The sequence below is a fragment of the Candidatus Hydrogenedentota bacterium genome (assembly GCA_019637335.1).
Taxonomy (GTDB): Bacteria; Hydrogenedentota; Hydrogenedentia; order Hydrogenedentales; family JAEUWI01; genus JAEUWI01.
The window spans coordinates 1-57,671 of record JAHBVV010000036.1; the positions used below are offsets into that span (position 1 = coordinate 1).

The following is a 57,671-nucleotide window of genomic DNA, read 5'->3' on the forward strand; positions in this document are numbered from 1 at the left end:
GAGGGTGAGGGTGAGGGTGAGGGTGAGGGTGAGGGTGAAGGCGAGGGTGAGGGTGAAGGTGAGGGCGAGGGTGAAGGCGAGGGTGAAGGTGAAGGCGAGGGTGAGGGTGAAGGTGAGGGCGAGGGTGAAGGCGAGGGTGAAGGTGAGGGTGAAGGTGAAGGTGAGGGGGAAGGTGAGGGCGAAGGTGAGGGTGAAGGCGAGGGTGAGGGTGAAGGTGAGGGCGAGGGTGAAGGCGAGGGTGAGGGTGAAGGTGAGGGCGAGGGTGAAGGTGAGGGCGAGGGTGAAGGCGAGGGCGAGGGTGAAGGTGAAGGTGAAGGTGAGGGCGAGGGCGAGGGCGAGGGTGAAGGCGAGGGTGAGGGTGAGGGTGAGGGTGAAGGCGAGGGCGAGGGCGAGGGCGAGGGTGAGGGCGAGACCGGAATAGACTGCGAGGCATTGTCGCAACTTGGCGATACGATATACATCTCCAGCGAAAACGGTAGCGATATGTCCGGCGACGGGACCATTGGCCATCCGTGGGCCACAATCAACTTCGCCGTTCAGCAGATTGGGAATTGTGCATCGGCTGCGCGTCCGATCGTGATTGTGCTGGAGGCGGGTGCGTATGTGGAGCGTGTCGTCTTGCCACCCGGGGTGTCACTGCATGGTTCGGTTCGAAATGACGCCGCGGCGACACGGATCGCGCCCGATTCAACACTACTTGGCGCGGGAACTGCGATTGTTACCGCGGACAATGGCGCCGAAAGCATTCATTTCCTGCGCAACCTTACGATCGAAGCGCCGGAAGACGCGCCGGACGATACGGTGCTGTTGCGGGTGCGCGATACCCGTATTCAGGCGGCGCACGTCGATTTTCGCGCTCCCGGTACGCTCACGGTCACCGGTGTGGATATTGACGGAGAAGGAACGCTTGGGTCTCGATTTGTGGCGTGCCGCTTCGAGGATCTGGGGACGGGCATCCGCGCGGGCCATACGGACGCAAATGTAACGCGGTGCCGCTTCGACCGGGTTTCGGGGCCCGCGGTGCTTATCGTGGCGCCGGCGAGTCCGCCACCGGGCGATACGCAATATCCGCTGCTCGGATTCAAGGACGACATCGAGGGCTCCGGGCTGAATACGTTCGTGATGTCGGAAATAAACGGTGGCGTGGGACTGGTGATAGACACGGGACTCACGGAACGGACTCCGGAGACCCTGGATCTGCTCGCGCACGTCAACGACTGGGAAGGGTCCAAGACCCGGGATGATATTGTGGCGCGCGTATCGCCGAATGTTCAGATCGACTCGCGGGTCGGCGGGGGCGGGATATTGACGACGACCCTCGTGCTTCAACTGACGGACGAAATTACGCTTGAGTCCGTCGAAAATGCGACCGTCTCCCTTGGGGGCGGACTACCCAATCGGACGCGGAATGTGGATGGAATCTATGTGTTTGCCGCGATTCCGCCGGACAGTTACACCGTTACGGCAATCGCGGCGGCGTACGCTGCGGCGGAAGCCACGATTAATGCGGTGAATCCGATTGAGTTCGCCGAATTGTTCATGACGCCAGATCGTTCTGGAGAAGGAGAAGGAGAAGGAGAAGGAGAAGGTGAAGGTGAAGGAGAAGGAGAAGGTGAAGGAGAAGGTGAAGGTGAGGGTGAGGGAGAAGGTGAGGGAGAAGGTGAGGGAGAAGGTGAGGGTGAAGGTGAGGGTGAAGGTGAGGGTGAGGGTGAGGGTGAGGGTGAGGGTGAGGGAGAAGGTGAGGGTGAAGGTGAAGGCGAGGGTGAAGGTGAGGGAGAAGGTGAGGGAGAAGGTGAGGGAGAGGGTGAGGGTGAAGGTGAAGGCGAGGGTGAAGGTGAAGGTGAAGGTGAAGGTGAAGGCGAGGGTGAAGGAGAGGGCGAGGGTGAAGGCGAGGGAGAAGGGGAAGGAGAGGGAGCGGGGTGTCCGCTGTGGTCGAAATCACGTGGTTTCACGGAGCGTCTGGGCGATCTGTTTCTGCTCGGACTCGCGCTTATCGTGCTTTGTGTATTTCAACCGCCGAGCGCGAGACGCCGGTAGGGGTGGGCTGTCCGTTTCGGCGCGCTGTGACGTTTGACGATATAAGGTCCGACAACACAATCAAGCCCCCGGCGGTGTCGCCACCGCCGGGGGCCTTTCGTGTGCCACAGCCCTCTTTACAACAGGTTGACCACGCGGTCCGCCAGGCCCTTTTCGCCCAGCACCACGCTGAGCTTGGCGTGGCCCGCGATCTTTTCGAGGACCTCAAGCTCGCGCAGGCGCATGAGCGTCGGGTTGCTCTCGATGAGCTTCGCCGTGTTCGCCTGGCTGCGCATGGCGGCCGTCTCTTCGCGCCGCGCGATGAAGTTCGCCTCGGCGGCCTTCCTGGCCTCCGTGACCCGGTTCATCAGATCGCGCATATCGCCCGGCAGGATGATGTCGCGGATACCGACGCTCATGACATCGATACCGAGGGCCTTGGCGCGCTTGCGCGACGCTTCCGCCAGTTCATCCGTGACGGTGTCCTTCTCCGCCAGCAGCGCATCCAGGGTCCGCGCGCCCACGGTCGCCCGGAGGGCCAGCTGCGCGTCGCGGTACAGCGCCTGAATGGCGTCTTCCGCCACCTCGGCAAACAGCCGCGCGTTCACAACCTTGCAGGTCGCCACGACGTTCAGCCGCAGCGTTACCTTGTCCTCGGTCATGATTTCCTGGCCGCCCACGTCAAGCACCCGCTCGCGCAGGTCGACCATGAGCAGCTTCACCGCACCGGCGCCCTTGAAGAAGGCGTAGCGTCCGGGCTTCAGGATTTCCTGGAAGGTCCCGTTCAGGTAGAACAGGCCCACATGCCCTTCGGTTACGTCCTGCTTGTTGAAGACGAGTCCCGCGGCGCTGTCCGCCAGGATCGTCTCCAGGTTCGGGTGCTCAAAGCGCACCTTCTCCGTGGTGATGATCTCCGCCTTGACCTGGTTAAAGGTGTTCGGCAGGGCGTACTGTCCGGCGGCCAGCACGCCGTGGAGACGGCCGTTTACCGTCACCAGCGCGCGCTCGCCGTCCGCCAGGTCGAGCACCAGCGCCCGGTTGTCCAATACACCGGCCTTCACGATCACATCCAACTGCGGGTGGCGCACGAATGCGTCCCGCTCCTTTACCAGGTCCACCGTGATCCGGTTCATCGGGTCGAACATGTGGTACACGCCCGGCTCCACGATACCCGTGAATTCGCCTTCGTCGATGCGCAGGCCGAAGCAGTGCTTCGGGACGTGTACGCGCTTCCACAGGCGGTTCTTGATGTTCTTGATCAGTCGAATCATGGTGTTTCCTCCTCTATGCTGCGATGTAAACTCTTTATGCCTCGCGAACGCCTAGGGCCAATCTTGTGACTCCGTAAGCCGCGAACAAAGGAAATTCGTATCAGTGCTTGTGTCCGTCATTCCCGCGCACGCGGGAATCCAGTGGAGTTCCACGGTTTGCGTGCCCGCGTCTCTGGAACCCCGCGTTCACGGGCTGTCGAATTAACTGGTGCGGACGCCTCAAAACCTACAAGTTTGTGCTGCTGTCCTACAGCGTCATTCCCGCGAAAGCGGGAATCCAATGGATTTCGGAGGTTTGTGCGTTCGCGTTGCTGGATCCCCGCGTTCGCGGGGATGACGGATCTGCTCATTCCTTCCATAGTGTAGGGTGAGTTCAGTAAGTCGACGGCCCCTTTCGCGGGAATGACGGTTTCGTTCGTCTGAATGTTTCTGTCCCTTCGGGGAGCAGGCGGGCATCCGGGGCCACACCGTCCGCGCGGGGCGTTGCTTAAGCCGCACGTTACCCGCGCACCCGGAGGGGCGCGCGGCCTGTTGGTCCCGCCTTTCATCCGATTCCCGTGCGCGTATGCGCACCGGGCGCGGATGTCCCGCGGTTTCACGTGCGGCGGAATCCACACGCCGCAAAGCGCTTTCGATGCCGCCGCCTGATGACCCGCCCATCACAACGCACCCGGGCTCCGAAGAGCCCGAGCCGCCATGAAGCGGCGAAACCAACAGGCTGGCTGGCCCGAATGCCGCCCGCTCCCTTCCGGGTGTTTGCTCTGGAGCCCCATGCGGGGCGTCACGCTTTCCAGGCGTGTGGGGCGGGAATCGAACCCGCGACTCTCGGTTCTTCAAACCGATGCTCTAACCAACTGAGCTACCCGTGGCGGAAAGAGCAGGAATCGAACCTGCCACGGCAACGGCAGTTGCCTGGCGCACCTTGCGCCGTCTTTCCCAACCTGACACCAGAGATTCAGAACCCGTACACGGAACGCGGCCGGCCGAGCACGCCGAAGCGATGGGCAAACCGCGCCGCCGGTCTCGGGGCGTCAGCAGACGAAGCTTGCCCCCTTTCTGGAGGCAAGCTGCCCACCTGGCCATGCGTACCTTCCGGCATTGCGGACCCGATGGGGAAACTTGATTCAATTGTATGCGTAGCCCTGCGGGCCACCCAGGCCGCGCTCGCGACGCCGTCTTCAGAGCACGGAGCATGCCAAGCTTGTCACCGACTGGAAGCCTGTGCTCTCAAAGCGTTTTCAATAAAAGAGTTACAAGTCGTATGCGGACCTTGACATGTATGAAGGATGTCTCAAAGCGACGCACAAAAAATAGCAATATTTAGAAGAAAATATAATATGGAAGAATGGATGAGAATGTGGTGCGGGAGAGGTTCACCAACGAGATTCTTTTCGCCCATTTCCGTGGTCCATGTTTTTCGACCACGGATTACACCGATGACACGGATGTTCTTCTTCGCGCCAATCTGTTTGTATTCGTCGTACGACAGCTTCGTTGAGGCCAGCGTCTGCGTTGAGGCCTTCGGGGCGGAGGAATTTCTCTTGGCTGCGGTTCCAAGTACTGTTCCCAGGCGCCCATTCCGCCATTCGGTATGCATGTCTCAATTCCGCGAAGCGGATGGCACAGCGTTGACCGCGTCCGCCCGTCTCCCACTCGACATCGCGGCGAAAAATTGCCAGAATGTCCGTCAGATGTTTGTGCACGGATCTCCAAGAGCGAGGAGCAGGGAAATGGATCGAAGAACCTTCTTACGTACAACCACCGCCGCCGGAATCGCATCAACGCTGCATCCACTTGCCGCCGGGGCCGTTGAGAAGGCGCCAGCCAGCGAGCGGTTGCAGGTGTGTGTCATGGGTGCGGGCGGGCGCGCCATGGGCCTGCTGAAGACCTTTTCCGAAAGCCCCTACGCGGACGTCGTGGCCATCGCCGATATCGACAGCCGGCGTATTCCTGAAGCGGTTAGCGAAGTGGAACAGCGCCAGGGGTCCAAGCCCTGGACGACGGGCGATTTCCGCAAGATCATCGACGACCCGACGATCGACGCACTGGTCATCGGAACGCCCGACCACTGGCACGCCATCCCCACCATCCTGGCCTGCATGGCGGGCAAGGACGTCTACGTCGAGAAGCCGGACGGCCACAACATGGTGGAAGGCCAGCGGATGGTGGCCGCCATGCGCAAGCACAGCCGCATTGTCCAGATGGGATCGCAACACCGCGCAACCGAGCGCCTGCAATCGGCCATTGAATATGTCAGGAGCGGCGCATTGGGACGCTGCCTGGTGGCGAAGGCCTGGGAAAGCACGCGGCAGGGTTCGATTGGCCACATTCCGGATGAAGCGCCGCCCGAAGGCGTCGACTACGACATGTGGCTGGGCGGCGCGCCGAAGCGCCCCTTCAACCCGCGCCGTTTTCACGGCAACTGGCGCTGGTTCTACGACTATGGCACGGGCGACCTGGGCAATGATGGCGTGCATCGTCTCGACATGGCGGTGGCCCTGCTGAACGCCGCCTGCGAAGCCCAGGGCGACGAATCCCTCGGTATGCCGCGGAAGATTACGGCCAGCGGCGGCAAGTGGTACTTCGACGACATGCAGGAGTTCCCCGACACGCTCCAGGTCAACTACGAATACGAAGGGGCATTCCCCAAGTTACTGACCTACGAAATGCGCATATGGTCGCCCTACCCCATGAATGGGCTGGGCGAAGGGGCCGCCGTATACGGGGACAACGGCTACATCGAAATCGGCAACAACGGCTGGCGGGCCTTCGAAGGCCGCGAGCAGATCAAGCTCGTCGAAGGCGACAGCCACGAGCGCCCCCACGTGCAGGATTTCATCGACTGCGTGAAGTCGCGCAACCGGCCCTACTGCGATCTGGAAACCGTAGGCCACCCGGCCTCCGTGCTGTGCCACGCCGGCAACATTTCCGCCCGCCTCGGCCGTCAGTTGACGCTCGACGCCGCGTCGGAAACCTTCATAGACGACAACGAGGCCAACGCCCTGCGCACACGGCCCGAGTATCGCGCGCCGTGGCTATTGCCCGAAGTGTAGGCGGTTACTATTCATTCGAAGCGTACGGCTGTGCGGCAAAGGTGAAGCAATCCTGCTACGGGCCGCCTCCACGGGCGATCAAGGACGCTTTGCCCGATCCTGAAAGATTGCTATAACGGGCTTATGGCGGTTGGCGCTACCGGTCCCTTAATTTCTTGAAACCGCATAGAACGCAAAGAGCGCAAAAGGCTCTTATTTGAGCGCTTGAAGATTTCGGAGGCTAAAGATCTCTTTCTGCTTCGTACGCTCCGTTCCTTCGTGTTGGCGATATTTGCTGATTGCGGCCACCGGACAACCTACGCCGATTAAGCCCAGCATTGTTGACTACGCCCCCCTGTCCGGCTAAGCTGCTCGTATCCAGTCCCTAGCGAATTCTATAGCGGGATATACCCATGGCGAAAAAGAAAAACGTGGTAATCGGGTTTCTGGGAACGATCCTGGATCGGGTGGGGCGTTCGGAGAAGCGCTGGGAGAAGTGGCGGCCTTCGGTGGATCTCTGCCGTCAGGCGGGGCTGCCCGTGGCGCGGCTGGACCTGTTGACGGAGCAGGCGCACTACCGCACGGCGAATCGGGTGCGGCGGGATATTCAGGAGGCGTCGCCCGATACCGAGGTGACCTTTCACGACGCCCACTGCGATGACCCGTGGGACTTCGTGGAGGTCTACGCGATGCTGCACGACTTCGCGCGAAGCTATCCCTTCGATACGGACAAGGAGGAGTACCTCGTCCACCTGACCACCGGTACGCACGTGGCGCAGATTTGCCTCTTCCTGCTCACCGAGGCGCGTTATATCCCCGGGCGCCTGGTGCAGACGAGTCCCGGGCGCGGGGCGGCGCCGCGGAGTCCGGGGAACTACGATATTATCGACCTGGACCTCTCGAAGTACGATCAACTGGCCAAGCGCTTCAAGCAGGACCAGCGGGATGACGTTTCGCTGCTGAAATCGGGCATCCAGACACGAAACGCGGCGTTCAACGCGCTCATCGACGAGGTGGAGCAGGTGGCGGTGCACAGCCGTCAGCCGATCCTGCTCAGCGGGCCCACGGGCGCGGGCAAATCACAACTGGCGCGCCAGATCTACGCGTTAAAACGGCTGCGGCAGCGCCTGCAGGGGCCGCTTGTTTCGGTGAACTGCGCCACGCTGCGCGGGGACACGGCGATGGCGACGCTGTTCGGCCACAAACGCGGCGGATTCACGGGGGCCACCACGGACCGGCCGGGTTTGCTGAGGACCGCGAACAAGGGGCTGCTCTTTCTGGATGAAGTGGGGGAGTTGGGCATGGACGAGCAGGCGATGCTCCTGCAGGCCATTGAAGAGAAGCGTTTCCTTCCCGTGGGCGCGGATGTGCCGGTGGAGAGCGATTTTCAACTGATTTGCGGGAGCAACCGTGACCTGGTTGCGCGGGTGGCGGAGGGGCGTTTCCGGGAGGATTTGATGGCGCGGATTAATCTGTGGTCTTTCCGCCTGCCGGGGCTACGAGAGCGCAAGGAGGATATTGCGCCGAACATCGACTACGAATTGGATCAGACGGCGCAGCGGCGGGGGAGCCATGTGCAGTTCAGCAGGGAGGCGCTCAGCCAGTTCCTGAAGTTCGCCACGGGGCCCGAGGGGCAATGGAACGGCAATTTCCGCGATCTGGGGGCGGCGATCACGCGCATGGCGACGCTGGCGCAGGGCGGGCGCATTACAGTGGCCGAAGTGCAGCGGGAACTCGACCGCCTGCGGCGCGATTGGAATCCGCCGCGGCGCGATGAGGCCAGTGAACGGTTGGAGCACGTGCTGGGAGCCGAGGCCGTGGAAGAGATTGACCCCTTTGATCGGGTACAGTTGGCGGAGGTGATCCGTGTGTGCCGGGAAAGCCGGAATCTCTCCGAGGCGGGGCGGAAGTTGTTCGCGGTGTCGCGGACGAAGCGGAAATCGACCAATGACGCGGACCGGTTGGGGAAGTATCTGGCGAAGTTTGGGTTGGATTGGAAGAGGGTGGTTGGGTAGCCGCGAAAGAACGCAGAGGGCGCAAAGATGAGTCGGCTTTGCTGTTTCACGGGCGGAGCGGAACGTGTGCTTGACGCGGATAGGGTTGGGAAGGAACTGGAACAGATTGGGCTGGATTGTGGGCCGGCACTCAAATAGAATGCACTTTTCTGGTGATTCAAGGACTTGAACTAAATGAGAAGGTAACACAGCAATGGCCACGTTTAGGGAGCTGGCGGCGGACACTGCCCCGGCCGGTATGCTCTTCGATATAGCGCATCAGTTGGTATGGTACGAGAGCGATGGCTTTACGGAACACCTCGAGCGTTTGTCACGGGAAGCGCGGCTGGTATTCGTTTTGTGGAACTTCGACAACGAGATTCACAACGGCGGCTTTGACCAGTTCTTCTTCAATTCCCTCGGCGACCAGTGCGAGGAGATTCTGGGCTATCTCGACGAGGTCGGAGCGGAAAACTGCCACCGGATGCTGCGTTCGGCGATGTCGCAATTTCCGGGCGGAGAAGTCCCGGCGGACCGTCTCAAGCGACAGGAGGTGCTGTTGAAGATTACGGAATCGAAGTCGGTCAGCGACGCATTCAACGCGCTAGATGGCGAGTTTTACCGATACGAAGACGGATTGAGCGATTTGCTGGAGGAGTTCATTCGGAAACATCCGGATGTAACGGTGGAGAATCTTGATGCGTCGGGCAAGTAGCGGGAGGTACCTATGTGCGATTTAACAAGGGACCGGCGCGTCAGGAACGGAAAGACAACTCGAAGCCTCGGAGCTTGAAGGGGGCGCCTGGTGAGTCTTCATGGACGTGGAGACTTAAAACACCGCATGGCGGAATCCCGGGATATATTAAGAAAGGCGCGGCGCGCTTCAAACGGTGTCACGGGACCCCCCCGGAGGTGAGGCGCTGCGGTCGTTGCGCCGGCGCGAGAGAAAAGGAGTGCGGGCATGCGGGTTGCGGTGTTCAGTTCGAAAACGTATACGCGGCGGTTCTTCGACAGCCACAATACGCGGTTCAAGCATGAGTTGGTGTACCTGGAGCCGAAGCTGACCGAGCGTACGGCGGTTCTGGCGGAGGGGTGCGACGCCGCCTGTGTCTTTGTGAACGACGAGCCGGACGCGGGGGCGCTGGCGGCCCTGGCGTCGCGCGGGGTGCGGCTCCTGGCCCTGCGCTGCGCGGGCTTTAACCATGTCGACCTGGCGGCGGCCGAGCAGCACGGGATCACGGTGGTTCGCGTGCCGGCCTATTCGCCCCATGCGGTGGCGGAGCACACGCTGGCGCTTATGCTGGCGCTGAACCGCCGGATTGTGCGGGCCTACAACCGCGTGCGGGACGGGAACCTGGAGCTGGAGGGGCTGCTGGGCTTCGACTTCCACGGGCGCACCGCCGGGATTATCGGGACGGGCAAGATCGGCGCGCGTGTGGCCACCGTCATGCAGGCGCTGGGGTGCCGCGTTCTGGCGCATGATCAGCGCGAGGATCCGGAACTTGTTGCGGCGGGTGTGAAGTATACGGATCTCCCGGCGCTCTACCGCGCTTCGGATGTAATTTCGCTGCATTGCCCGCTGACGCGGGAGACGCGCCACCTGATCGATAGCGAGGCGATCGCGCAGATGAAGTGGGGCGTGATGCTGATCAATACCAGCCGCGGCCGTCTGATCAACACGGCGGACGTAATCGCCGGGCTGAAGTCGGGCCAGATCGGCTATTTCGGCATCGACGTGTACGAAGAGGAAGAGTCGCTCTTCTTCTCGGATCTTTCCGGCGAGATTATCCAGGACGATGTCTTTGCCCGCCTGCTGACCTTTCCCAACGTGCTGGTCACCGGTCACCAGGCGTTCTTCACGGAAGAGGCCCTGTCCAACATCGCGGAGACGACCCTGGGCAACATCACCCAGTTTGAAGCGACGGGCGCCTGCGATAATGCGGTGCGGTAGGGGTTTGGGGTTGGGCGCACACTGATGCGATTTGTCGCGGGTTGCCGCTCGTAGGCGTTGTGGCGCAGGCGAACATGCCACATTGCGGCGTGCGTTATGGATGATAATAGACGGCGGCTTCGCCGCCTGGCAGGCGGGGACGCCTGCGCTCCCAGCCTTTGACGCTTCCTTGTTTGGGAATGGCGTAATCTGGTTTGTGTGAAGCAGTTGTGGTAATGCAGTGTCCCAAACTCTTGAGCGTAGACTGGGGCGCTCAAAGGCGTGCGGATTGGGACACGCGGGGCCGAATACGCGCCGGGGTGGGATGCGTAACCTCCGTTTTCAGGCAGCGCGGAGTTAAGGCTGGACGAGGAATTGCGCCGTTGCTATTCCGCCTTACGGCGATTTCTTCTTATCGGCCTCCAGCATTTTCTTGAGCTTCTGGACCTTCGGCACGGCGTTGAACTGGATGTAGGGCTGGTTCGGGTTGTGCTTCAGGTAGTCCTGGTGGTAGTCCTCGGCGGTAAAGAATTCCGTGAGGGGCTCGAGGGTGGTGACGATGGGACGGCTGAACTTGCCGGAGGCGTTCAGCTGGGCGATGTAGGCTTCGGCGCGGGCTTTTTCTTCTTCGTCCTGGTAGAAGATGGCCGAGCGGTACTGCGTGCCGGTGTCGGGTCCCTGGCGGTTGAGGGTGGTGGGGTCGTGGGTCGTAAAGAAGACCCGCAGCAGCTGGCCGTAGGTGAGTTTGGCGGGGTCGTAGATGATTTCGATGGCCTCGGCGTGGCCCGTGGTTCCAGTGGTGACGGCCTTGTAATTGGCGCGGGCCGGGTCGCCGCCGGTGTAGCCGGAGATTACGGCTTTCACACCGTCGAGCTCCTCGAACACGCCCTCGGTGCACCAGAAGCAGCCGCCGGCGAAGATGGCTCTGGCCTCGCCCGGCTCATTGGCCAGGGGCACATCCTTCTCCGGTAGCGGAAGCCAGGGGGTGTCGTCCTTTTGGTCTTTTGCGGGGGTATCGTTCGCGGCCACGGCCACCTCCTCGATAAGGGTGTTCAGCTGGTCCTTGCTGGTGAAGCCCAGCGCCTCGGAATTCATGCAATAGCGCAGGCCGGTCGGGTCGGGGCCGTCGTTGAAGACGTGGCCCAGGTGCCCGCCGCACCGCGCGCAGAGGGTTTCGGTGCGCACCATGCCATAGGAGGTGTCCTCCTCGTCGACGATGTTTTCCTTCGCGATGGGCGCGTAGAAACTCGGCCAGCCCGTGCCCGATTCGAACTTCGTGTTCGATTCAAACAGCGGCAGGTTGCAGCCGGCGCAGGTGTAGACGCCCTCATCCTTGTTTTTGAGCAGGGCGCCGGTGAAGGCGCGCTCCGTGCCCTTTTCCCGGAGGATGTGGAATTGCGCAGGGGTGAGCTCCTTCTTCCACTCCGCGTCGCTGCGGAATTTCGCCGGAATGCGCACGGGATCGCCGAGGGTTCCGTCCGCGCTGAAGAGGCGCACGGTGACGTCGCCCTGGACGTCCGTATTCTTCACGGAGCGTTTGCTGTGGGAGCCCTCACTCCCGCGGACAGGTTCGCCCGCGGCGCCCGCCGGGGTGGAGGCCCCGGGCAGGAAGTACTGGGCGGCGGCAAAGGCCAGTACGGCGAGTCCCGCGCCGATGGTAAAGAAGGTGTTTGATCGTTTCATGGCGTTGTTTCCATGGGGTTGTGTGGAGCGCTGCATTCCATGCACTATTCTATATTCCGTGCGCCGGAGGGTCAATGTCGGGAAGGGTTTGCGGCTTGGACCGCGCCCCCCCGGCCATGGGCGGCTGGTAATACTTTAGCCGTCTAAAAGTAAAGCGTTCGCCGATACGAGATGCCTTACTTACACTGGATGTATTCGTCATTCCCGCGAAGGCGGGAATCCAGAGGGTTTCCGAGGTTAACGTTGCATGGTCTCTGGATCCCCACTTTCGTGAGGATGACGGTGTTCGATCACCGATAGCCGCCACCATTGGGTGCGACGAGGGTGACTACTTCAGACGGCTAAAGAATTGCGGTGGCTGAAACCATTGGGGCATGGGAGGTTTGGCGTCATGGGCGGATTGCGGAATGTTCTCATCGCGGCGGCGGTGCTTGCCGCGCTGGCGATAGCGCTGACCGCCGGCTGCCGGCTCGCACTGCAACACCGCGCGGTGTATCCGGGCGGCCTCACATTTGTCGGCGCCGCCGATGGCCTTTTCGGATCGCGCTATCACCGCGTGTACCTGTGGCGGGCGCCGCACGGCACGGACACCCTCCCGGCGTTCACGCTTCACGTGGAGGAGCGGGCGATGCCCCTGGCGTCCCTCACGCCCGAACTGCTCGGGGGCGCGCACGGCTCGCCCGGCGAGGGCGCGCTCTACGACAGCCGGGGGGCCTTGCTGCAGTACCGGTTCGAGAACGGGCGCCTTACCTGGCTGTCGATCGACGCCGGCGCCATGCCCGCGGGGCAGCCGCCCGGCGGGAACGTGATGCGCGGCGAATTCGGGCTTTCGAAGGGCGCGGGGAGCGCGGTGGCGCTGCCGGTTTCGCTCTCCACCCTGCGCGCCGCGCTCGGGACTCCGGATCGGACGATGTTGCACTTTGCGCAGTAGACGAGTCGCGCGGCGGTGGGGAGGGATAGCAATTATCCAGTCTTACATGGCCCGAAGAGGCGAAGGGTGAAAACGCCGCTTGCAACTTGCGATCAAACACGAAGCTCGTACTCAATATCCACGACCAGCCACTCCTCGCCGTATCTCCGCAATATGTACCCGTCAATGGCGAGGCCGCGCTCGGTCGTTACCGACATTTTTCCCGTGCGATAGTCTTCTTCTACCACGGCCGAATCCATCTTTGGGATATGCTCGGTTTTTGATTGCGGAATAGCGTTCAGCGTTATTTCCAGCGCCTTTTTCATCCCGTCCGCATGAGTAATACCGGCGGGCCGTTCTTTTGGGAGATACGGGGCACTGAGTTCGCGCCAGGCGGCGAGGCTCTCCTCTGTGCCAATTCGATTGATAGCGATGACCGCGAGCGATCGGCGCTTGTGACTGAGATCGGGATTGCGTGCGGCCTCCATCAGGTAGGGTATCGCCTCATTGCCGCCCAATTCCGCCACGGCGAATGGAAATCTTCGGTCGATGGGGTCATTTGCAAATGGAACTGGAGTCTGCTGGTAGATACGCGCCAGGTGCGGAAGCGCCGCCGTTTCCTTGCTCAGGGCGAATATTCTGTAGAGAACATGGTCCTGGTAGTCAAGAAAGCAGGGCAGTTGAGCCGCGAGGTCGAGCGCCGCGTCTGAGAGCTCCTTGCGCGCATCGGGCGTCAATTGTTCCCACAATTCGGATAGGGGTTTTCTCCGCATGCGAAGCACTTCAAGGTGGTATTCGCCACTGCCTTCCTGGGGAGGGCCAAAACGAACCGTCTTGGTAAGCGGAACGCCGGGTTCCAAGAAGGCGAAGGCGCGTGTAGAGTGGGTCTGCTCGTCTGTCCCTGCGCTAATGCTGAATGCATACCAACCAGGCGGTAGCGTGTGAATAATGAGCTGGTCTTCGGGCGCATCCCGGTCTGCCCGTATGTTATGGCTATTCCACTGGTGGCCGTCGGGGAAAATCTGAGTCACGTACATAATGGGAAGCGGTTTCCCGAACCGGTCTTCCGCCTGAAAAGTCAGCGGACTCTCGGGCAGGAGAATGACGCGTTGGGGGGCCTCGTCGGATACCACGGGGGTCGCGGGAAGCAGTTGCCAGCTCATGCCCGGAGCGGCGATCCAGCAATTGAGGGGCACGTCATAGCGCCCGCTGCCGCTATCCAGCGATACTGGATTGATCTCGCCTCTCCGCCGGGACACTTTGTGGACGGCTATTTTCTTTATTGGGTTGCCCACAGCATCATCGACTTGAACCGGCGCCGTGCGCTCGACCGCCAGCGCGGTCTGGGAGATCGCGGCGGTGACGCTTGCCAGCATCAGCACGATCAGAAACTGACTACCTGTCCGCAAAGCGCTCCTCCTGTTCCAGAATATCTTGCATGGGTTCCGCCGCACGCAATTGCTCATCAAGCTTCGCAATTTGGGCTCCAATTGTAGCGTGGTACTCGGCGGAGATGGTCTTGGCTATGGACAAGGCGCGCGCACAGTCCTGGCGAGTCACTCGAGCCATCAGCAGCTCTACAACTCGTTTTCGCAACTCAATATCGTCTGAATCGTAATAGGTATTGAGGATCTGATCGACTTTCGGGCGGTGCCTGTCGCCAAGTCGCTGCAACCAGGAGGCCGAGAGCAATCGCAACAGCGGGTTTTCCTGATTGGCAAGGTTGAGCAGGAGCTCCGTGGCCTTGGGGGCGTTGTACTTTGTGAAAACGGCCAAGTAATTGTGCGTCGATCGTGTGGAGCGCAAGCGGCCCGTTTCGCCCTGAAGCGTGTCGTAGAAGAGCGATTCTCGGACCGTACTCGCTTCCGCCAATGGACAAATACAAAGCAAGACGGTAAACGCATGTTGAAACGATGACCAATCGGGCGCACTTCGCAACCGCAGCACAATGGGAATAGCTTCAGGCCCCCAGCGACCCCAGGCGGATTGCGCATCCTGGAGATCGCCTTTTGTCGGGAAAAAGGAGAGCGACCGTGCAACCTCCTCGATTCGCGGTTGAAACCGGGGATCAGCGCGATCTTTCCATCCCTCGGGAAACGATGGATAGAAACCCGCACCGGCCATCAGGGGTGGGAAGACAACGCAAAGTGTAAGACAGAGCAAACGCATGCTGGTACTCCCTGAGGAGATACAGGACAACTACCTTTCGCTATCATACAAGAAAACGCCGCAGGGTTCCCGAGATTTTGAACCCTGCGGCGTTACTAAGACACCAATAAATTTTAAACGATATACTCGTTCAGCAGGTTTTCCAGGTATTCCTGCTTCCCGCTGCGGGGTTGGGGTTCGCCGTTGGCGAAGGTATAGGCCTCCATATCCTCGAGGGTCAATGCGCCGGACTCGATGCTCTTTCCGAAGGGCGTGTCCCAGCCGGCGTAGCGCTTCTGGCGGGCCTTTTCGAATTTGCCGTCCTTGAGCATGCTGGCGGCGGCCTTGAGGCCGCGGGCGAAGGCGTCCATCGCGCCGATGTGCGCGTGGAAGAGATCCTCGGGGTCGATGGACTGGCGGCGGAGCTTGGCGTCGAAGTTGAGGCCGCCCGCCTTGAAGCCACCGGCCTTGAGGATGGTGTACATCGCCAGCGTGGTCTCGTAGAGGTTGGTCGGGAACTGGTCGGTGTCCCAGCCGAGTAGCTCGTCGCCGCGGTTGGCGTCCACGGAGCCGAGGAGGCCGTTCGCGGCGGCGTATTCGAGCTCGTGGAGGAAGGAGTGGCCGGCCAGGGTGGCGTGGTTTGCCTCGATATTGAGCTTGAGGTGGTCCACGAGGCCATACTTCATCAGGAAGGCGTGGCAGCTGGCGGCGTCGAAATCGTACTGGTGCTTGGTGGGCTCTTTGGGCTTCGGCTCGATGAAGAACTGGCCCTTGAACCGGATCTTTTCCTTATACTCGACGGCCATGTGCAGGAAGCGCGCGAGGTGGTCGAGTTCCCGGCCCATGTCGGTGTTGAGGAGGGTCTCGTAGCCCTCGCGGCCGCCCCAGAAGACGTAGCCCTCGCCGCCGAGGTACTTCGTGACTTCGAGGGCCTTCTTCACCTTGGCGCCGGCGTAGGCGAAGATGGCCGGGTCCGGATTGGTGGCCGCGCCGGACATGAAGCGGCGGTGCGAGAAGAGGTTGCACGTGCCCCAGAGGAGCTTGATGCCGGTTTCCTTCTGCAGCTTCTTCGCCTGCTTCGCCACCTTGTCCAGGCGCTTCTGCGACTCCAGGATGGTCTCGCCCTCGGGCGCGATGTCGGAATCGTGGAAGCACCAGAAGCGGACGCCGAGCTTCGAGAAGAACTCGAAGGCCGCCTCCATCGTCTGCTCCATCATCGCGTCCTCGCTCGCGGCCTTGTCGTAGCTGCGGATCATTGTCGGCCCGCCGAAGGGGTCGTTGCCGAGGCCCTTGAAGGTGTGCCAGTAGCACACAGCGAAGCGGAAGTGGTCCTCCATCGACTTGCCGAGGATTTTCTGGCTCGCCTTGTAGTGCTTAAAGGCCAGCGGGTTCTTGCTGTCCGGGCCTTCGTATCGAATTTTCTTGATGCCGGGAAAAAATTCCGCCATGGTGTTTCTCTCCTCCGTATACAGGAAACTGCGGTTGGCTTGGGGAAGCGTAGCACTCCGGCGCGTGTTTTTGCCAGCGGGCGGGGGCGAGGATATGGAAGCGGCGATGTGGCGTGGTGATGCCCATCAGGGGAGATTCGCTCCAAATACGGTCAGAATCTCTATGGTGGTTCAGATTACCCGGTACAGGAAGCTGTGCTTTCGGTAGACAACCCGCCGGATGCCCTCCCCATACTCCGGTGTCGGCGTCCCGGAATCTGGAAACTCGCAAAGTAGTCTCTCCAGCCAGTCCTTGATGTTTTGGAGGTACGCCACAACGAACGGCGCGGAAAGGTGTTGTTCGTAAAGATAGTCTGCGATCTCTTCCATGCGCTCGCGGGCTCGGGGAGAAAAAACTATCTGTCGCTCATTCATACTTTGCGCGAATTTCCCGCATGGCCGTAGTCAACGGGATGCCCTCACCAGCGTCCAATTGAGCGATCGAAACACCAATGTCCTGCTTAACGCGTTCGTGGTGGAGGAATACTGAGAAGGCCCGCGCAAGCGAATCCATATCGCCACCATACCGCTCCTCGATGCAACGCTCAAGTTCTGGGTTGTCTATCTGAATATTCAACATCGAATTATCCTTGCAGATCGCCTGGTAAGGCGCATCCCGTTGCCGCCAACAGCGCCCGGAACCCGGATACGTTGTCGCTCCAGGTGATTGTCGTGAAGTGGAACAATTGTTTCAAGTCGAACACGAATCTGAAAGAACCGATATGTGACGCGCCCGCTTGCCAACCTGCCCGGGTCGCGTCCCCGCCACGGTGGGCGTAGTGTCTGGCGCAACGGGATGTTCGCCGGATTCAATTCGCTCGGCGAGCACGCGCAGCGCCAGGGCTTCCGCCTGTGCAATGGCCGCTTCCCGGGTTGGGCCGTATTTCAGCACGCCGGAGAGTTCGAGGACTTCGGCTATCCAGCGTCCATCGTCCTCTTGTTCGGTTTCGATCGTGAAATTCATGTGGCAATCTCGCTAATCGAGTGTTCGTTCCCATTCCGGCAGGGATGCCAGCGCTCCATGCAGTTTACACCCAGGGCAATCGCATTTAAACCTGATCGTGGCGCATGGGCGTATGCTTGTGTCGATTTGGATGCTTTAATCAAGGAAAGTGAGCGTGTTGGAGCGCCGGCATCCTTGCCGGCAGAGATGCCGGCGCTCCAACACGTTCCTTCTCCATTAGTTCTCCGTGGTTCGTATGGCGATTGGCCCGTACACGAAGTTTAAATGTGCTTGCCTTGCGTATACACCAACTTGGCACGGCGGGCCGCCGCGGGGTAGGATAGCGTCCCCGCGGGTTGGGCGTTGTGCCCGGCGTGTTGCGGGTTCCCTTTTTGCCGCTGAAATCGAGCCCCCATGTCCGATACCCTTGGAGAAAACATCCTTACGCGCTTTACCCCCTCGGCGGCGCGGTCGGTGCAGGAGGCGATTGAGGGGACGGGCGGGCGCGAGGTGTTTTTCGCGGGGAGCGTGGATGGACAGGGGCGGGTGGCGCAGGTTCGGGTGTGCGCGCGGGGGCATGAGTCGGCGGTGCCGGCGCTGTTTGAGTCGCTGGAGGTGCGGGATGTGGTGATCCACAACCACCCGTCGGGGAACCTGGCGCCGAGCGAGGCGGATGTGCAGCTGGCGTCGATGTACAGCGCGCACGGGCACGGGGTGTACATTGTCGATAATGACGTGACGCGGGTGTATGTGGTGGTGGAGCCGTTTCTGCCGAAGCAGGTGACGCGGCTGGACCCGCTGGAGCTCCGGGGGATGTTTTCGCCGGGGGGCGCGGTGGGGCGGACGGTGCCGGGCTTTGAGGTGCGCCCGCAGCAGGTGCGGCTGATGGAGGCGGCGGCGGCGGCGTTCAACGAGGGGAAGATCGCGGTGGTGGAGGCGCCCACGGGGGTGGGGAAGACGTTTGCGTACCTGCTGCCGGCGGCGCTGTGGTCGCGGCGGAACAAGGAGCGGATCGTGATCAGCACGCGGACGATCAATCTCCAGGAGCAGATTATCGACAAGGATATCCCGCTGATCCGCAAGGTGATCAACGAGCCCTTGGAGGCGTGTCTGGTGAAGGGGCGGGGCAATTACCTGTGCCTGCGCAAGCTGGAGCGGGCGCTTTCGGAGGCGCAGCTGTTTGACGACGAGACCACGCAGCACCAGTTGGCGGCGATCGGGGAATGGGCGGAGAAGACGGAGGACGGGAGCAAGACCGATCTGCCGTTCATGCCCGGGCGCGAGGTGTGGGAGCGGGTCTGCTCGGAGTCGGACAGTTGCAGCATGGGCCGCTGCCCGGACACCAAGCGCTGTTTCGTGGGGAAGGCGCGGCGGGAGATGGGCAAGGCGGACCTGCTGGTGGTGAACCACCACATGCTGTTTTCCGACATCGCGATCAAGCAGGAGGCGGGTGACTTCACGGCGCAGGCGGTGCTCCCGCACTACAAGCGGGTGATTTTCGACGAGGCGCACAGCATCGAGGACTCGGCCACGGAGTATTTCGGGATGTCGGCGACGCTCCTGGGGGCGAAGGCGTCGTTCGGGCGCTTCATCCGCACCGAGCGGGGCCAGGAGCGCGGGCTGCTGCCGACGATCGTGGTGATGTTGATGAAGGAGTGCCCGCAGCTGAGCGTGGACGATTTCCACACGATCCAGAAGCTGGTGGAGGAGCGCATCAAGCCGGCCCTTTCCGAATGCCGGGAGAACGCCGAGGATATTTTCGTCGCGCTTCGGGCTCTCGCGTCGCTGCGCAGCGGCCAGATCGGGCGGGACATCAAGTGGCGCCTGACGGAGGACGCCCTGCGCGATCCGACGCTGCGGCAGATCCACAACGAGCGGGTCGTGCCGTTTGCCGACGCCGTCACGAAGCTGATGCAGGACGTGCAGACCCTGCTGCGCCGCCTGCGGGCGATCCCGCCGCGCGACGACGGGGAAGAGGCGCCGCTGGTGGCGGAGCGCGCGCAATTGCAGGCCTACGCAAACCGTGTCGAGCGCGTCGCCAACGCGCTGCTGGAGACGACGAGCGAGGAGATCCAGGAGAACTCGGTGCGCTGGATCGAGGTGGACGCGCGGAACGAGCAGTTTGTCCGGGTGGCGCGGTGCCCGCTTGAAGTGGGGGCGCCACTCGCGGAATGGGTCTACGGCAACCTGGACACGGTGCTGATGACGTCGGCGACGCTTGCGGTGCAGCGGGAATTTGGGTACCTTTTCCAGCGGTTGGGCCTTGATCAGGTTCGTCCGGAGCGGATCGTGTCCGCGATTCTCGATTCCCCCTTCGACTACCGCGAACAGGCGATGCTGTGCCTGCTCAGCGACGTGGTGGATCCCAGCGATCGCGGTTTTCTGGACGATTCGGTGGAGGGGATACGGCGCGCGCTCGCGATCTCGCGGGGGCACGCGTTTGTGCTGTTCACGTCGTTCTACGCGCTCGACCACGCGTACAAGCGCCTGGAGGGGGAACTGCGGCAGGCCGGCATTACGCCGCTGCGCCAGGGCGACGCGGGCCGGAGCCAGTTGCTCGACCGCTTCCGGGCCGATACCGCGAGCGTGCTGTTCGCGACGGACAGCTTCTGGGAAGGGGTGGACGTTGCCGGGGATTCGCTGCAGTGTGTTATACTCCCGAAATTGCCTTTTCGCGTGCCCACGGAGCCCATCCAGCAGGCCCGCGCCGAGGCCATCGACGCCCGGAACGGCAACGCGTTCATGGCCTATTCGGTGCCCCAGGCGGTCATCAAGTTCCGGCAGGGTTTCGGCCGCCTGATACGGCGGCGATCGGATCGCGGGGCCGTGGTGGTGCTCGACCAGCGGGTGCTTACGAAGCGCTACGGCCGGGTCTTTCTGGAATCCCTCCCGCCGATGCAGATTATCCGCGGGGACCGTGACGCGGTGTTCGAGGCCATGGCGCAGTTCTTTCATCCCGCGGATGGGGAGTAACGCATGAATCCGGCATCTGAAGCTGTATGTGGCGGGGCCGTGGGACGCCCCGCGGCGGACCGGCGCGCATGACGCCCGAGCACGCGAAGCCCACGATTGAGGCGCAGGACGCCCACTTGCGGCCCTATGGGGTTGGCGGGGACTATATTGGATCCCGCCGGGCGCGACGATCGTTTCGCCTGCTGGTGATCGCGGCCCTCGGGTTTACGCTGGCGCTCTATTTCGTGGAGCGCTACATGCGCTACGACCTGAACGAGGTGCAGTACCGCATGGCGCTCACGCTCGAGGACGATTCGCAGCGGGCGATCCTGCGGAACGTGGTGCGGCGGAACGCCGAGCAAAGCGAGGCCCCAACGGCGCGCTATGTCGAAGCCCTTGCGGCCATCGAAGAAGACGATGTAGTCCTGGATCGCTTTGCGGAAGCGGTGAAGCTGGCCCCGGACAAGGGATCGCTGCTGATCGTTTATGGCTGCCGGCTGTTCCGCCACGGGCAGTACCGGGAAGCCCGCCAGGTATTCCGCGAGGCCACTCTGAAGACCACCCGCAACGCGCTGCCGAAGTACCTTCAGGCGGCGGCGCAGGCGGCATCGTCCACGGCGGAGGAGGACTTTCGCACCGCGGCCGCGCTGGTTGGCCGCACGAACGACAGCGGCGAGCCGGTGCTTTTTCCGCAACCCCCATGGCACGACAGCCTCCCGCGCGACGGCCACTGGTACGCATCGCTGCGGCGGAAACTGGCCGAACGCTGCTGTGAGCCGCTGTACAACTACAAGAACACCCTCATACGCCGCGCGCGGGAGCAGGCCGGCGGGGGCGACCCGGTGACCTGGGATGCGTGGCTTGTGCAGCTGCAACACCTCGGCGAGCGGCTCCTGGGCAACGCCGGCAGCGAGCGCGAGAACGTGGGGTCCGGCCAGGCGATCTATGGCCTCCAGATTCAGAAAGACGCGATCGCGGCCCGCATTCACCTGGCCGAAGCGGCCGGTGCGGCGGCGGATGCGCCGTTAATCGAGCGCCAGGTGCGCGTGGAGGAAGCGCTTGGGCGTCTACAGGCCTTCGAGGAGTATCGCGAGAACTCCGTCAATGAAGCGCGCGCGCGCCTTCGCCAGCCGGTGCGGCTCGCGTTGCACGCGCTGGCCGCGCTCTGGGGGGCGTGGTTCTTCTGGTGGGCCGTTGGGGGCGTGGTCCACACCGATCGCAACTCCCGGGCGCTGACCTGTCCGAGGGCCTCGCTGGGCGTTCTCGCGGCCTGGTATTCGATGGTTCTCCTGCTGTTGATTCTCTGTTCCGCCGGCGCCGCGGCGTCCTCGGGACTGATGGCGGCGCTTGGCGGGGTCTGGTACCTCCTGATCGCGGCGATCATGTTGTTTTCGCTAGCCTACCCGGCCGCGACACTGCCTCGGGCGCATGCCGCGTGCCTGGCGCTGGCCTCCGAGGCCGGATACCCGGAGCGTCTGATCGAGGCCCGCGCCTGCCGCCGCCGGGCGTATGTCTCTCTGACCGGGCGCCTGAGTTTTCGCGCGCTTGGCGGAGCGCTCATCTGCCTATGCGCCTGGTTCATCGGGCACCGGATATTCACGGGACTGTACCCGACGGACATCAAACTGCTGCTGCCGTCGCTGGATGCCGAGGAGTATCAGCTTCTTTCGGAGGTTTGGAATCTGCTTGAACTCTGAGGCGGTGGAGGTGATCCCCGGGTATCCCGGTGGCGGCGTTGAAGCGAGAAAAGAGTGATAATCGCCACCGATGAGTTGACAGGTTTGCAGATAGCGCGATATAATCATTCTGAATAAGATTAAACTGAGAATTGTGCGTGGCTGCCTCTTCTTGTATACCGATTTTCCCTCGCCTGATTGCAACGGTGGGCCGACGCGTTCAATCAAGGAGTGCTTCTTGTGAGTGATCGTGAACAGAAAGCCTTTACCACGTTCGAGGCAGCAAAAATCTGCCATGTGACGCACCACAGCATTAAGAACTGGATCAAGCAGGGCCTGATCAAGGCCTCGCGAACGCCGGGGGGCCACTACCGCATCCTGGAGGACGATCTGGACCGATTCCGCGAGAAATACGACATGTTTCCGCGGGAGAAGGGCCCGTCGCAGCGGCGGGTGATGATTGTGGACGACGATCCGGACGCGCTGGCGCTGATGGAGAACATCCTGACGGACGACGGGTTTGAGCTGGTGAAGGTGAGCAATGCCACGGAAGTGGGCCTGAAGGCGGCGCAGATGGGACCGGATTTGATTCTCCTGGACTTTCTGATGCCGGAGATCAATGGATTTGAAGTCTGCAAGGCGTTGCGTGACAACGAGTTGACGCGCAGTATCCCGATCATGGCGGTCACCTGCCTCACGAAAGAGCAGGATATCGAGCGGATCTTTGAGTGCGGAGCGGACGAGTACCTGGCCAAGCCGTTCCGGGTGGATCACCTGCTCGAAAAGGTGCGTGATTTGATTGGGCGCGGCCGCGCCAGCGAGTAACGCCGCCAGGCTCCGGGGCGCGCGGCGGGCGCTTGCGTTGCCACGGCGGGATCGGTGAGAATCGATGCGACGAAAACGCAGCGTAACCCCAGGACGCGAGTAGTCTTGCCGATTTTCAAGCGACAGTCCCGAGGCGGCATTGAGCGCAAGTTCATCACATCGATCGTCTGGGTCGGTGTGATTCCCATGGTGCTGGCGCTCGCCAGCGGCTATGTGCTCGCCCGCGAGAATCAGAAGAACGCGGTCCGCCGCAATCTGGAGACGGCGTCGCGCCTGAAGGCGGAAAGTGTGCGCCTGACGCTGCATACGCGCCTGCAGCGGACGCGCCTGGCGGCGCACGATCCCGAATTGGCCCGCGCCCTGGCCCTGGCATCTGATCCGCAGGCCCGGAATCAACTCGGCGATGTGCTATCGCGCCTGAAGGCGTCGGTTTCCGCCGAAGGGGGGCTGCGCTCCGATTTCGCCGCCTACACCCGCACCGGCGAATTTATTGCGAGCACCCGCGCGAACGCCCGCCACCAAAATCATCCGGAATGGGAAGCCGGGCTCACCGATGCCCAGCCCGCCGGATTCGATTACGAGCAGCACATACTCCGGATCGCCGCGCCCGTGCGCGAACCAGGCGCCGTGCGCCCGCTGGGCTTTCTCGTCGAGGATCAGGATGTGCGCGATGCGCTGCGCATTTTGCTTCACGAGTTTGGCCCAAGGGAGAGCGCCGGAGACGAAACGGAACACTACGAGGTGCTGGCCCGGGATCCGGCGGGGGAGTACAGGAGCTATTACATCGCGGAACAGCGTGATACGCGTGATCCGAGCACGCTGTCGCGCCTCGCGGACCGTGAACTGGCGCGGCAGTTGAACGCGTTTCCGCGGCTGGAGTCCGGCGCGTTGATCATCAATGATTTCGCGGGCCCGGCGGGGGCGATTCCGGCGGTGGTGGCGTACCACCGTATCCACGAAAACTATCCGATCTATCTCGTCGCGTACCGATCAGCCTTTGACGTGTACGAGAGCATTAACGTGGCCGCGTTGCTGACGCTGGTGCTTTCGAGCCTGATCATCGGCCTGTTCTGCGTTATTGCGTACCGCAACGTGCACAACAATGTTATCCGCCCGGTTTCGCTCCTGAACGAGGGCGCCCAGATTATCCGGCAGGGCGATCTGGAGCTGAAGCTCGTGATTGGGACGGGGGACGAGATCGAAGAGCTTGCGATGTCGTTCAACAAGATGGCGAGTGCGCTGCGGACGAACATCAACCAGCTTGAGGAGTCGGAGGAGCGCTACCGCAACCTGATCACCTCGATGCGGGACGGCATCTACCAGACGAACACGGAGGGGAACATCACGCTGATCAACCCGGCGGGGGTTCATATTCTGGGCCACAAGAGCGCGCCGGCGGTGGTGGGCAGCAATATTCGGGTGCTCTTCCTGGATCGCCTGGACTACGCCCGGGTGACGCGTGAGCTGGAGCGCCACCGCTTTGTGGAGCGCATGCGGGTGTGGATGAAGCGGGCCGATGAACGGACGATTTGCGTGGAGCTTGCGGCGAACCAGGTGTATGACGAGAACGGGGCCTTTGTGGGGATCGAGGGCACGTTCCGGGACGTAACGCAGAACGTGGTGCTGGAGCAGGAGGCGCGGGAGCGATCCGAGCGCATCGCGGCGATCAACCAGATCGCGAACACGATTAATTCGAGCCTGGAGGCCGGACGGGTCTACGAAAGCATCGTGGTCGAAGTGCGCAAGCTCATCAATTTCGACTATGCCGAGGTGGTGCTGTTCAGTTCGGAGGACGATTCGATGGAGCGCCACCAGCTCTGGCCGGAAGCGGCCGGGGGGGGCGCCTCGGCGGATTATGCCGGCGTGGAGCCCCAGTCGGCGCTCTGGGTCGCGCGCGAGAAGAAGGTTCTATGCCTGGACGATCTGCGCGCGGGCACGTCGCCCTTCGAGCGCGAATTTCCGAAGGAAATCCGCAGTTGCCTGTGCCTTCCGCTGTATGCGACCGAGCGGATCATTGGCACCTTGAAACTGGGGGCGCGCGAGGTGGGCGCCTTCGGGAAACACGAAATCGAGATTTCCGAGCAGATGACGCCGCACGTGGCTGTGGCCATCCGGAACGCGCAGTTGCTCGAGAATCTCCAGCATTCGCTCGAAGAGGTGACGCTGGCCCGCGAACGCCTCCACGAGATGAACGACGAGCTGAAGACCCTGGACGAACTCAAGACGAACCTGCTCTCGAATGTCTCGCACGAGCTGCGCACGCCGCTGGTGGCCGTGATGGGCTACACCGATATGATCCTCAACGGGAAGGTGGGGCCGATTAACGATGTGCAGACGGAGTACCTGGGCATCAGCCTGCGCAATATCGAAAAGCTGGTGACGCTGATCGAGAATCTGCTCGACTTCTCCCGCCTGCACCGGGGGGCGGAGGAGCTGGTGTTTGACACGTTTGACATGGTGGACTGCGCGCGCACGAGCATGCAGATTATCAAGCCCGTGTCCGACAGCCGGGACATCCGTCTGGATCTCGTCGCGGAGGAGCAGCCGGTGCTGGTGGAGGGGGACAAAGGGAAGCTGGGCCAGGTATTCAACAACCTGCTGTCCAATGCGGTGAAATTCAATGACGCGGGGGGCACGGTTACGGTGTCGATCCGCATTGACGGGAGCCAGGTGACGGTTTCCGTGTCCGACACGGGGATCGGGATTCCGGGGGAGGCGCTGGACAAGATATTCACCCGCTTCTACCAGTACGACGCGTCTTCCACGCGGAAATACGGGGGCACGGGGATCGGCCTGGCCATCGCCCAGGACATCATGCGCCTGCACGGGAGCCGGATTACCGTGACGAGCGAGGTGGGGAAAGGGGCGACGTTTACGTTCAGCCTTCCGCTGAGCATGGCGCAGGACCCGGATCGCGCGAGCGCGGGCCCGAATCCGCCGCTGCCAACGGAAACGCATCTGCTGGTGGAACTGGTCACGCAGGACCGCGCGCTGAGCGCGCAGATCCGGAATCTGCTCCTTTCGGAGGGGATGGACGTAATCCACGCGGCCTATCCGTCGGTGGCGCGATCGCTTGCGGAAAAGTACAGTCCGGATGTGCTGCTGGTGGACACGGAAGCGGGTCCGCTGGGCACGGTGGTGGTCGAGGAAATCCTGAAGGATCCGTCTTCGATCCCGGTTCCGATCATCCTGCTGACAAACGACGAGGACCTGTACGAGAAGTACGAATCGCAGGTGGCGGCGCGTATACGGCGGGGATTCCGAAAAAGCACGCTGCTGAGCGGCATCCACTACGCGCTTAGCCACGGCGTATCGGGCTTTGAGGAACTGGGCGACAAGGTGCTCTGTGTCGACGACGACGAAGAGATCGGGATTTTCATAGCCCGCTGTCTGGAAAACGAGGGCTTCGAAACGGAACAGTGCAAATCGGGCGAGGAAGCGCTGGAACGGGTGGCGAATGGGGATTTCTGGCTGGTGCTGCTGGATATTGCGATGCCCGGGATGGACGGCTGGGAGACGTGCCGCCGGATTAAATCGAATTCCGCCATCTCGGGAATAAAGATCTATATGGTTACGGCCAAGCCGATCGACAAGAGCCTGGCGCAGTTGCACGAGTGCGGCGCGGACGGCTATCTCATGAAACCCTTCAAGGCCGATGATTTGGTGGGGCTGGTGCAGAGTTACCGCCCGCGGAAGCGCGCGGTTGGGCCGGCGGAATCCGGCTGAACGCCCCGACACACTGGCCAACGAACGAACAGGAGAATCGAAATGAGTCTGGCATTACTATGCGTGGTGAGCGCGGCCCTTTCGGCCTCGCCGCTCCTGGTGGAAACGGATGATTTGGCGGGAATCGCGTCCGCGCTCGTGGTGGACGTTCGCGATGCGGACGCCTTCGCCGCAGGCCACATACCGGGTGCGGCGCACCTGGATTACGAGCAGTTGTCGGAGAATCGGGATGGGGTCAATGGACTGCTGAAGCCCATGGATGCCTTAATTCCGATCCTGGCCGACGCCGGGTTGGATCCCGAGCGAACCATCGTGGTCTACGGCGCCATGGACGGCGCCACGAGCGTGGTTCCCGCGACGCGGGTATTCTGGGTACTCGAGTACCTCGGCTATCGGGATGTCCGGCTGCTCAATGGGGGGCTGGCCAAGTGGCGGGCGGAAGAGCGGCCGCTGGAGACCGGCGCGAGCCAGGCGTCTCCGATTGTCCCGGAGCGCCTTTCTACCCTTGCCCCGCGCGAAGCGCTGTATGCGACCCGCGAAGAAGTGCTGGACGCGCAACGGACGAAGCAGGGGCTCCTTGTTGATCTTCGCGGCAAGAGCGATTTTACGGGCGAGACGAAATCGGGTTCCGCGCCGAAAGCGGGGCACATCACGGGGGCGAAGAACCTTCCGGGATCCGAATTCCTGGAGGAACCGTATTTCACGTTCAAGGCGCCCGAGCAGATTCGCGCACTGGTGGCCGCGGCGTCACCGGAGGCGAATCAACCAGTTATTACGTATTGCAATACCGGGCGCATCGCCACGGTCGGCTACGTGGCGTACCGTATCGCGGGGTTTGAGGATGTGTCGCTGTATGATGGATCGATGTCGGAGTGGGGCTTGCATGCGGAGTGCCCTATGTCCACCGGCCCGCAGAGTTAACTGCGCGCCGTGGCGTTTTCAGGAAGGAATGAGACCATGAAGTACAGGCGATTCGGCAAGACCGAACTGCGGATACCCGTGATCAGTTGCGGGGGCATGCGCTACCAGCAGTCCTGGAAGGACAGCGAGCGCCACCTGATCACCGAAGAGAGCCAGCGCGGCCTCGAGGCGTGCATCCGGCGCGCAGTGGAGCTTGGCATAAACCACATTGAAACCGCGCGGGGTTACGGAACAAGCGAATACCAACTGGGCAAGATCCTCCCGACATTCAAGCGCGACGAACTTATCGTGCAGACCAAAGTCGGCCCGGACGCGGATGTGGCGAAGTTCCGGGCGGATTTTGAGGCGTCGATGGATGCGCTCCGGCTGGACTATGTGGATATTTTTTCGTTCCATGGCGTCAATACGGACGCGTGCCTGGAGAACACGAAGAAGTGCATGGATACCGCGCTCCAGTGGAAGAAGGAGGGGCGGATCCGGGATATCGGGTTTTCCACGCACGGGCCCACGCGGGTTCTGGTGGAAGCCATACAGACCGATATGTTTGAGCATATCAACCTGCACTGGTATTACATCTTTCAGAACAACTGGCCGGCGATTGAGGAGGCCACAAAGCGCGACATGGGCGTGTTCATAATCTCGCCCAATGACAAAGGCGGTCTGCTGTATAAGCCGAGCGAGAAGCTGGTCGAACTCTGCAAGCCGCTGCACCCGATGGTCTTCAACGGGCTATTCTGTCTTTCGCGCCCGGAAGTGCACACGCTGAGCTGCGGGGTTTCCAAGCCGGAGGACTTCGACATCCATATGGAAACCGTGCGCCTTATGGACAATGCCGCGGAGTTGATCGCGCCGATCGAAGCGCGGCTTCGGGACGCGCTGGTGGGCGCGCTGGGCGAGGAGTGGGTGCGTAGCTGGGAGGAAGGGCTGCCGGACTGGGACGAGACCCCCGGGGACGTCAACATGCCCGTCATCCTCCGGCTGTGGAACTACGCGAAGGCGTTTGACATGGTGGAGTACGGCAAGATGCGGTACGGCCTCCTCGGCAATGGCGGGCACTGGTTCCCGGGGAAGAAGGCGGAGGCGCTCGATGTGGAGGCGGTCAAGGCCACCGTGGCGGGCCATCCCTTCGCGGGCGTGATACCCGAGCGGATCCAGCAGGCGCACGAGATGCTCAAGGGGGAGGAGAAGAAGCGTTTGCAGGAGTAATGCAATCCGGCTCATATCCGCGCGGGCGCGGCGCCTTACCTGTCAAACCAGACCTTGCGGCCGAGGCTCCACTGAAAATTATTTTAGTCTCCTGACACATCCTGTCAGGAGGCCGGTGCTACACTTGCGCCATCACTGAACGGGCAGCAGCCCCCAATCAACGATGGAGAAAGCACCATGAACCCCGATCCCCTGATTACCCAACTGAAAGCCGTCAAGGAGTACTTCGACCGCTCTACCCGTAACCTCGCCGAGGAGCACGCGAACTTCCGGCCTACCCCCGAGATGATGACCGCCGCGCAGCAGGTCGCCCACGTCGCGCAGACCTTCGACTGGTTCATCGAAGGAGCGTTTCATCGGCCAGACGGCTTCGACATGGACTTCGACAAGCACATGGAGGCCATCAACGCCGTCACGTCGCTCGCGGACGCCCGCGCCTGGTGGGAATCCTCCTTCAAGCGGGCGATCGAGGAAATCGCCGCGAAATCCGAGGCCGAACTCGACGCGCCGCTTCCCCCCGGCCCCGTCATGGGCGGCAGCCCGAGGTGGGCCATCGTGGGCGCGCTCGACGACCACACCGCGCATCACCGGGGCGCGCTCTCCGTCTATGCGCGCCTCAATGGGATCGTGCCGCCCATGCCCTACATGGACATGTGATCCCGATACACCGGCGCATTCCCGGCTGGCCTCGCCCGGGCCAGCCGGGAAGCCGCATCGCCCGCCCGGGAATGCTATAATAATCCCAGCTTCCACGATGAGGGTCCGATGTTCCGCCGACGCGCCGAAAAGCTGTTTCTGTACACGCTCCCGCTCCTGTTCTTCGCGTGCCTGCCCGCCGAAGCGGGGGAGACCGACCAATACCTCACCTGGACCGTCGAGCTGGAAGATTCCGCGCCCGCCCTCAACGCCTATCTGGACCGCGAGATCCGCGCCTTTGTCGAGAAAATGAACCGGCGCAACGACAAGGTCGACGATCCCGCGGCGTTCACCGCCGCGTGTTTTCAGCATCTCTTTGGCGGGCTCTTCGCGTCCCGGCTCCGCAACTGGCTCAAGAATGCGGAAGAGGTTGACCGTTTCCCTTCCGACGGCCTGTCGGACTGGGAATACCAGCGCATGAGCGTGCTCCGCGAGCCCGCCTTCCCGTTCATCCTGCCCATGGCCCAGACCATTCGCGTGGGCGACGTCTACCTGGGTATCGACAAGATCGGGCACATGTTCGGATTCGGGCGGCGCTACGTGCAGCGCTACCACCGCCACCGGGACGCCGGAGAGGCCCACGACGAGGCCCTCGATCGCGTGCTGGCGTGGGGGCTGCGCCAGGAACTCACCCTGGTCGGGAAACTGGTCGACGGCATCTTCTCCCACGCCGACCTGGAGGCCAACTACCAGGGGTTTCGCCTCGCCCGCGTCCTCTACCACGGGCCGGACGCGCTCTTCTATCGCGATGGCGATGCGTGGCGCTACCGGGGCGGACTCGATATCCGCGACTTCGTCACGCCCGATATGGACGAATCCTACAACACCAATGATTACGCCGGCTGGCGCGCCCGCCTCGTCACCCCCATCGTCGAGGAACGCTACGCCCCGCTGGAAGAGACGGATGCCGTGCGGGACCGGTTCAGGCGCTACGCGCGCGACTACGCTCCGAGCCGGTCCAAGCGCTTCGTCGACGCCTGGTTTGAACGCGACCGCGATGACAGCGGGGCCCTCGCGCGCAAGTGACGGCCACCGCGCCGCGAACCCACGGAGCTACCATGAACGCCCTTCCCGAGAACCATGTCCAGATCGACGGTATCCTGGTGGATGTTCCGGCCCTCATGAAGCTCAAGCACTACTGCGACCCCATGCTCTGCCGGAACAAGCGCTACTGTTGCGCGAGCTACGAGATCACGATCGACCGGGCCGATATGCGCCGCGCGATCGGATTGATGCCGTCCGCCGCCGCGTTTGCGCCCGAGGTGGGGGAGGGGCGCGACCACGAGAATCCCTTCGAGAAAATCGAAACCGGCCGCTGGGCCATCGATTGTGATGACGAGACCGAGGCCTGCGCCTTTTCCTTTCGCGACAAGCAAGGCTGCGGCTGGTGTTCCCTCCACGCCGCCGCGCTCGAACTGGGCCTCGACCCCTACCAGCAGAAGCCACAATCCTGCACCATGTGGCCCCTCGCGCTCTCCGAAGGCGATCCGCCCGTGCTGTCCATTCAGGATGACGTGTACACCTTCCCCTGCGCCTGGAAACGGCGCGGCAAACCCAAAGGCCTGTACCCCGACATCGCGGACAACGTGAAAGCCATCTTCGGCGAGGCCTTCCTCGAAAAACTCAACCACGCCATCGCCCGAGATGCATAGCCAAAGCCAAATGCCTCAGAACGTGGCCCACCGGTCCCCGACCGCCGTGCCCGGCGCCGCCACAGACGCCACAGTCGCCGCTGCTGTCCCTGTAGTCCCTGCCAAACCCAACTCCATCACCCACAGGAGCCACCCATGACCCCCTACCTTATTGGCGTCGAAATCGGCGGCACCAAACTCCAGGTCGCCCTGGGAGATCGCGACGGCCACATTTTCGCCCGCGAGCGCGGCGATGTCGACCCCCGGCGCGGCGCCGAAGGCATTCTGGACTGGCTCGACGCCGCCACCCGAAAGATCATCGAAGGCTGCCCGCGCGATGGCCACCCCGGCGCCATTGGCATTGGATTCGGCGGCCCCGTCGACTCCGCCACCGGCCAGGTGCTCGTCTCCCACCAGATCGAGGGGTGGGAGGGCGTCCACCTCAAAACCTGGTTCGAAGACCGCTTCAAGCTTCCAGCGTGCGTCGAGAACGACGCCAACGCCGCGGGCTGGGCTGAATACTGCCTCGGCGCCGGCAAGGGAACCCGCTGCTTTGTGTACTGCAACATCGGCAGCGGTATCGGCGGCGCCCTCGTGGTGAATGGGCAACTCTACAACGGGCAAGGGCTCGGCGCCTGCGAAATCGGCCACACCTACGTGCCCGACTGGACCGCCGACGTCCCCGGGGCCGCCGACAAGCTGGAGCACCTCTGCTCCGGCTGGTCCATCACCCGACGGATACAATCCTGGAGCGATCTCGATCCCGACTCGATACTCGAGCGCCTCGCGGGGGGCGACGCCCGCGCCCTTACCTGCCCCATCCTCGCCGAGGCCGCCCGCCAGGGGGATTCCCGCGCGCTTGCGGAGATCGGCGCCGTCGCCAACGCGGTCGGGCGCGCCCTCAGCAACGTCGTCACCCTGCTGCACCCCGAACGCATCGCGCTTGGCGGCGGCGTCGCGCTCATGGGGGACGTCCTCCTGAAGCCGCTCGCCGCCAGCATCGACCAGCACGCCTTCGGCCCCTACCGCGGCCGCTACCAGCTCGTTCCCTGCGCGCTCGAGGAAGACGTCGTCACCGCCGGCGCACTCCTGCTCGCGCGCGATCTCCTCGATCCGCCCGCGCAACCGTAGCCCGCACCCGCGCCAAGGGCCATCCAAAAGAAAACCGCCCAAGGGGCGCTTGCGCAAACCCTTGGGCGGTGGAATGTTACATGGTGGAGCTGAGGGGGATCGAACCCCTGGCCTCCGCATTGCGAACGCGGCGCTCTACCAACTGAGCTACAGCCCCGTAACAAGGCGCAAAGAATAGCAAATACGCGGGCGCGTATGCAAGCATTGGGCGCTGTTTTTTGTTTGAATCTCCAGGCGGCCGGTGCGGCGATTTCAACCTACATATTCGGGATGTTCCGCCCGATCAGGGTAAGGAATTCCTGCCGGGTAATGGGTTCATCCCGGAAGCTCCCGAGCACGGACGAAGTCGTCATCACCGAGTTCTGCTTTTGGACGCCTCGCATCATGCTGCACAGGTGCTGGCACTCAACCACAACCCCCACGCCCTCGGCCTGGGTCTGCCGCATGATCTCCTCGGCGATCTGCGCGGTGAGGCGCTCCTGAATCTGGAAGCGCCGCGCGTAGAAGTCCACGATACGCGCCAGCTTGCTCAGACCGATCACCTTTTTCTCCGCAATGTAGCCCACGTGGCAGCGGCCGAAGAACGGAAGCATGTGGTGTTCGCAGAGGCTGTAGATCTCGATATCCCGGCTGATGATCATGTTGTTGGATTCAGCCTCGAATATCGCCTCGTTCACGATCGCGTTGATATCCTCCCGGTAGCCCGACGTCAGGAATTCATAGGCCTGGGCCACCCGGTGGGGGGTCTTCAGGATCCCCTCGCGGTCAGGGTCTTCCCCCAGCTCCACCAGGAGCTCACGCACCAGCGCGGCGATTCGGTCTCGGTTCATTTCAGCAGGGTCTCCTTGAGGCGGCGCGTAAACTCGGGCTCGGGTTTCAGGGCGGCTATCGCGCCCGGGTCGGCTGATTCATTGAGGGGCTCGGACTGCCCCGGGAGTACAAGTGCTGGCGCGAGTTCCAGCAGGCCCGCCGCAAGAAAGGGGCGGGTCAGGATATCCGGATCCGGAATTTCCAGGCCGCCCGTTCGGATTATCGCATCGCCAAACAATAGTATATCCAGGTCGAGCGTGCGAGCCGCATACCGATCTTCGGTGCGGATGCGGCCCGCCGCCCGTTCGATGGCATGCAACAACTCCTGGAGGCGGCCCGGCAGTAGATCCGTTTCCACCGAAAGCACGCCGTTCAGGTAGTCCGGCTGTTCCGGGCGGTCTATCGCCGGCGTGCGGTAGAACGTCGACACGCCCGTAATCGCGGTGCTCTTGCCCAGCAGCGCGAGCGACGACAGGAGGTTCGTTTCCGGATCGATATTCGACCCCGCGCCAATGAAAACAATCGTATACATGGCGTTCCTCAGGAGGCGGCATCGGCCCGGGTGCGCGCAATCTCCACCGCCACGCTCCGGGCGAAGCGAAGGGCCCCGGGCTTGTCCACGGTCACCTGCGCCAGCGCCACGCCGGGCGGCTCCAGGCAGATGCGGGCCACTTCCTCGGCGAGCTTCTCAATGAGGAAAAACTCCGAGGATTCCACCATCGCCACAATCTTCTTCTTGATGGCCTTGTAGTCCACCGTATCCTCGATGCGGTCCGATGCGCATGCCTGGCGCAGATCGCAGCGCAGCACGACATTGATGATAACGTCCTGCCGGTGGGTGCGTTCTTCGGGGTATATGCCCACAATACAGCGGAGTAGCAGGTCCCGGATATAAATCTTGTCCAAGCGATTACCCATACATGCACCCCCGCAGGTTTCGGCCCCCGTCCACATAGATAACCTGGCCCGTCACGAAACTATTCCGGAGCAGGAACAATACGGACTCCGCCACCTGATCCGCGCTGCCATAGGTCTGCAACGCATTCGTGTGCTTGAGGCCCTCCAGGTAGGACGTATCCTTGCCTTCCGGCGGAAGCACCAGGCCCGGCGCGACGCCATTCACCCGCACCTGCGGCGCATACTCCACCGCCATCATCCGCGTCAGGTCGTGCAGCATTTTCTTGCTGAGGTGGTACGGCACGTGTTTGCGGTCGTAATCCCGCACCATCGTATCCAGAAAATTGATCACCGCCCCCGCGCGCCGGGCCTGCGCCAGCCGCCGCGCGAGCAGCGCCGGGGCCAGCGTATTGACCTGGATGTTCGGCAGCAGGGTGTCGCCGGAGAGTTCATCCAACGCGCCCTCGGGAAAGATCGAGGCGCTGTTGATCAGAAAATCGATCTCGCCCGCATGTGAAACCGCGGCGTCCCAGACGGTGTCCACGGCGGCAGGGTCCGCCAGGTCCCCCTGAACGCACCACGCGCGGACCCCGGAGCCCTTCAGATCCTCCGCCGTCGCCAAGGCCTCGCGTTCCGAAGATCGGTAGTGCAGAACGCAGTGCACCCCCGCGCGGGCGAGCGCCCCGGCCGTGGCGGCGCCGAGCCGTTTTGCGCCACCGGTAATCAGGGCAGTTTTTCCAGCAAGATCGAGCAATCCGGGCAACAGTACACTCCGGTACAGCGCGGCTTTCCCGGCCGCGGCGTGGAAGCGGAATCAGTTTTCGGGGTAGGGGGGAACCTGCTGGACGCCTTCGAGCACATCGGCGGCCGGCAGGATGATCGGCATTACATTATTCCGGCGCGCCCCCGCCGAGGCCTCCGCGCTGATCGCGCGCAACACGAACACGCCCACCAGTTTGCCGTCCAGCCGGAACACCGGGCTGCCCTGGGTCGTGCTGGTGGGGTCATTGCCCGGGATGTAGTAGCGCCGGGGCCGTTCCACGACCGCGTCGATGTACTCAAATGAGGCCGAGAACACGCGGTTGGCCACGCGCCCGAGCCGGTTCAGCGTAACCACGCGATCCAGCAGCTGCACTTCGCCGTTCTCTTCCAGGCTCACATGCGCCATCGGGGCTTCGGGCTTCTTCAGCGGGCGAATGAAGGCCAGGTCAAGCTCCACATCGCGAATAACCACTTCCGCCGGGATCTCGGTGTTATCGTGCATCAGCATTTTCAGATCGTTGATCTGGCTGTCCATCCTGAAATCCTGGCCGCCGCCCATCATCGTCTTGTAGATGCTGCTCGGATCCGTCGACGAAAGCGCAAGCACGGTGAGGCCGTCCGGGCTGATCACCGTGCCCGTGGCTTCCTCTTTCGACTCGTTTTCGTTCGTGCTGCCGCCGAACGAGGAGGATATCTTTACCACCATCTGCACCGTCACCACCGCCGCCCGATGGTTCTCCAGAATGGCGCGCCCGGCCGCGGCGTCCTCGCTGGCCAGCGCGGGCCGCGCCAGCAGCGCCAGCAGGCCCAGCGCCAAAACGGTAGCGGTGCGGTTTTTTGCTCGCATGGGTTCTTCCTCTTTCGGTTCGGGTCGCAATGCAGCCAGGAACGCGGTCCGGTCTAGGACGCCGGGTTCCACTGCGGTTCAATTTCGATGAACAAGGTGTGAATGCCGCGCAGGACCTTGAATACCACCGTGTCCGGTTTCGCCTCTTCCACCGCCTCCAGCACCGCCCGAACCGCCTCCACATCGGCCGCCGGCTGTCCGTCGATCGAGAGCAGCAGGTCGCCAACCGAGAGCTGGCCCAGCGCGGCCCAGCCGCCCGATTTCACTTCGTCGACCAACACCCCCACCTGATCGGTCCTCCAGCTTTCCTGCGCCTTGTCGAAGAACGTGATGTCCCGAACGGTGAACTCGAAGGCCTCGTTCCGGTACTTCTTCATTTCGCGGTCGAGCTTGGGGGCCAGCACGAGTTCCACGGGCAACGAGAGCTGTTCGCCGCCGCGCCGAACGCGCAGCGATATCGTGTCCCCGCTCCGATATTGCCGGATCAGGGTCGGCAATTCCTCGTAATGCTCCAGGGCCGACGCCGTAAGCGGCTGGTCGTCCACCGCCAGGATGAGATCGCCGACCAGCAGGCCGGCGGATTCCGCCGTGCTGTCGTTGTACACGTGCGTCACCCGAAATCCCTTCAGATCATCGCCGCCAAGCAGGCGCGCGATGTCCCGCGTGATCACCTGCGCTTCCACCGGAAGCCACGCCTTCTTCACTTCCAGCCCGGGATCCTGCAATTCCGTGATGCCCACTTCGATCACGGTAAGGTACTGGCCGTTCTTGCGCTCGAAATTCGTCAAGGTCGGCGTCGGCCCACTCGCGCCCTCGGTGACTTTCTCGGTCAACGCCACCAGGTCCGAAACATTCTTAATCGGCTCGCCGCCCACCGACACAATGACGTCGTTGCGCTGGATTTGGGGCTTCGACGCGCCCGCGGGGCCGCCGGGGCGCACCGAGGTCACCAGCACGCCGTCCGTCGTGTCCCGCTTCAATTCCTTCGAAATACCGATCGAAAGGTCGCGCACCGTCAGGCCCCAGGGCTTCAATTCCACCTGGTCCGGCAGCATGGGCTCCCGCTCGATCGGCGTGATGTTAATGTCCAGCTCGGATCCGCCCCGCAGCACCCGCGCCACCACGGGCTGGCCGATCGGCAGGTCCGCGACGAGCTGATTAAAGTCGGGCAGTTGTTCCGCAAATCGAACATCGATTGCGACGCCGTTGAGCGAAACCAGCAAATCGCCCGCCTGAAGTCCGGCGGACGTTGCGGGCGAATCCTTCAATACGCCGCTCACCAGCACGCCGCGATCATGGCCGCTTCCCTTGAGACGCGGCTGCGCATCCAACCCCAGCCATGCGCGAACGACCTTGCCCTCCGCGATCAGCTTGGCCGCGACCTCTTTTGCCAGGTTTCCCGGAATGGCGCCGCCCAGGCCCATGCCGATTTCGTTAATGCCGATGATCTCGCCGTCCAGATTCACCAGCGGGCCGCCGGAATTGCCCGGGTAGATCGCCGCGTCGTGCCCCAGCCAGCGCACCAGCGCGCCCACGTCCTCGCCGTCCATTTCCATGCCGCCCCAGCGCCGCACGGAATCCGGCATGATCATTTCGGTGTTGCTGATGATACCCAGCGTTACCGATTGCGACAGGGCGCGCGGGCTGCCCATGGCCAGCACCTGATCGCCCACCTGCACGGCGCTGGAATCGCCAAAGGCCACGGTCGGGAACTCCCGGGGGGCCGCCGGCCGCAATTTGATGATCGCCAGGTCGGTCAGCGGGTCCTTGCCCACCAGATCCGCATCCATCTCCGTCTTGTCTGAGAAAATGCACTTAATCCGGGCCGCATGCCCCGCCACGTGGTGGTTCGTGATGACATGCCCTTCCGGCGTAATCACCACGCCGCTGCCGGAGATCTCATACTTGTTCTCCCGGCCCTCGCGATAATAGGTTTCCACCACGTGGATCTGGACCAGCGCCGGCTTCACCTTCGAAATCGCGCGATCCACCGCCGCACGCAAGGCGCTCGGCGGCGTATCCGCGGGGGCTACCGAACAAATCAGGGCCGCCAATACGACAAATCCGGTATACACGTGTTGAGTCTTCATGAATGATCCTAGCGTGGTTCCGCCAATTCTTGTGATCCGGACCCTGGGCTGCCGCCGCGCCTTACACCATGCCCGACCGTTGCCCGGCATCGGGTCATCGGTGTTCTATTCGCCCGAGAAGAGATTCTATGTAACGCCGTGCGCCGGCGGCAATACGGCGCTACGGGCGCCGGCCGGATGTCCCTGCATACTACCATACCCGCCCCCCGCGCTCAACGCCCCGAAGCGCCGTCAAGATATCGCGCCACGAACGGTGGCTGCGGCGTTTCATAGTGCCGCGGCTCGCCGCTGTAGGGATGGCGGAAGTCCAGCGAACGCGCGTGCAGCGCCACCCGTTTCTCGCCGTATTTCGCCACGCCATACTTGCGATCCCCGAGTATGGGCAGCCCGTTTTCCGCCAGGTGCACCCGGATCTGGTGCTTGCGGCCCGTCATCAGGCTGATCTCCAGCAGCGACACCCCGTTCCGGCTGGCCAGCAGGCGGTAGGCGGTGTGGGAAAGCTTGCCCCGGGCCGCGTTGGGCGTCGAACGCACCCGGTGTACCCCTTCTTCGATGAGGTAGGAGCTGAATACCCCCTCCGGCGCGCGCGGTTCCCCCTGCACCAGCGCCAGATAGCGCTTCTCGACCTGATCCCACTGCCCCTGCAACGCGCGCTTCGCCGCTTCGCTCCGCGCAAACACCAGAATGCCCGATACCTCCCGGTCCAGCCGGTGCACAATGAAGATCCGCTCGCGGGACTTCGGGTTTCCATGCCGGACATAATCGTTCAGGCGGTAGTACGCCGTTTCACGCCGTTCGTTCGCCGTGGCCACCGTCAGCAGGCCCGGCGCCTTGTCGACCACCACGATATCCCGGTCCTCGTGAAGAATGATCAACCCCCTGGGCTGGTGGGATTTGCGGGGAGCGCGGGAAGCGGGCATCGGGCGGGCCTTCGGTGGCGGGAGCACAAAAAAGGGTGGCGAAAGCGGTAGTATAGCACATGCTGGCGGGCCCTGCGCGCATGCGCCAAATAGATTGAAGGGGGGCGGTAGCTGCGCGTATGATACCGCCCCCAACCGCAACGCAGGAGGTTATCGCCGATGAACACCCAAGTGACGCTCAGCACGCACCAGCACGAAATCCCCGAAGGGATGCTCGCGCCGCTCCGCGACAGCGCGGACCTCCTGGCGGACCCGGACGCGCTCCGCGCGCGCATGGAGGAGGACGGCTACCTTTACCTGCACAACGTCCTTGATCGCGACGCGGTGCACGCCGCCCGCATGGAAGTTATCACGAAGCTGGGCTCGGTCGGCGAATTCAAGGAGCCCTTCGAGGATGGAATCAGCACGGGGACCAGCCAGCGCGGCGAATTGATCTCCGATCTTGGGGCCTTCTGGCAATCCATTTGCGAGGGCCGGGCGGTCCGCGCCGTGACCCACGCGGGCCCCATCAGGGAGATCATGGAAACCTACTTCGGCGAGCCGGTCCGCGCCTATGACTTCCTCTGGTTGCGCACCATGCATCCGGGCCGGGCCTCGGCCTTCCACTTCGACCACGTTTACATGAACCGCGGCACCGATCGGCTCTGCACGGTCTGGACCCCGCTCGGCGATGTCGCCCTGGAGGAAGGCCCCCTGCTCCTCGTCGAGGATTCACACCGATGGACCGACCTGCACGACCAGTTCCGCGGGCTGGACGTCGACAAGGACAAGAGCCGCCCGGGCCACGTCACCCTCGATCCCGTGAGCCTGGCGCGCGAGCGCGGCGTACATCTGCTGACCGCCGAATTCAAGGCCGGCGACGTGGTAATCATGCCCATGTTCATGCTGCACGGCTCGCTCGATAACCGGAGCCCGCGCGCGCGTGTCCGCATTTCGTGCGACACGCGCTACCAGCCGGCCGCTGAGCCCGCCGATGAACGCTGGGTGGGGGAGAACCCCATCGCCCACGGCCAGGGTTACTCGTCCATGGGCGGCGCCAAACCCGCCACCAGCGACCCGCTCTTCCGCTGAAACCACGGCGTCCTCAGTCGTCGGCGATCTGATACTCCGCAATGACCCGCTTGGCATCCGCCTCGCGAATTGCCTTGTCCATCAGGTCATTGTCGATCGTTTTGGTCGATGTGCCCCGGAGATTGAGGACTTTTCCGACCTCCTTCTCCTTCTTCACCGTGAATTTCAGCTTCTCGAACATTGCGGTCCGCATTTCCGCGGTGAGTCCGCCGCCCTTCTGCGTGATGGTGAGAAGATACTTGGCCATCGATGTCCCTCCTGCGTTCAGCGCGCCCGCGGGGCGTCGCCGGCCGTGTGTGATTAAATGGCGGAAACCTGGGCGTGGCTCATTTCCTTCGAAAGGTGAAACTTCCGCAGCGCCGCCGTCAGATCGTCCGTCTTGAGTCCATTCGGTCCGGTCACGGTCCACGTAACGGAGGATCCCTGGGCCTTTTCCTTGACAATCTTAATCTTGAGCTTCGACAGCAAATCCTCGAGCTGCTTATCCGTAATTCCACCCCGCTTGGTAAAAGAGATTTCGTATTTCATTGTTCGTGTTTCCTCCAACATGCGGCTGCTACTGCGCTAAGACTACCAGATTGAGCGTACGGAGTAAACACGAAGTAACGGTATTCGCGCTGGGGTTACCGGCCTTCGGGGGCATTCACATTCCCCAACCGGCGGCGCGTAAACCAGCGCAAAAGCACGCCGTGCCGCGGCGAAAACACGGCCGCAAGAAGAAAGAGCACGCCGCTCACGGTTGCCATGGCGCCCGCCACCGCGCCATCCAGCCACGCCGCGAGCGCGTAGCCGCCCAGCGCGCTCGCCACGCCGCACGCCACCGATAGCAGCAACATGTGCGATAGGCGATCCGTCAGCAGATACGCCGTATTCGGGGGAACCGTGAGCATCGCAACCACGAGGATCGCGCCGACGCTCTCGAAGGAAGCCACCGTGGTCAGCGACACAAATCCCATCAGGAGATAGTGCCAGAACACGACATTGATGCCTATCGACGCGGCGAGCCCCGCGTCGAACGTGCAGATTTTCAATTGCTTGTAGCAGAGCACCACGAAAAACAGGTTCGCCAGGCAGACCAGCCCGGTCAACCAGAAGGCCCTCGGCCCCAGCGTGTGTCCGCCCCACGACACCGTGTCCAGCGGCGTGAAAATGATCTCGCCATACAGCACGCATTCGACGTCCAGGTCGACCATGCCCGTAAAGCGGCTGACCAGGATCACCCCAATTGCGAACAGCCACGTAAACGTCACCCCGATCGCCGCGTCCGACTGCAGCTTGCCGAAGCGGTTGAGCAAGTCCGTCAAGAATGCCGTCAGCATGCCCGCCGCCATCGCGCCCGCCAGCATCGGCAGGGTGTTCCTGCTGCCGGTCATCAAGAACGCAATGACAATACCCGGCAGCACCGCGTGGCTGATGGCGTCGCCCAGCATGGAAAGGCGGCGCAGCACCAGAAAACAGCCCACCAGCGCGCACGCCGCCGCCACGAGGCTTCCCGTGAGCATGATCCAGATAGCGTCCATGCTCAGCATTTGGAGTCCCTCGCCGCCGCGTCCGGCGCCGCCGGAATCTGCTGGCCGTGCGGATCCGTATCCTCGCCCGCCAGCTCCTGGAGCAGGCGCCGCTCCAGATCGGGCGTCAGGATATGCTCGATTTCCTCCGCGTCGTCGTGCACGTGATCCGGCGCGATCTCCAGTTTCCTCATCAGGTAGAGTTCCCAGAGCCGGTGCAGCCGCGTGATCCGCTCGGCCTCCGCGACGCCCGTTCCGGTCAACACGTACATGCCCTCGCGCGCCTCCTCCACATAGCCCCGGCTGACAAGCCGCTTCAGCGTGCGCTGAAGAAACCCCATCGGCATATCCCGGTGCTGGAGGAGCTCGCTCGGCGAAAGTGGCGCCGACCAGTTTTGCGCCCGCTCGCCGAACTTGTACATGGTGCGCAGTACATTTTCCCGCGCGATCCGGCGGCGAAACCGCTGCAAGCGCAACAGGCGCGCCGCCGCGCCCCGCCGCGGCGCGAACAGGAAGGAGATAATGAAGATCGTTGACACCGCAATCACCATCCACGGCCCCGTCGGCATGCTTGGCCCGAGAAAGCTCGCGTAGGCCCCCGACGCGCCGCTCACCGCGCCGAACAGCACGGCGAGCACCAGCATGATCGAGAGCCGGTCCGTCCAGTAACGCGCGGCCGCCGCCGGGGTCACCAGCATGGCCGCCATCAACACCACCCCGACCGCCTGGAGCCCGATACAGACGGCCAGCACCATCATGGCGGCAAGCGCGAACTCGATCAGGCGCACGGGCAGTCCCAGCGCGCGCGCGAAATCGGGATCGAACGATACGATCTTGAATTCCTTGTAGGCGGTCAACACCATCACGCACATCAACGCGCCGATCCCGCCCAGGAGGTAGACATCCCGCTTCACCAGCGCGGCCGCCTGGCCGAAAAGAAAGGTGTCGAGCCCCGATTGCGCCGCGTTTCCCGAGTTCTGAATGTGCGTCAGCATCAGAATGCCGAGGCCGAAAAATACCGAAAGCACCATGCCCAGCGCGCTATCTTCCTTGCAGCGGGTCCGCGCCACGATCCATTCGATCGCCAGCGCGCCCGCCCAGCACGAAAACGACGCCCCAATCAAAACCGGCAGGGGGGCCTTCGTTCCGGTGATGAGAAAGGCCGCGCACACCCCCGGCAGCGCCGCGTGCGCGAGCGCGTCGCCCAGAAGCGACCGTTTGCGTAAAAACGCGAAACACCCGAGCAGGCTCGCCGCAATCCCCAGAATGACGCAGCCGGCCAATACGTAAGCGACATTGACGCTTGGAAAGGTGAAGAAGGCGAGCCAGGGCGCCAGGCCGGTATCGCTGCTCTCGGCGGGCATGCTGATCCCTTCTTCCGGTTAGTCCGCAACCTTCCGGGCGCGCCACTCGCGTTCCCGGAGCCGCTCCGTAACTTCGCTGAGCAGGTGGAGCCGCCCGCCATAGGTCGTGTTTAGATTTTCCGCCGTGAACACCGTTTCCACCGGGCCAAACGCCACCGCCCGAAGGTTCAACAGCAGCACCGAGTCAAAATAATCGGGCACACTGTGCAGGTCGTGGTGCACCACCACCACCGTGCAGCCCTGCTCCTTCAGCTCCCGCAACAGCGCCACAATGGCCTTCTCCGTCGTCGCGTCCACGCCCGCGAAGGGCTCGTCCATCAGGTAAACGCGCGTTTGCTGTGCGAGCGCCCGCGCAAGAAACACCCGCTGTTGCTGGCCGCCCGAAAGCTGGCTGATCTGCCGCCCCGCAAACTCCGCCATGCCCACCTTCGAAAGGCACTGGTGCGCGATCTCGCGATCGCGGTGGCGCGGCCGCCCGAAAAGCGACAGGTGGCCGTAGCGCCCCATCAGCACCACGTCGAGCGCCGTCGTCGGGAAATCCCAATCGACGGACTCGCGCTGCGGCACGTACGCCACCGACTGCAAGGCGCGGGGCGACGTCTGCCCGAAAATTTTTACGTGGCCCGAGGCCAGCGGCACCAGCCCCATGATCGCCTTGATCAGCGTGCTCTTCCCCGCGCCGTTGGGGCCCACGACTCCGATTAACTCTCCCTCGGGAAACGCCAGATCGATGTCCCACAGCACGGGGCGGTGGTGGTAGGCCACGGTCAGATCATGCACCTCGATCGGGGGCGGGTCACTCGGCGGCATCACCATTTCCCTGTAATCCCTTCACGATGGTGTCCACGTTGTGCTGGAACATGCCGGTGTACGTTCCCGCCGCCGAATCCGGCGCCCCGAGCGCGTCGGAGTACAACTCGCCGCCCAGGCGAACCGTATGGCCTTCGCCCTCCGCGCCCGCGATGAGCGCCTCGATGGATCGGTGCGAGACCGACGACTCCACAAACACCGCCGGTATCTTGCGCTCGACGACCAGTTGAACCAGCCGGTTCAGGTCCTGCAGGCCATACTCCGACGCCGTGCTGATCCCCTGTACGCCCACCACCTCCATACCGTAGGCGCGACCGAAATACCCGAACGCGTCGTGCGCCGTCACCAGCACCCGCCGCGCCTCGGGGATCCGCGCGATCTCCGCGCGCGCATAGTCATCCAGCGAGGCCAGCGTTTGCTGGTAGGCCGCCGCCCGCCCGTCCAGATACGCGCGGTGCAAGGGAAGGCGCTCCACCAGCAGTTCCTGAATTCGCGACGCCACCTGACGCCAGAGGCTCGCGTCAAACCAGACGTGGGGGTCGTACGCGCCGTCAAACTCCGGCGGTTCCCGCAGCAGGGCGGGGTCTATCTTGTCCGTCACCGCGTACACCGGCGTCCGGCTCGCCATGCGGACCAGCACGTCCGTCATCTTGCCTTCCAGATGGAGCCCGTTATAGAGGATCAAGTCCGCATCGCTCAGGCGCCCCAGATCGCCCTGCGACGCCTTGTAGGTGTGCGGATCAATGCCCGGGCCCATCAGCGCGGTCACCGACACATAATCCCCGCCGATTTCCGCCACGGTATCCGCGATGATCCCGGTCGTGCAGGTTACACGCAGGATCCCGGGCGCCGGCCTGTCCTCCCGGGTGGCGCCCTCGGGGGCACACCCCGACGCGATGGCGGCAAGTAGAAACACAGCGGCGGCGCGTAAAGTGCGATAGCAATGCAAGTGTAATGCCTCCTTTCCCAGCGGCGCCCGGGGCGTTTTCAGGCTCGGGCGCGCGTGATACGACAGTCGACCCGATCAGGGTAGCATACAATTAACGCGCATGCAACATATTTTGAAGCATACCTAAAAATATTATCGCAACCTCAAAAAACGCCCCCGTACCAGGGGGAAAAGGCCCGCGCGTAGGGAATGCCTGAACCACGGCGTCATGTCACCGCAGAGAAGTTGTGGACGCGATGCCTGGGTATTCGAAGCCCGACGCCGGAATCGTCAGGCAGCCCGGCGCGCCCCGCTTCGGGAATGCACGCCGCAACATCCCCATGGCGCCTTCATGCAAACCAGGTTGCAGCGTGTCGATACAAGGTAGCGCCAAAGGCTGGGAGCGCAGTCCGAAGACGCGCCGTGGCGGGCGTCCCCGACTGCCGGGCGGCGAGGCCGGCGTGCATTTTCATCCCCGATCGGTCCCCCAACGCGCCATGTGCGGCTGCTCAGGAACCCGGATTGGGCAGGCTCAACGCGCTCACGGTAAACGCCGTGGTTGCGTTGCCCGTCGAATAGTCCGGCTCCAGCTTGATGTGCAGCACATCCAGGCCCGGAAGCGGTCCCCCCGGCAACGGCAATTCGACGCGGTTTGCGCCGGCGCGGCCAAGCACGGCGCCGTCCAGCACGTCCAGCATCAGGAGGTTGCCGCCCCCATCGGAGACGTGCAGGAAGTAGCTGCAGCGCTCGCCGGACTGGCTTCCGCCCGCCCACTCCAGTATCACCGATTCAATCAAGCCGTTGTCCCGGTTCTGCACCCAGTAGATCGGTTCCGCCGAAAGCGACTGGCCCGGAGAATCGCCGCGCTCAAGCGTCTGCCGGAAAAGCGCCATGGCGGCGGGATCCGGCACAATGGCGTCCGCCCAGGCAATCAGCGGGGCGACATCGACCGCAATGGGGGCGCCCGGCGCCTCGCCGCGCGCGATCGTGAGTTGTTGCCCCGCGGAAACCGCCGCCTTGCCCTGCCCGTTGCGCACGAGCACATACCCCGACGCCACGGTCAGTACCGTGCTGTCCGGCAGCGCGTCCACCAGGAAGGACGTCCCGACCACGAGGATCTCGCCCGCGGGCGTGTCCACGCTGAACTTGCGCCGGTCCCGGCCAACATCGAAAAAGGTCTCGCCGCGGTCCACCCGGATGCGCCGGTTGTCTTCCACCAGGAGTTCGCTCCCGTGGTTTACCTTTACCAGCGAAGCGCCGATCAGGGCGAACGCCAGACGCCCGTCCGACAGGGTCTCGAAACGGTCTCCGGGCGCTACAAGCGACTTGAGCGCCGCGCGCTCGTACTCGTCGTCCCCGGCCGACATGCGCAGGACCCCGTTGCCGTCGCTGAACGCCACCATCCCCACCGGATTGGAAACCGCGCGCGCGGTTTCCGTGTTTCCGTTGTACAGAAATGCCGTAACCACCAGCACGATCGCCGCCGCCATCCCCAGAACGGCCCAGGGCAGGTTGTTGCCCCGCGGGCGGGTGTGCTGTGGATCCGTCGGGTGCGAATGCATGTGCGGCGCGGGTTCCATCTCGGGTAAATGCGCCAGCACGCGCGTACGGATCCCCCAGACCAGCCGCTGGTCGGACAGGGCCTCCACCATCCGCTCCGTACAGGCCCGCTGTTCGCCAATCTCGCGGCGGCAGCCGCCGCACGACGAAAGATGCTCTTCGAGGATGCGGGTCTCCGCTCCTCCGAGCTCTCCGTCAATGTAGGCCTGGAACAGGCTGTTTACTTGCGAACATGAGGCCACGAGCCACCTTGCTCCTTTTCGTACTCTTCGGACAGCACTTCGCGCAACTGGCGGGCCGCGCGGTGCAATATCCCCCGGATTTCATCCCGGGACTCCCCGGTGAACTGGCTGATTTCCTCGTAACTCAATTCCTGAAGGTACCGGAGCATCACCGGCAACCGGTACCGCTCCGGCAGCGTGTCAATCGCGCGCTGCACCTTCGCATAAAGATCTTCCCGCGCCAGGAGCGCGTCCGGCCCCTTCCGCGCCTCCTCCATCGTCAGCGTCCGCCGGTGCGGGAGGGGCGTCTCGTGGTTGAGACGCCCGCGATTCTTCCGGAGCCAGTTCGCGGCCGTCCGCGTCGTGATTTCGCGAAGCCATGGACCCAGCTTGTTCGGATCCTTCAGACGGCGAAGTCCCCGGTAGGCGGCCCAGAACGCCTCCTGCGCGACGTCCTCCGCCGCGCCGTAGCGCCCCACGTAATAGTGGGCCGTCGCGTACACCGATGCCTCGTAGCGTTCCACCAGATCCCCGAAGGCATCGGTGTCCCCTTCGAGACACCGCAATACCAGGGCCGCATCGCTCAGAGGTCGCATGATTCACCATTCAAGACATGCCGGCCAGCCGACCCTGCAGCAGGAATCCCGATTAAACTTTCTGTAGTAGGGGTGGCCTGACTGACGAATTTTTGCACAAATCGTTCCTTTTTGGTGCAGTTGCGTCTCGCGACGATGCAAACAGCGCCATTAGCTGCGAAGCACACTGCCCAAATCCTCCGGTCCGGACCCACCACCCAGGGCGATGATAGCCTCGGACCCGTGCCCCGCCGCCTGAAGCGGTCGTACGATATCTTCCCGAAGCCGGGGCACGTAATAGTCTAACACGTTCCCCTGACCCGTCAAGCAAAAGGCGCCCGCCCCGGCCGGAATCAGCGCCGCCTGGCAGCGCGCCAGCGATATGGTCTCGTCTCCCGCCGATATTTCCATCGGCCCGTCGCACGGCAGAATCACGTGGAACGAATGGCCCCCGGTTGAATGCCGACGCGAACCCGACACCGGCAGCAACGCGCTGGCGAAATAGCGGCACGCGCCAAGCAGCGTCACGGGACCGTCGGGGCCCGCATAGGTCAGGGGACGGGCCGCCCCGCCATGCGACGCACCGGGATCCGTTACCCGCGCGGCCTTGTCGAGATGGAGTTCCCGCGGTCGCCCCTGGCTGTCGGCCCGGTTCCAGTCGTGAATTCGGTAGGTCAGATCGCTGTTCTGCTGGATCTCGGCAAGCAGGATGCCCGCCCCGATAGCGTGCACCGTGCCCGCCGCAACGAACGCGGTCGTGCCTGCGGGCGCCGGAAAGCGGCGCAGCAGCGCTTCAGGATTCCCTGCCCGGGCCGCCTCGAAAAAAGCGTCCGGGGAGACGCCCGGCGCGAGGCCGCAGATGAGTTCGCTCCCGGGGTCCGCCGCAAGCACGTGCCACATCTCGGTTTTGCCGGCGTCGGGTTCGCCGAGCGCGGCCGCCGCCTCATCGTCCGGATGCACCTGCACCGAAAGCGTTTCCACCGCGTCGAGCACTTTCAACAGCAGGGGGAAGCGCCCGTGGGGCGTGGGCCGCGCCGTGTCGCCCAGGAGACGCGCGGGATCCGCTTCCAGCAGCGTGTGCAGCGTCTGTCCCCGCCATTCACCGTTCGCGATGGGGCTTTCGAAGCTCGCGTGGTCGGATACCAACCACGCCTCGCCAATCGGCGCGCCGGCCGGCGCGGGCATCCCCAGCACCGTGCGCAACCGATCGCCCCCCCAGATGCGCTCAAAGAAGCCCGGCTCAAACGTAAACAGGGATTGCGTCACCGTGGGTCCTCGCAAGTTCTGCGGCGGGCGCGCCTACTACATTGCTCGATTACGCGATTGGGCCAAGCAGCCTCAGGTACCACGCGAGCAATTCGGGGCCGTAAAACAGGTAGACCATACCCGCCACGGCCAGGTACGGCCCGAAGGGGAGGTAGTGATGCCCGAGCGTAATGTCTTCGTCGCTGCCTTCGCCTTCGGCATCGCCCGCCTTCGCGGCGTCGCGATCGCCCGCGTCGGATGCTTCCGCGCCTTCGGCGGGCTGCGCGGAGAATCGGAAGTACAGCAGCACCGCGACGCCGATCAGGCTACCCAGCACCGACGCCAGCATGATCGTGCCCAGCACGCCCTTCCAGCCGATGAACGCCCCCAGCATCGCCAGCAGCTTCACATCGCCGAATCCCATCCCCGGACGCTTCAGCACGAGCACGGTGATGCGATCGAGCGCGTACAGTATCGCAAAGCCAAGCACGATGCCCGCAAGCGCGTCAAACGGATGCAAAACGCGCAGCCCCGACGCTTCGCCCAGAAACATAGCCAGCACCGAGAGTCCCAGGCCCACCGGTACGCCCGGAATCGTGATCTCGTCCGGTATGGTCCAGTCGGCCAGATCCTGAAACGTAACGACGACCATCGCCGCCGCCAGCAACATGTAAATCGGGCTGGCCAGCGTCATGCCGAAGCGGAGATACACCAGCAGGAAGAGCACGCCCGTCAGGGCCTCGACCAGGGGGTACTGCCAGGAAATCGGGGCCTTGCAATGGCGGCACTTCGCCCCGAGGAGCAGCCAGCTCAGCAGGGGAATATTGTCAAACCACTGAATCGCGTTCATGCACTTCGGGCAGCGCGAGCGCGGGCTCACCACGGATTCCCCGTGCGGCCAGCGGCCCACGCACACGTTGCAAAAGCTCCCGACCAGCAACCCCATGATCAAGGATACCGCCATAAAAAGATTGTTCAGCGGGGTCAAGAATTCATCCACAGGCATGGTCGCTGGCGTCCTCTCCTCGGTTAAGGCACTGGAGTATACGTGCAACCCCCGCACAGGCGCAAACTCGGAAGCGCCGCCGGCCGCCGGTCAGTCCAAGGGCTTGCTCGTAAGCAGCCCGATCCCCCGCCCTTTTTCCCCGACCGCGTTGTAAAACAGGTAGAACGTGTCGTTTCCCGGGTTATGAACCAGCGAAACCTTGTGCGCATGCTCCGCGTCCAGCCCCGCCGGGTGGCCGCCCGCGCGGTAGAGCGGCTCCGGATAAATGGTCCAGCGCTCAAGATCCCGCGAAAACGCCGCCATGATGTGGGCGTGGCCCCGCCCTACCCCGAAAAAAATCATGGTCCAGTGGTCACCGTCCCGATACACCTTGGGATCGGAGGAGAAGACTTCATTGAAACTGCCGTCCGCTCCCACGGGGACCACCGGATTCGCCGCGTGCCGACGCCACGTCAGCAAATCATCCGATCGCGCCAGGCCCGTCTGCTCAATCCGGCCGTTCGCCGCGTTGTAGAAATTGTAGAACGATCCCGCGTGCTCCACCAGCCAAGGCTGGTAAATACAGTCCTTTTCCCATTCGCCCACATCCTCCTGGTGAACCGAGAGAATCGGGTCGTCTATCGCGCGCCGCCACGTGAGGCCATCTTCGCTGATCGCCACGCCCTCGTAGCCCGGCCGCAATTCGTACCCCCCCTGGCGCGGATACGCCCCGTAAAGCGACCAGAATTTCCCGTCCCGACGCTTCAGGACCCGCGGCGCCTTCAAGTCGTAGCTGGTGTAGAGGTAGGCCCCCAGCACCACGCCGCCATGGTCGAAGGATCCCTCCGGGCCATAACCCATGGCGAGCCGGTAGTCCGACCAGTGGATCAGGTCCGCACTTTCCGCGATGAAGCTCTGGTAACCGTTTCCATCGAACCCGATGAAACTCATGTACCACAGCGGATCGCCGGGCAACTGAAACACCGTGGGCACATCGGTCATTTTTACCCCCGCAAAGCCGGGGATTTCCGGAGCGGGGGGGATCACGTGGTCGGGGTAGTAATGCCAGCCGCGAAACGGCGCCGACCAGGCCTGGACCGCCTCCGGATTAATCTCGCCGGCGGATGCGCCAATCAGACCGATCAGGATCAAGAATATCGCCAGTACACGCACCATCAATCTCCAGTGGGGCGCGGACCGGCTGAAGTCGGTGCTCCCCGAGAGGTTCCAGGGTCAATCCGTGGTCCGCCCCGCCATAAACGCGTCCCAGAGGTCCTTCCGGATAAACGTCGGCATGAGCACGCCGGGGCGCAGCCCATGCATCTCGACATGGTACTCGTTCTTCAACCGCGACTGCACCGCGGGCGCGGTCTCCGGGCTCGCGAGAATAATATCCGCGTCGCAGTTCTCCGGCAGGTTCGGCCAATACCCGACGTTCGGATAGGCCCGGAAATACCACGGCAGCGGCCAGTAATCGCCGCCCGGGCGAAACACGTTGATGTGCAACTGCTCACCGCGCGGGTGCACCGCCTCAATCCCGTCCACGCGATCCGTCAATCGCCGTATCGCCGAGCTCGTGTGCGCGTACACATACGGATTCCGCACATCCGCGCCGTAGGTGAAGATCCCGCGCCACGTCTGGCCCGCCAGCTGGATGCACCCCGCCGCCAGCACCAGGGCAACCGCGGCGCGCCACCACACCGCCCGCGACGCCCCGAGCAGCCGCCACGCCCCCAGCCCCGCCAGCAGGCACAGCGGATGCAGAAAGATAAGCAGGTTCCACGGGGTCTTGTAGGGAATGATGGAAAAGCCAACGAGTAAGAACAGGGTGTAGGTCAGGAGAAAGCGCTGAAGGAAGATGAGATCCGGCGTATACACCGTGCTGCAGTAATAATCCCCATCGGAGCTAGAATGCGCTCTACGCATACCCAGTGGCCGCCAAGTGCAGGTGATGCCGCCAACCAGCGCGAGCCCGAGGATCAGCCCCTCGCTCCACCGGGGGCCCGCCTCGCGGTAGTAGTAGCCCAGCAGCCAGAGGTAGTAATACCACGGGTGCTCGTGCAATCCGCTGCTCCCGTGCCCCTCCGCGCGGCCCAGATACGTCGTGTACGTCAGGATCGAGTCCAGTGGACCTCGCGCGTGCGTAAAGAACGACGAGAAGAACAGCACCGACACCGCCAGGGCCATCCCCAGCGCCGCCGCCAGGTGCTGGAAGTTCAAGCCCACAAACCAGGAATGTGGCGCCGGCTTCTCGCCTGAGTTCTCTCGGCGAAGCTGCCGGGCTGTTCCCACGCCGCCACCCGCGATCCAATCAAGAAACCAACTCGCCACCAGCGCGCCCAGCATCGCCACAACCACCAGGACACCCGTCTCCTTGGTCGCGTGCAACAGCCCCAGGAACGCCCCGGCGGCCAGGGCCCAGCCGATCCGGCGCGATCGCGGATAGTGAAATCCACACCACACCAAGCCCGCCGCGAAGAATACAAACAGGGTCTCCTGAATATAGTAGCGGCTGTAATACACGAGGCCATGCGACAGCCCCACCAGCAGCGCGCCCAGCAGCGCCGCGCGGCGGTCGATGGGGGAGAGGATCAGCCAGGAAAGCAGCACCAGCCCCAGACCAAACGCGGCCGGCACGAGCCGGATCGCCGTCTCGCCCATCTCCACTTTCGAAGTTACCCCGCCCGCCCACAACACCGGCAACGTCAGGTAGTACAACGTCGGGCCGTGGTGCTCATACGGGTCATACGCGTACTCCCCGGTCTCCAGCAACACCCCCGTCTTCATCGCCTGGTTCGCCTCATCCCCGTGCATGACGCGATAGTCGAGATCATAAAAGCGCAACACCGCCGCGCCGGCCAGCACAAGCAGCAACAACCCGATTTCTATAATCCGTAAGCCCTTCAAATCAACTCCAGCCTCGTTCCAATCCAATGCCAACCGGAATCCACCAACCCCGTCATCCACCCCTCATTCCGCCTGCGGCGGACGCGCCGCACCCAGAAACTCGTTCCCACGGTCCCCCGTGGGAATGCGTTCCGTTCCGCTCGGCGGAACAACGCCAGCAAAAAACACCCTTCACTCTTTCCGCCTGCGGCGGACGTGCCGCACCTTCACTCTTCCCCCAACTCCCGCCCCCAGACCTCGATCTCGACATAATGATTGAAATCACCATCCGAATTGCCCCGGCTGTAGAAGCGCACATACCGCGCCGGCGCCCCCTTCGCGTCGAACAGACGCCCGTCGCTGTTGTCGATGTACTCGTTGTCCTCGCCCTGGCCCAGCCCGCTCGAATTGTCAAAATCGTTGTTAAACAGCGTCGTCACGCCTGTTTTGAACTCGGGATCATCGGAAATCTGACCGATAACATCGAAATACACCCGCGCGCCCGCGTGAAAGTGCCACACCAGGATGGCGTACAGGTCGTGCGTCGCCCCCAGGTCGATCTGCACCCACTGCGTCCCCCCCGGCAGCTCCACCAGGCTCGTTTTCGCGAATTCCTTGTCCCCGTCGACGATCTCCGCCAATTCCCCCACCAGCGGCGCCGCGCTCGACCTCACCGGCTTGCCCCGCGACACCACCCGCGTGCCCTTGGGCGCCACATACGGCTTGCGGTCCTGGTAGACACTCGCCTCCAGCTTCGGGCTCCAATACGAGATCACCGTGCCCCCGTAAAACGGCTCCGGAAGTTCAAACGACAACACCTCGTCATCCGCCCCCGCGGCCGTATCCGCCGGCGCGGACCCGCAACAAAGCGCGGCAACAACAAGAACATGAGGGAGAACACGCATACTTGACTCCAGAACACCACAACAACTGAACCCGTCACCCACCGCCTCACCCTTTCCGCCTGCGGCGGACGTGCCGCACCTTCACCCGCCCCAGACTTCCACCTCGATAAAATGGTTAAAATCATTCGCCGTGTTGCCCTGGCCATACACCCGCACATAACGCCCCCGAACCCCCTTGGCATCGATCAGGCGGCCCTTGTTGCTTTCGACGTACTCCTTGTCCTCGCCCACGCCCAGACCGGCGGAATTGTCGAAATCGTTGTTGTAAATCGTTGTCACGCCGTCCTTGAATTCCGGATCGTCCGAAACTTGCGCAACCAGGTCGAAGTACACGCGGTTCTCCTCATGAAAATGCCACACCAGCACCGCGTAAATGGCTTTGCGCTCTTCCAGGTCCACCTGCACCCACTGGAGCCCTTCGGGCAACTCCACCAGCTTCGACTTCGCGAAGGCCTTGTCCCCATCGGTCAGCTGCGCGAGTTCCCCGAAGTTTGCGGGCGCGCTCGCGGTTACGGGTTTACCCCGTGAGACAATCGCCGTGCCCTTTGGCGCAAGAAAGGGTGGCCTGTCCTTGAAATCGGGTTCCTCGAAGTTCGGGCTCCAGTGTGGAACCGGCGTTCCGCCGAACGATGCCTCGGGAAGCTCGATATTGATCGCCTCCATCTCCTCCGCCGCCGCGGGGAAACAGCCAATCAATCCCAACGCCATCGCCCATACCAGGATTCGTGCCGCACGCATGCCAATGCCTCCTTTGCCCGGCGCTGCCGCCGTCGGTTTCGTTCCGTCCATGATAGCAAAAAGCCCCCGGCCGCGCGACCGGGGGCTTCTATCGAACTTGGTCTACTTCAGGGCGAGATTACTTGCCCCAGACTTCCACTTCGATAAAGTGGTTGAAGTCGTTCGCCGTGTTGCCCTTGCCATAAACGCGGACGTAGCGGCCCTTGGCGCCCTTGGCGTCGATCAGGCGGCCCTTGTTGCTCTCAATGTATTCTTTGTCCTCGCCCACGCCCAGGCCGGCGGAGTTGTCGTAATCGTTATTGTATATGGTCGTGACGCCATCCTTGAACTCGGGATCGTCCGAAACCTGCGCCACCATGTCGAAGTACACGCGGTTGCCCTCATGGAAGTGCCACACCAGCACCGCGTAGATGCTCTTGCTCTCTTCCAGGTCCACCTGCACCCACTGAAGGCCTTCCGGCAGCTCGACCAGGCTCGTCTTCGCGTAGTCCTTGTCGCCGTCCGTCAGCTGCTTCAGTTCGCCCAGTGTTGGGTTCGCGCTGCCGGTCACCGGCTTGCCGCTGGAAACGATCGACGTGCCCTTCGGCGCCATGAACGGCGGGCGATCCTTGAAATCGGGCTCTTCCAGGTTCGGACCCCAGTAATCCAGCGGCGTGCCGCCGAAGAAGGCCTCCGGAAGCTCAATTTCGATGGCTTCCAAGTCCTCCGCCACCGCGGAAGGAGCCACCATCCCGCCGAGCAACGCCAACGCCGCCACGGCGCATACTGCAAAACGCGCTTTACTCATTTCATTCTCCTTAGATACAGCCAGGGTCGTAACAAGGCAGGCCTTGTTGGTTAACCGGTTACCGCGTATACACGCATTCGCTAGTTTATCAAATTCCCGACGCCCGGTGCACTTGCCGCTGCGCCGCAAACGGAAGCGGACGCCACCAGGACAGACGAAATCCAGCGCGATTCATTCATCCCCGCTTGTTCGCGCCGCGCCGGATTGCTCTGTGGACTACACCCGCACCGTCTCGGGACGGAACAAAGACTCCACCACCAGCGCCGCGCGGTCGCGTATCCCGTGCAGCATCACCACCTTCGGCTCCAGGCGCGCGATGATCGCCTCCGCCTGCCGCCGGATCTCGTCTTCGCGCGCCAGCAAATCGTCGCACTCCGCCTGCACACTGTTAATCGCGTTGTTCACCTCGGCCTCCACGGCGCCGTGGAAGCTTTCCGCGCGCTGGTCCAGGTACTCCGAAACCGTCTTGATAATCGGCTCCGCGGGGTTGCCCTGATGGTCTTTCCCGCCCTCGATCAGCATGTTCATCACGTTCTGGCGGATCACCGGCTCCAGCTTCTTGAGCCAGCGGTCCTCGCTCCACGCGAGCCGGGTAAGAAAACCGCCCACCGCCCCAAACAGCGCGCCGATACCCGCGCCGATCGCCGTGCCGATAACCGGCACCACCGTCGTGCCCACCGCCGCGCCCGCCGCCACGCCGACCAGCGCCCCGCCCGTCCCGAAGACCATGTAACTGCGGGCCATGGAGGTTTCCAGTGTAAAGCCTTCCAAGCCAGCGGGTTGCGTCATCTGAACGCGCAGTTCGCGAATCGCGCCGAGCTTGTCGGAAATATCCTGCCGGGCCTCCTGCTCGGTCGCCTCCACAATGGCCATAATGCGCGCGGTCGCCGCCGACACGAACTCGTCCACCTGGTGCTCGGTCTGCGCCGAGAGCGTCTTGAATTTCTGCCGGCGCGCCGTTTTCAGGTTGTTGTTGGTCCGCAGCCAGGCCAGCAGCGGGCTGATGATTTGGTCCTGGATGGCCGTTTCGGTGATCTCCACCCGGAACCGCTCCGCGTAGCCCGCATAATGCCCATCTTTTGTTTCCCCGCCGCGGCTGCGGATCCGGAAGCGCTCCAACACCAGCGCGCTGCTCGCGCGGATCTCGTCCAGGCGCCGCAACAGCGCCTCCCGGTTCCGGCGCAAATCCTCAAACTTCGTCGGATCCTTCGCCAGCTTCAGTTCATTCTCCAGCCCGGCAACGTACTCTTCCGCGCGCTCGCCCACAAACCGCACCGCCGTCTCCAGCACCGCCCCGGCCTTGTTTTCGTTCAGCAGGTAGTCCATCAGCCGCTCCCGAAGGTGGGGGAGCCGGCTCTGGCCCATCAGAAAGGCCGACAGATCCCGCGCGGGATCGTCGCTGCCGCCAATCCGGTCCATGATGCTCGTCGGAATCGATACCTTGTTGTCGTCCTGCACCGCCTCCAGCGTCGTATAGCCCTGATCCAGCTCCAGCGCCCGAAGCGCACGGTAGCCCGACAGAAAGAAAATCTCGGAATCCTCCGGGATGTCGTGCCGCGCGAAGGCCTCAATCAGGCTCTTCGCCGGACCCCGCGCCCCGCGCACGTCAATCTCGCTGGTCTCCAGCTTGTCCGCCTTGTTCAAAACGAAAAACACCCGACGACCGCGCCACTTGATGATGCGCTTGATAAAATTCAGGTCGTGGATGTTGCCCGCGAAGCTGCTGTCCACGAACGAAATCACCAGGTGGCTCCGCTCGATGATCCCGTACGTGATTTCCTGCCGCGTCTCCGAAACGCTGTGCACACCCGGCGTGTCCACGAAAACAATATCCTCCTCCAGCACCTCCGAAGGCAGGGATATGTGCAAATCCTCTATCTTCTCGCGCAACGGCGCCAGGTGGGGATACGTCTCGTCCGCCATCACCGTCACCAGCGGCTCCAGCGTCCGCCGCATCCAGTCCGGTTGGTGGCCCTCGTAGCGGATGTGCACCCGGTGGCCGTCTTCCGCCGTCTCGAACGAAGACGGCACATCCTGAAGCGCCGATCGCAGCGCCTCCAGCTCATGCCCGGAAATCGCTTCGCTCAGGCCCATCGACAGCGACATGGCCTCGCCGCGCTGGATGAACGCCAGCTTCGACGTGCATTCCTCCACGTCCATCGGCAGGTAGCCCGCGCCCAGAAACGCATTGATCGCCGTGGACTTGCCCACGTTGAACGTACCCAGGAACACCACCCGGTACTTGCCGTCCTCCACGCACTGGCGCTGGTAGAAAAGCGACTTCTCTTCAAACTTCTTGTTGCCCCGGAAATCCGGGTCCTGCCGCACAAAGGCCCCCAGCGCGTCCATCGAGGAAAGCGCCCAGGCGCGGCTCTCTTCCAGATCCCTAAACTTCATGGAGGGCTCCTTCCTGAACCGCGATAAACGACGACGCCAGGGGCATCTGCAATACCGCGTCGATGCCCGGTCGCGGGGCCCGGCGGCAACACGCCGCCTCAAACTCGTACAGCGCGAGACGAAGCGCGTCAAATCCCGCGTCGCACAGTTCGCGCACCCGCGGCTTCGTCCGGCACCGGTACTCGTTGCGCGGTTCCCGGCGATAGAGCTCGAGACGGGCGGATAGCGTCAGAAAACGCGGCGCGGGGTGGATGCCGTATTCCTCCATCCGCGAAACCGCCTTGTGCTCGATCCGCTCGATTTCCCCCGCGTTCAGGTGATCCGCCTTGTTCGCCACCACCAGAATCGAATCCCCGAACTGTTCCTGGTGGTACGCGATGAAATCCATCGTATGCTTCGCCGCCCAATACTCGATGTCCGTCACCACCAGCAGCAGCGCGTCCTCCTGGTTCGCCAGCCCCGCGATCTCCACCGACTCGCATGTATCGCTCGACATTCCCGCCGTATCCACCAGCACGAGGTTGTTGAAGGGCGATCGGACACAGCCCGCCGCCAGCGCCTTGTACTGGGCGCTATGCTCGTCCGCCTTCCGGACGTGCAGAAACTCGTCGTGCGTGCGCGGCGTCAGGCCCCCGTCCTTGCGGTGCAGCGCCGCGAACCGATCATGGCTGTCTGTAACCCGCGTGATGAAGGTAGGCAGCGCCCGGCCCTCTTCACGGCTGCACGGCAGCACTTCCTGCCGCAACAACGCATTGAGCAGCGTGGACTTGCCCGTATTGAAATCCCCGACGGCAAATACGCACGGGGCCCGATCCAGGTCCTGCATGGAGGTCCATTTCCTTTCCAGACGGCGCCCCCGAAGCGGGGAGCGGGCGCATCCCCGGCGCGCGCCTCGGCGCGCCGCCCGGGAATTCCTGCTTTTCACCGTTCGACGGATAATAGCCACCACGGCCCGGCCCGCGCAACTCTTGCGAAGTCAACCGCTTCCCGAATAAGCATCGCGCCATGCGTCCTTCCTGACATCGACCGATGGCCTTCCGGAATCCAATCTCCAGCCCCTTGGAAGAAGGTGGCGTTGCATGGGAGGTTGTGGTATGCTCCGGGCTGTAGTTATTGCACAGGTTTGTTCGCATCCCGCGGCAGCATGCGCGCACGGCGCGCGATTCGTTTGAGGCACAATACCTACC

49 protein-coding genes, 2 tRNA genes and 1 pseudogene are annotated in these 57,671 nt (G+C 63.1%); 17 read left to right on the forward strand and 35 right to left on the reverse strand.

Going from position 1 to position 57,671, the window contains the following annotated elements; all coding sequences use genetic code 11:
- Nucleotides 1–4: 4 nt before the first annotated feature.
- Nucleotides 5–421: a polymer-forming cytoskeletal protein gene (locus KF886_24440; GenBank protein ID MBX3180510.1), complete on the forward strand. Its 417-nt coding sequence runs from the start codon at nt 5–7 to the stop codon at nt 419–421.
- Nucleotides 422–2,153: 1,732 nt separating this feature from the next.
- Here the strand turns inward: KF886_24440 and KF886_24445 are convergent.
- The 3 genes from KF886_24445 to KF886_24455 all read right to left on the reverse strand — a co-directional run bounded on the left by KF886_24445 (nt 2,154) and on the right by KF886_24455 (nt 4,884).
- Entirely contained in the window at nt 2,154–3,287 is a 1,134-nt protein-coding gene (locus KF886_24445; protein MBX3180511.1) for a slipin family protein, read from the reverse strand.
- Between the two features lie 866 nt (nt 3,288–4,153).
- A tRNA-OTHER gene (locus tag KF886_24450) sits at nt 4,154–4,224 on the reverse strand.
- A 354-nt stretch (nt 4,225–4,578) separates the two neighbouring features.
- Nucleotides 4,579–4,884 carry a hypothetical protein gene (locus tag KF886_24455; protein ID MBX3180512.1) on the reverse strand — a complete coding sequence of 102 codons (306 nt, stop codon included), beginning with the start codon at nt 4,882–4,884 and terminating at the stop codon, nt 4,579–4,581.
- A 133-nt stretch (nt 4,885–5,017) separates the two neighbouring features.
- Here KF886_24455 and KF886_24460 point away from each other — a divergent pair, with 133 nt between their 5' ends.
- The 4 genes from KF886_24460 (at nt 5,018) to KF886_24475 (ending at nt 10,264) form a co-directional block, all read left to right on the forward strand.
- Nucleotides 5,018–6,340: a Gfo/Idh/MocA family oxidoreductase gene (locus KF886_24460; GenBank protein MBX3180513.1), complete on the forward strand. Its 1,323-nt coding sequence runs from the start codon at nt 5,018–5,020 to the stop codon at nt 6,338–6,340.
- Between the two features lie 392 nt (nt 6,341–6,732).
- Complete coding sequence (gene rtcR, locus KF886_24465) at nt 6,733–8,334, forward strand: RNA repair transcriptional activator RtcR (GenBank protein ID MBX3180514.1); 1,602 nt, start codon at nt 6,733–6,735, stop codon at nt 8,332–8,334.
- A 193-nt stretch (nt 8,335–8,527) separates the two neighbouring features.
- Nucleotides 8,528–9,028, forward strand: a complete 501-nt coding sequence (locus KF886_24470) for a DMP19 family protein (GenBank protein ID MBX3180515.1) — start codon at nt 8,528–8,530, stop codon at nt 9,026–9,028.
- Nucleotides 9,029–9,274: 246 nt separating this feature from the next.
- Nucleotides 9,275–10,264 carry a 2-hydroxyacid dehydrogenase gene (locus KF886_24475; GenBank protein MBX3180516.1) on the forward strand — a complete coding sequence of 330 codons (990 nt, stop codon included), beginning with the start codon at nt 9,275–9,277 and terminating at the stop codon, nt 10,262–10,264.
- Between the two features lie 375 nt (nt 10,265–10,639).
- Here KF886_24475 and KF886_24480 read toward each other — a convergent pair whose 3' ends face one another.
- On the reverse strand, nt 10,640–11,926 hold the full coding sequence (locus KF886_24480) for a bifunctional methionine sulfoxide reductase B/A protein (GenBank protein ID MBX3180517.1): 1,287 nt from the start codon (nt 11,924–11,926) through the stop codon (nt 10,640–10,642).
- A 391-nt stretch (nt 11,927–12,317) separates the two neighbouring features.
- Between KF886_24480 and KF886_24485 the strand changes: the two genes are divergently transcribed.
- Nucleotides 12,318–12,857 carry a hypothetical protein gene (locus tag KF886_24485; protein MBX3180518.1) on the forward strand — a complete coding sequence of 180 codons (540 nt, stop codon included), beginning with the start codon at nt 12,318–12,320 and terminating at the stop codon, nt 12,855–12,857.
- 92 nt (nt 12,858–12,949) lie between these two features.
- On the opposite strand, the gene KF886_24490 is transcribed toward KF886_24485, so the two are convergent.
- The 6 genes and pseudogenes from KF886_24490 to KF886_24515 all read right to left on the reverse strand — a co-directional run bounded on the left by KF886_24490 (nt 12,950) and on the right by KF886_24515 (nt 17,435).
- Nucleotides 12,950–14,245: a hypothetical protein gene (locus tag KF886_24490; protein MBX3180519.1), complete on the reverse strand. Its 1,296-nt coding sequence runs from the start codon at nt 14,243–14,245 to the stop codon at nt 12,950–12,952.
- Nucleotides 14,232–15,005 (reverse strand): hypothetical protein, encoded by a 774-nt coding sequence (locus KF886_24495; GenBank protein MBX3180520.1) that lies wholly within the window; start codon nt 15,003–15,005, stop codon nt 14,232–14,234. Before KF886_24495 ends, KF886_24490 begins: the two co-directional genes overlap by 14 nt.
- Before the next feature lie 113 nt (nt 15,006–15,118).
- Nucleotides 15,119–16,432 (reverse strand): xylose isomerase, encoded by a 1,314-nt coding sequence (gene xylA / locus KF886_24500; GenBank protein MBX3180521.1) that lies wholly within the window; start codon nt 16,430–16,432, stop codon nt 15,119–15,121.
- A 171-nt stretch (nt 16,433–16,603) separates the two neighbouring features.
- Nucleotides 16,604–16,846, reverse strand: a complete 243-nt coding sequence (locus KF886_24505; GenBank protein ID MBX3180522.1) for a type II toxin-antitoxin system RelE/ParE family toxin — start codon at nt 16,844–16,846, stop codon at nt 16,604–16,606.
- Nucleotides 16,839–17,051: a hypothetical protein gene (locus tag KF886_24510; GenBank protein ID MBX3180523.1), complete on the reverse strand. Its 213-nt coding sequence runs from the start codon at nt 17,049–17,051 to the stop codon at nt 16,839–16,841. Before KF886_24510 ends, KF886_24505 begins: the two co-directional genes overlap by 8 nt.
- Nucleotides 17,052–17,270: 219 nt before the next feature.
- Nucleotides 17,271–17,435, reverse strand: a pseudogene (locus KF886_24515) (type II toxin-antitoxin system HicB family antitoxin).
- Between the two features lie 393 nt (nt 17,436–17,828).
- Here KF886_24515 and KF886_24520 point away from each other — a divergent pair.
- The 10 genes from KF886_24520 (at nt 17,829) to KF886_24565 (ending at nt 32,178) form a co-directional block, all read left to right on the forward strand.
- Nucleotides 17,829–20,387, forward strand: coding sequence for a DEAD/DEAH box helicase (locus KF886_24520; protein ID MBX3180524.1), 2,559 nt, complete (start codon nt 17,829–17,831; stop codon nt 20,385–20,387).
- Between the two features lie 68 nt (nt 20,388–20,455).
- Nucleotides 20,456–22,063 carry a hypothetical protein gene (locus KF886_24525; protein ID MBX3180525.1) on the forward strand — a complete coding sequence of 536 codons (1,608 nt, stop codon included), beginning with the start codon at nt 20,456–20,458 and terminating at the stop codon, nt 22,061–22,063.
- Between the two features lie 219 nt (nt 22,064–22,282).
- A complete protein-coding gene (locus tag KF886_24530; protein ID MBX3180526.1) occupies nt 22,283–22,867 on the forward strand; it encodes a response regulator in 585 nt (194 codons plus the stop codon).
- A 105-nt stretch (nt 22,868–22,972) separates the two neighbouring features.
- Nucleotides 22,973–26,593, forward strand: a complete 3,621-nt coding sequence (locus KF886_24535) for a response regulator (GenBank protein MBX3180527.1) — start codon at nt 22,973–22,975, stop codon at nt 26,591–26,593.
- Between the two features lie 42 nt (nt 26,594–26,635).
- Entirely contained in the window at nt 26,636–27,514 is an 879-nt protein-coding gene (locus tag KF886_24540; protein MBX3180528.1) for a sulfurtransferase, read from the forward strand.
- A gap of 36 nt (nt 27,515–27,550) precedes the next feature.
- Complete coding sequence (locus KF886_24545; protein ID MBX3180529.1) at nt 27,551–28,720, forward strand: aldo/keto reductase; 1,170 nt, start codon at nt 27,551–27,553, stop codon at nt 28,718–28,720.
- A 177-nt stretch (nt 28,721–28,897) separates the two neighbouring features.
- On the forward strand, nt 28,898–29,377 hold the full coding sequence (locus KF886_24550) for a DinB family protein (protein MBX3180530.1): 480 nt from the start codon (nt 28,898–28,900) through the stop codon (nt 29,375–29,377).
- A 108-nt stretch (nt 29,378–29,485) separates the two neighbouring features.
- On the forward strand, nt 29,486–30,442 hold the full coding sequence (locus KF886_24555) for a hypothetical protein (protein ID MBX3180531.1): 957 nt from the start codon (nt 29,486–29,488) through the stop codon (nt 30,440–30,442).
- Nucleotides 30,443–30,474: 32 nt separating this feature from the next.
- A complete protein-coding gene (locus KF886_24560; protein ID MBX3180532.1) occupies nt 30,475–31,068 on the forward strand; it encodes a DUF3109 family protein in 594 nt (197 codons plus the stop codon).
- Between the two features lie 135 nt (nt 31,069–31,203).
- A complete protein-coding gene (locus tag KF886_24565) occupies nt 31,204–32,178 on the forward strand; it encodes an ROK family protein (GenBank protein MBX3180533.1) in 975 nt (324 codons plus the stop codon).
- An 81-nt stretch (nt 32,179–32,259) separates the two neighbouring features.
- Here the strand turns inward: KF886_24565 and KF886_24570 are convergent.
- The 8 genes from KF886_24570 to KF886_24605 all read right to left on the reverse strand — a co-directional run bounded on the left by KF886_24570 (nt 32,260) and on the right by KF886_24605 (nt 38,504).
- Nucleotides 32,260–32,335: transfer RNA gene (locus tag KF886_24570), tRNA-Ala, on the reverse strand.
- Nucleotides 32,336–32,435: 100 nt separating this feature from the next.
- The gene (folE, locus tag KF886_24575) at nt 32,436–33,008 is read right to left on the reverse strand and encodes a GTP cyclohydrolase I FolE (protein MBX3180534.1); all 573 of its coding nucleotides are present in this window, start codon (nt 33,006–33,008) and stop codon (nt 32,436–32,438) included.
- Nucleotides 33,005–33,520, reverse strand: coding sequence for a 2-amino-4-hydroxy-6-hydroxymethyldihydropteridine diphosphokinase (folK, locus tag KF886_24580; GenBank protein ID MBX3180535.1), 516 nt, complete (start codon nt 33,518–33,520; stop codon nt 33,005–33,007). The genes folE and folK overlap by 4 nt, the downstream gene beginning before the upstream one ends.
- Nucleotides 33,521–33,528: 8 nt before the next feature.
- On the reverse strand, nt 33,529–33,906 hold the full coding sequence (gene folB / locus KF886_24585) for a dihydroneopterin aldolase (protein MBX3180536.1): 378 nt from the start codon (nt 33,904–33,906) through the stop codon (nt 33,529–33,531).
- Nucleotides 33,899–34,648, reverse strand: a complete 750-nt coding sequence (locus tag KF886_24590) for an SDR family oxidoreductase (GenBank protein ID MBX3180537.1) — start codon at nt 34,646–34,648, stop codon at nt 33,899–33,901. The genes folB and KF886_24590 overlap by 8 nt, the downstream gene beginning before the upstream one ends.
- Before the next feature lie 51 nt (nt 34,649–34,699).
- Nucleotides 34,700–35,494: a trypsin-like peptidase domain-containing protein gene (locus KF886_24595; GenBank protein MBX3180538.1), complete on the reverse strand. Its 795-nt coding sequence runs from the start codon at nt 35,492–35,494 to the stop codon at nt 34,700–34,702.
- A gap of 53 nt (nt 35,495–35,547) precedes the next feature.
- Nucleotides 35,548–37,584 (reverse strand): PDZ domain-containing protein, encoded by a 2,037-nt coding sequence (locus KF886_24600; GenBank protein ID MBX3180539.1) that lies wholly within the window; start codon nt 37,582–37,584, stop codon nt 35,548–35,550.
- Between the two features lie 212 nt (nt 37,585–37,796).
- Nucleotides 37,797–38,504, reverse strand: a complete 708-nt coding sequence (locus KF886_24605; protein MBX3180540.1) for an RluA family pseudouridine synthase — start codon at nt 38,502–38,504, stop codon at nt 37,797–37,799.
- Between the two features lie 159 nt (nt 38,505–38,663).
- Here KF886_24605 and KF886_24610 point away from each other — a divergent pair, with 159 nt between their 5' ends.
- Nucleotides 38,664–39,575, forward strand: coding sequence for a phytanoyl-CoA dioxygenase family protein (locus KF886_24610; protein MBX3180541.1), 912 nt, complete (start codon nt 38,664–38,666; stop codon nt 39,573–39,575).
- A gap of 13 nt (nt 39,576–39,588) precedes the next feature.
- Here the strand turns inward: KF886_24610 and KF886_24615 are convergent, their stop codons facing one another.
- The 17 genes from KF886_24615 to KF886_24695 all read right to left on the reverse strand — a co-directional run bounded on the left by KF886_24615 (nt 39,589) and on the right by KF886_24695 (nt 57,310).
- Entirely contained in the window at nt 39,589–39,822 is a 234-nt protein-coding gene (locus KF886_24615) for a hypothetical protein (protein ID MBX3180542.1), read from the reverse strand.
- Nucleotides 39,823–39,875: 53 nt separating this feature from the next.
- Complete coding sequence (locus KF886_24620; GenBank protein ID MBX3180543.1) at nt 39,876–40,103, reverse strand: hypothetical protein; 228 nt, start codon at nt 40,101–40,103, stop codon at nt 39,876–39,878.
- A gap of 95 nt (nt 40,104–40,198) precedes the next feature.
- Entirely contained in the window at nt 40,199–41,101 is a 903-nt protein-coding gene (locus KF886_24625) for a metal ABC transporter permease (GenBank protein ID MBX3180544.1), read from the reverse strand.
- Complete coding sequence (locus KF886_24630; GenBank protein MBX3180545.1) at nt 41,098–42,420, reverse strand: metal ABC transporter permease; 1,323 nt, start codon at nt 42,418–42,420, stop codon at nt 41,098–41,100. Before KF886_24630 ends, KF886_24625 begins: the two co-directional genes overlap by 4 nt.
- A 45-nt stretch (nt 42,421–42,465) precedes the next feature.
- The gene (locus KF886_24635; protein ID MBX3180546.1) at nt 42,466–43,263 is read right to left on the reverse strand and encodes a metal ABC transporter ATP-binding protein; all 798 of its coding nucleotides are present in this window, start codon (nt 43,261–43,263) and stop codon (nt 42,466–42,468) included.
- Nucleotides 43,244–44,206: a zinc ABC transporter substrate-binding protein gene (locus tag KF886_24640; GenBank protein ID MBX3180547.1), complete on the reverse strand. Its 963-nt coding sequence runs from the start codon at nt 44,204–44,206 to the stop codon at nt 43,244–43,246. The genes KF886_24635 and KF886_24640 overlap by 20 nt, the downstream gene beginning before the upstream one ends.
- 488 nt (nt 44,207–44,694) lie before the next feature.
- Nucleotides 44,695–45,987, reverse strand: a complete 1,293-nt coding sequence (locus KF886_24645) for a FecR domain-containing protein (protein MBX3180548.1) — start codon at nt 45,985–45,987, stop codon at nt 44,695–44,697.
- The gene (locus KF886_24650; protein MBX3180549.1) at nt 45,966–46,562 is read right to left on the reverse strand and encodes an RNA polymerase sigma factor; all 597 of its coding nucleotides are present in this window, start codon (nt 46,560–46,562) and stop codon (nt 45,966–45,968) included. Before KF886_24650 ends, KF886_24645 begins: the two co-directional genes overlap by 22 nt.
- 150 nt (nt 46,563–46,712) lie before the next feature.
- Nucleotides 46,713–47,807, reverse strand: a complete 1,095-nt coding sequence (locus tag KF886_24655) for a class I mannose-6-phosphate isomerase (GenBank protein ID MBX3180550.1) — start codon at nt 47,805–47,807, stop codon at nt 46,713–46,715.
- Between the two features lie 49 nt (nt 47,808–47,856).
- The gene (locus KF886_24660) at nt 47,857–48,792 is read right to left on the reverse strand and encodes a prepilin peptidase (GenBank protein ID MBX3180551.1); all 936 of its coding nucleotides are present in this window, start codon (nt 48,790–48,792) and stop codon (nt 47,857–47,859) included.
- 90 nt (nt 48,793–48,882) lie between these two features.
- Nucleotides 48,883–49,947 (reverse strand): hypothetical protein, encoded by a 1,065-nt coding sequence (locus KF886_24665; GenBank protein ID MBX3180552.1) that lies wholly within the window; start codon nt 49,945–49,947, stop codon nt 48,883–48,885.
- Nucleotides 49,948–50,004: 57 nt separating this feature from the next.
- On the reverse strand, nt 50,005–51,678 hold the full coding sequence (locus KF886_24670) for a TIGR03663 family protein (protein MBX3180553.1): 1,674 nt from the start codon (nt 51,676–51,678) through the stop codon (nt 50,005–50,007).
- 206 nt (nt 51,679–51,884) lie between these two features.
- Nucleotides 51,885–52,562 (reverse strand): hypothetical protein, encoded by a 678-nt coding sequence (locus KF886_24675; GenBank protein MBX3180554.1) that lies wholly within the window; start codon nt 52,560–52,562, stop codon nt 51,885–51,887.
- Between the two features lie 81 nt (nt 52,563–52,643).
- Nucleotides 52,644–53,300, reverse strand: coding sequence for a hypothetical protein (locus tag KF886_24680; GenBank protein MBX3180555.1), 657 nt, complete (start codon nt 53,298–53,300; stop codon nt 52,644–52,646).
- A gap of 118 nt (nt 53,301–53,418) precedes the next feature.
- Complete coding sequence (locus KF886_24685; protein ID MBX3180556.1) at nt 53,419–54,030, reverse strand: hypothetical protein; 612 nt, start codon at nt 54,028–54,030, stop codon at nt 53,419–53,421.
- Between the two features lie 273 nt (nt 54,031–54,303).
- Nucleotides 54,304–56,484, reverse strand: coding sequence for a dynamin family protein (locus KF886_24690; GenBank protein MBX3180557.1), 2,181 nt, complete (start codon nt 56,482–56,484; stop codon nt 54,304–54,306).
- Entirely contained in the window at nt 56,474–57,310 is an 837-nt protein-coding gene (locus KF886_24695; GenBank protein MBX3180558.1) for a dynamin family protein, read from the reverse strand. The genes KF886_24690 and KF886_24695 overlap by 11 nt, the downstream gene beginning before the upstream one ends.
- Nucleotides 57,311–57,671 lie beyond the last annotated feature (361 nt).

What these genes read in the sequence shown, in the direction of transcription:
- KF886_24445 (MBX3180511.1), bottom strand. Translation starts at nt 3,287, where the DNA reads ATGATTCGACTGATCAAGAACATCAAGAACCGCCTGTGGAAGCGCGTA.
- KF886_24455 (MBX3180512.1), bottom strand. Translation starts at nt 4,884, where the DNA reads ATGCATACCGAATGGCGGAATGGGCGCCTGGGAACAGTACTTGGAACC.
- KF886_24460 (MBX3180513.1), top strand. Translation starts at nt 5,018, where the DNA reads ATGGATCGAAGAACCTTCTTACGTACAACCACCGCCGCCGGAATCGCA.
- rtcR (MBX3180514.1), top strand. Translation starts at nt 6,733, where the DNA reads ATGGCGAAAAAGAAAAACGTGGTAATCGGGTTTCTGGGAACGATCCTG.
- KF886_24470 (MBX3180515.1), top strand. Translation starts at nt 8,528, where the DNA reads ATGGCCACGTTTAGGGAGCTGGCGGCGGACACTGCCCCGGCCGGTATG.
- KF886_24475 (MBX3180516.1), top strand. Translation starts at nt 9,275, where the DNA reads ATGCGGGTTGCGGTGTTCAGTTCGAAAACGTATACGCGGCGGTTCTTC.
- KF886_24480 (MBX3180517.1), bottom strand. Translation starts at nt 11,926, where the DNA reads ATGAAACGATCAAACACCTTCTTTACCATCGGCGCGGGACTCGCCGTA.
- KF886_24485 (MBX3180518.1), top strand. Translation starts at nt 12,318, where the DNA reads ATGGGCGGATTGCGGAATGTTCTCATCGCGGCGGCGGTGCTTGCCGCG.
- KF886_24495 (MBX3180520.1), bottom strand. Translation starts at nt 15,005, where the DNA reads ATGCGTTTGCTCTGTCTTACACTTTGCGTTGTCTTCCCACCCCTGATG.
- xylA (MBX3180521.1), bottom strand. Translation starts at nt 16,432, where the DNA reads ATGGCGGAATTTTTTCCCGGCATCAAGAAAATTCGATACGAAGGCCCG.
- KF886_24505 (MBX3180522.1), bottom strand. Translation starts at nt 16,846, where the DNA reads ATGAATGAGCGACAGATAGTTTTTTCTCCCCGAGCCCGCGAGCGCATG.
- KF886_24510 (MBX3180523.1), bottom strand. Translation starts at nt 17,051, where the DNA reads ATGTTGAATATTCAGATAGACAACCCAGAACTTGAGCGTTGCATCGAG.
- KF886_24520 (MBX3180524.1), top strand. Translation starts at nt 17,829, where the DNA reads ATGTCCGATACCCTTGGAGAAAACATCCTTACGCGCTTTACCCCCTCG.
- KF886_24525 (MBX3180525.1), top strand. Translation starts at nt 20,456, where the DNA reads ATGACGCCCGAGCACGCGAAGCCCACGATTGAGGCGCAGGACGCCCAC.
- KF886_24540 (MBX3180528.1), top strand. Translation starts at nt 26,636, where the DNA reads ATGAGTCTGGCATTACTATGCGTGGTGAGCGCGGCCCTTTCGGCCTCG.
- KF886_24545 (MBX3180529.1), top strand. Translation starts at nt 27,551, where the DNA reads ATGAAGTACAGGCGATTCGGCAAGACCGAACTGCGGATACCCGTGATC.
- KF886_24550 (MBX3180530.1), top strand. Translation starts at nt 28,898, where the DNA reads ATGAACCCCGATCCCCTGATTACCCAACTGAAAGCCGTCAAGGAGTAC.
- KF886_24555 (MBX3180531.1), top strand. Translation starts at nt 29,486, where the DNA reads ATGTTCCGCCGACGCGCCGAAAAGCTGTTTCTGTACACGCTCCCGCTC.
- KF886_24560 (MBX3180532.1), top strand. Translation starts at nt 30,475, where the DNA reads ATGAACGCCCTTCCCGAGAACCATGTCCAGATCGACGGTATCCTGGTG.
- KF886_24565 (MBX3180533.1), top strand. Translation starts at nt 31,204, where the DNA reads ATGACCCCCTACCTTATTGGCGTCGAAATCGGCGGCACCAAACTCCAG.
- folE (MBX3180534.1), bottom strand. Translation starts at nt 33,008, where the DNA reads ATGAACCGAGACCGAATCGCCGCGCTGGTGCGTGAGCTCCTGGTGGAG.
- folK (MBX3180535.1), bottom strand. Translation starts at nt 33,520, where the DNA reads ATGTATACGATTGTTTTCATTGGCGCGGGGTCGAATATCGATCCGGAA.
- folB (MBX3180536.1), bottom strand. Translation starts at nt 33,906, where the DNA reads ATGGGTAATCGCTTGGACAAGATTTATATCCGGGACCTGCTACTCCGC.
- KF886_24595 (MBX3180538.1), bottom strand. Translation starts at nt 35,494, where the DNA reads ATGCGAGCAAAAAACCGCACCGCTACCGTTTTGGCGCTGGGCCTGCTG.
- KF886_24600 (MBX3180539.1), bottom strand. Translation starts at nt 37,584, where the DNA reads ATGAAGACTCAACACGTGTATACCGGATTTGTCGTATTGGCGGCCCTG.
- KF886_24605 (MBX3180540.1), bottom strand. Translation starts at nt 38,504, where the DNA reads ATGCCCGCTTCCCGCGCTCCCCGCAAATCCCACCAGCCCAGGGGGTTG.
- KF886_24610 (MBX3180541.1), top strand. Translation starts at nt 38,664, where the DNA reads ATGAACACCCAAGTGACGCTCAGCACGCACCAGCACGAAATCCCCGAA.
- KF886_24615 (MBX3180542.1), bottom strand. Translation starts at nt 39,822, where the DNA reads ATGGCCAAGTATCTTCTCACCATCACGCAGAAGGGCGGCGGACTCACC.
- KF886_24620 (MBX3180543.1), bottom strand. Translation starts at nt 40,103, where the DNA reads ATGAAATACGAAATCTCTTTTACCAAGCGGGGTGGAATTACGGATAAG.
- KF886_24635 (MBX3180546.1), bottom strand. Translation starts at nt 43,263, where the DNA reads ATGGTGATGCCGCCGAGTGACCCGCCCCCGATCGAGGTGCATGATCTG.
- KF886_24650 (MBX3180549.1), bottom strand. Translation starts at nt 46,562, where the DNA reads ATGCGACCTCTGAGCGATGCGGCCCTGGTATTGCGGTGTCTCGAAGGG.
- KF886_24660 (MBX3180551.1), bottom strand. Translation starts at nt 48,792, where the DNA reads ATGCCTGTGGATGAATTCTTGACCCCGCTGAACAATCTTTTTATGGCG.
- KF886_24665 (MBX3180552.1), bottom strand. Translation starts at nt 49,947, where the DNA reads ATGGTGCGTGTACTGGCGATATTCTTGATCCTGATCGGTCTGATTGGC.
- KF886_24675 (MBX3180554.1), bottom strand. Translation starts at nt 52,562, where the DNA reads ATGCGTGTTCTCCCTCATGTTCTTGTTGTTGCCGCGCTTTGTTGCGGG.
- KF886_24680 (MBX3180555.1), bottom strand. Translation starts at nt 53,300, where the DNA reads ATGCGTGCGGCACGAATCCTGGTATGGGCGATGGCGTTGGGATTGATT.
- KF886_24685 (MBX3180556.1), bottom strand. Translation starts at nt 54,030, where the DNA reads ATGGTGGCTCCTTCCGCGGTGGCGGAGGACTTGGAAGCCATCGAAATT.
- KF886_24690 (MBX3180557.1), bottom strand. Translation starts at nt 56,484, where the DNA reads ATGAAGTTTAGGGATCTGGAAGAGAGCCGCGCCTGGGCGCTTTCCTCG.
- KF886_24695 (MBX3180558.1), bottom strand. Translation starts at nt 57,310, where the DNA reads ATGCAGGACCTGGATCGGGCCCCGTGCGTATTTGCCGTCGGGGATTTC.